A 55,385-nucleotide genomic window follows, 5' to 3' on the forward strand; every position below is an offset into this window, starting at 1 on the left:
GGAGAACCCAGCCGCTAGGCCGCTTCGGAGCTGGCGCCAATACATCGGACTACTGCAGCCTTTTTCAACGAAATCGGGCCAATAGGCGACATGCAGTGGGATATTACTCTATGAACAGCAGCCCCCGCTTCTTATCGCCGTCGAACGTATTTACAGCGTCGAACAGCCGCTTCCGCTCGACCAGCCATGGCTGGAAGCTGAAATTGACATCGAGCACGAAAACGAGGTCCTCGGCTTCGAAATAGCCCCCGATTGGGGAGTGATGTCCGCTACCAGCACCAAAAATTTGAGCGCGATCGAAATTCACGATGTAGCGTCGGCCCGGATCGTTGGATCGACGGAGATGCTCCAGAAACTGGTTCTCGCTGAGATCGCGTAAGACCGTGACTTTCCGGCTCGTGTTGGTCTGGGCGACTTTGGCCAGCTCGTCGAGCGTGAGACCCATGATGCATACGCCTGTCCAGCAGCTCCATGTACCGGCCAACACCTTGCCCTCCGTCCTTGCCGCCTCGCCAAGCGACCGGTAAGCATTCGCAACAGCTGCAGGTCCGCAGCGAGAGCCATTTGACTGCCAGTCAACGTGTCTTTGGAATGTGGCTGCCACGGGCAGGTGCCACGCACGCTCCATAAGCTCCGGAGTACGTGTTACCGATAGCGCTATGGCGTCTGATGGCACGTGCGATTGACCGACCACCAGGGCTCCGGCACAAACGAGACCCACGGCGATAGCCATGCTGCTGATACTGACGTAGCGCCATCGCTTCATGGGTCAGAACCTTAGCGGCAATGACGACATTGGCCGGCAGGATTATATTTTAGCTAACTGGCGGGAGGGAGATTTCGTGTGAGCGTCCCTTTGCGGGCAACGGCTGCTCTCGATGGCAGCAATCAGCCCGTCCCGCTGACGGCCAATAAACGAGGCGAGAAAGAAGCCGGAGATGAAGAGCTTCGCTGGCACGTAGTGGGACCACCGGATCGAATTAGAAATCAAGACTTGTCGTGCGCGTACTTCTCCAGAAGCAGCCGATTATATTCATCTCTCACGGCTCTTCGCGAAATATGCCTTTTTCGGTCTTTGGCAATCTTCAGAAGATCCGGATCTGTCGGTGCCCGTGATTTCCGCCTAAATCTCGCAAAGAGTCCGGTAGCAGGCGCCGACGTCCTTCCAAACAGCCGGTCAAACCATCCCATTGTGTCCTCCCGGACAGACCGCGGTTACGACACTATCACCGTGAATTTGGAGGGGCAAAGGGACAATACCACTGCATCTTTTGAAAAGCTTGCCACCACATGGCCCGCGCGATGCAGTTCGAATGTCGGTAAAGGGCCGATTTTGTTGCAAAAGTCGGTTGAGGCGAGCCGGCAAGCGTGATTCCGTTGTGTTGACGCGAATCGCGACGAGGTCGATCGATGATGGGCCGTCTGAAGAGTGACCAAGGTCAACTGTTCTACGAGTTTCATCTCAGCGATGCGGTTCCCGAAGATCATCTGGTGCGGAAGATCGACACCGCTCTCGATCTGTCCTGGCTTCGCAGTCAACTTGCTCCTCATTATTCGTCCACGGGTCGCCCATCGATCGATCCGGAGCTGATGATCCGGATGCTGATCGTGGGGTATGTCTTCGCGATCCGCTCGGAGCGGCTGCTCTGCCGTGAAGTGCAGGTGAACCTCGCCTATCGGTGGTTCTGCAAGCTCGGTATCGAGGATGCTATCCCGGATCATTCGGCCTTCTCGCGGGCCCGCAATGAGCGCTTCCGCGAGGGAGATGTCGTTCGTCGCGTATTCGAACGTATCGTCGAGGCGTGCATTGTGGCCGGTCTGGTTGGTGGCGAAGGTTTTGCGGTAGACGCGAGCCTGATCCAGGCCGATGCGAACAAGCAGCGCTCGATCGCGGGTCAAGACTGGTGCAGGGATCGCGATCCGGCGAGGTCAAGCCGCGCGGTGAAGGAGTATCTGGCAACCCTCGACGATACGGCGTGGGGTGCGGCCAGTGACGTTGTCCCGAAGTTCATCTCGCCGTCCGATCCCGCGGCCCAGTGGACCGGAGCTCACAAGGGACCAGCATTCTTCGCTTACTCCGACAATTATCTCATCGACGTGAAGTTCGGCGTCATCGTTGATGTCGAGGCGTCCCGCGCCATTCGCCAGGCCGAGGTCGGCGCGGCGAGGACAATGATCGAACGAACAGAGGAGCGCTTTGGTCTCAAGCCGGAGCGGCTTGTCGGGGATACCGCTTACGGGGCGGCTCCGATGCTGAACTGGCTGGTCGAGGAGAAGGGCATCGCGCCACATATCCCCGTATTCGACAAGTCGAAGCGAGATGACGGTACCTTCTCGCGCAGCGACTTTCGCTATGATCCGACCAGCGACGTCTACCTCTGCCCGGGCGGAAAGCGGCTCGGGACGAGTGGCACCGTGCACGAGGGCAAAACGCTTCTGTATCGTGCGAGCAAGCTCGACTGCGACGCATGCCCGCTTAAACTGCAGTGCTGTCCAAAAGAACCATCGCGCAAGATCCCGCGCGACATACATGAGCACGCCCGGGACGTCGCCCGGTCGTTCGCTGGCACCGAGGGCTTCGAGACGTCGCGACGTCAGCGCAAGAAGATCGAGATGCAGTTTGCACACTTGAAGCGCATCCTGAGGCTTGGTCGGCTTCGGCTTCGTGGCCCACGGGGCGCCCAGGACGAGTTTGTTCTGGCTGCCATCGCTCAAAATCTGAGGCGCCTCGCGACGTTCGTTGCGCGACCACCACCCGCTCATGCCCTGTGCATCGCGTAGCGTAGGAGTTGCGTTGAGAGCGTCACGGTCGGCGGATCAAAGCCGGTCGGCCTTACCGAACGGCCGAAAAACATCCGTCGGTTACAGCCGACTTCTGCAACGAAATCGGCCACAAGCAGAGTTTTCGGAGACCTTGTGCCGGTTGGCCATATCGGCCAGCACAGATATAACTTTTCTCATTCCTTTTCTGGCATCGCTTTTCTGGCGTTTTCACATGGGCATTGTTGGAAGTTGTCATGGCAGCGCGTGAACATTGGCAGATGGATGCCAGCGTCCCTGAGCTCTATGAGCGTTATCTCGTCCCCGCCATCACGTCGATTTGGGCCAAGGATCTGCTCGACCGTACCAGACCGACAAAAGGGGAAAGCGTACTCGATGTCGCCTGCGGAACCGGCGTCGTGGCGCGGCTGTTGGATGAACGGGGGCACGTCGGGAGGTTGGTTGGCATGGACCTCAACACGGCGATGTTGACTGTGGCTCGGACGAAATCGACCAAGGTCGAGTGGATCGAAGGGAGTGCGCTGAACTTGCCATTCGAGGCGCATAGTTTCGATGTCGTGCTCTGCCAACTCGGACTGCAATTTTTCCCTGATCGACCGCTGGCTCTCAGAGAGATGGCCCGGGTTCTCAAGCCGCGAGGTCGCGTCGGGCTCAGCGTCTACAGCGCCATTGAGCAAACGCCAGCCGCGCACGCTTTCGTGCAGGCACTCGACAGTTTTCTCGGAGCTCAATCCTCACGGACGAAACGCTCCGAGCATCTTTCCTGCGCTGCCGAAGAGCTCGGCAACTGGGTGCGGCAGGCTGGCTTTGAGGACGTCAATGTTGCGACCGTATCCAAGCAAATTAGCTTTCCCTCAGCGCTGGATTACGTCCGCTTCCAACTCACGGCGACCCCGATGGCTGCGCTCTTGAAGGGCGAGGATGGTCCCGGAAGCGAACGCAAGATTGCCGCCATCGCCGACGACGCGGCGGCTCGCCTCGATCCCGCTATGCTGGCGAACGGCCGGCTGACATTCCCGCAGCAATCTTTCGTGGTGACGGCTTCGCTCCACTGAGGTCGGCTGTGGGCCCGAACCCGGAAATTGCCAAGACGCGCGACTTCCAGGTTCAGATCTGTCGAGCGCCGCCGGGCGAGCAACGTCCGGTCGACCGACCTGCGGACATATCACCACACTGCGCCCGGTGGACGACATTCAGATGCACGGCGAACACCGCGCGGCTCAGACATCATCAAGGTCGGGTCGAACGATGCGCCGAAGCAGCCGTCAACTGAATGGTCTCAGCCGCGTGCAGGCGATTTGCTTCCGGAAACTGCGATCGCCCGAACAACACGGGCGATACGCTCCTCGCGCGCGCTGGGCCTGATTCGGCCCGAACGTTCGAGTTCAGCGAGTCCATGAAGGGTTGCCCAGAACGTCTCGGTCACGACAGCGACATCGACGCAAAACGGCGATACGACTGCCGCGAGTGCTTCGAAGCCGGCCTGTAGCTCCGGTCTGGTTCCGGCTTCGGCGAACCGCAAGTTCGTCGGGAGGACGAACATGGCGTCGTAGAGCGCAGGACGACTTAGCCCGAAGGCGAGATAGGCCGCCGCGACATTCTTGAGGGCGTTTCGTCCGCCCGATCCACTTGCCGCTTCCCGAAGAGCGACGGTGAGTTCCTTGAAGCCCTCGACTGCAACTGCTGCAACGATCGCATCCCTGTTCTCGAAATGCGAATAGAGCACCGGCTGACTGTATTCGATCTCCTCGGCCAGGCGCCGGATCGTAACGGCATCCCACCCTTCGCGCTCTGCGATCACGCGCGCTGCCGCGACGATGCGATGCTCGCGCTCAGCCCGCTCCCTGCCTTTCCGCTCGGCGGTACCCAATCTCCGATCTCCCGAACCTGGAATGCGCGCGTCAACGATATCATTCCGACGCTTGACAATCTAGCATCAATAGATAATTCTAGCAATGATAGATTATATTCCTTGGCTAGAAAGGACGGTGCGATGCATTGGCTTGCCCTCGGAACGGCGTTGCTCGTGGCTTTCGCGATCATCGCGATCGGCCTCCAATATGTCGCGAGCCCATTGGCCGCCACACGCAGCTTCGGCCTGCCGCTTCCTGAGAATGGCGCCAACATCGCATGGTGGCTTCGTCTCAAGGGGGTGCGGGACATCGCATCGGGGTTGGCAGTGCTGGCGTTCATGATGTGGGGCGCGCCCGGCGGCGTCGGCATCATTCTGCTTGTGGAAGCCATCATCCCCGTGGGCGACATGCTGCTCATTCTTGCCGCGAAAGGCTCTACGAGGAGCGCCTTGGGCATCCATGGTCTCACGGCCGTGATCATGGTCTTCGCGGCCGTGCCCCTGGTCACTGGGGTGGTCTAAGATGGTTCATGCTGTTTCAAATTGGCTGCTCGTTGCCGGCTTCTTCGGCGCCGGCCTCTTCAACGCGATCGGCACATCCACAACACAAGGCGATTTTGCTCGGTGGGGTTACCCGCGCTGGTGGAGCATTTTGACTGGTGGACTGGAGATCATGACCGCCGTTCTGATTGCGCTTCCCGTCGGACGCATCATTGGCCTGGTGCTTGGCGCGGCCATCATTGCAGCTGCGGTTTTGACCGTTCTGCGCCACCGCGATTTTTCGCACCTGGTGCCACTTGGCGGCTTTGTCGCCTTGATCGCTCTTGCTGCGACCTGGCCTTGAGCCCTGCCCTAGGACTTCGATTCCGCAGCCCCCGCCCGCCGCCCCGGCGCAGGTCCCACATACCGCGCCCGCGGGCGGATCAGCTTGCCGAACTGCAATTGCTCGCTGGCATGGGCGATCCAGCCGACGCTGCGGGCCATCGCGAACAGGGCGAGCTCGCTGCCGGCCGGCAGCCGCAGCGCGTGCACGAGCACGGCGAGCGCGTAGTCGATGTTGACGAGCTCGCCGGTCGCTTCGATGATCCGCTCGGGCACTTCGCGCGTGAATTTTCGCGGCGCGCCGGCGCGCGAGAGCGCGTTCAGCAGCGATTGCGCGCGGGGATCGCCGCGCTTGTAGACGCCATGGCCGAAACCGGCGAAGCGCTCGCCGAGCGCGACGCGTTCGCGCACCACGGGCGCGACGTCGCGGTCGATCAGCGTCTTGACGAGCTGCGAGGCCAGCACGCCGGCGCCGCCATGCTTGGGGCCTTTCAGCGCGGCAAGGCCGGCGATGACGGAATCGTAGAGATTGAGGCCGGTCGAGGCCGCGCAGCGCGCGGTGAAAGTCGATGCGTTCAATTCATGATCGGCGAGCAGAACCAGTGCGCGGCGGATCAGATCGCCCGCATGCTTGTTGTCCGCCGCCCAGGCGCGCGCGACCTGCTGATGCAGCGGCTCGGCCGAGGCTTCCGCATTGAGCATGGTCGCAACCAGCAGGCGGACGATACGCGCACCAACCATGGCGCGGCCGTCGGGGGCGCGGGTGAAGGCGCGGGGATCGGCGCTTGCAGCCAGCGCCAGCACCGCGATGGCGCGGTCGATCGGTGCGGCGCGACGCGCGGCCTGCGCGATCATCCGCATTTCCTCGGAAATCTCGGGCTGATTGTCGGGCGCGAAGGGATCGACGTCGGAGACGTCCCACAGCAGCGTCGCGGTGTGCTCCAGCGTGTCGTTCTCGGCGAGGTCGACGCAATTGACGCCGCGGTAGATCGCGCCCTCCTCGGTGATGGTCGAGATCTCCGTGTCCATGACCGGCAGGTCGGCATCGAAGCTGCGCAGCCCCCGTGGCTCCGGCGACGGCACGCGGCGCTCCTTCAAGGCGCGGACGTCCTCGGCCCGGTAGCGGTTCTTGCGCGAGTCCGGTGTCGGCTCGGAGCGGATCAGGCCGCGGCTGACATAGGCGTAAAGCGTCGCCGGCGAGATCGCGAGCTCGGCGGCGGCTTCCCGGGCGGAGAGGTAGAGCTCCTCGGAATTTTTCATATTGATTTATGTAATCAAGATTGATCAATCTGTCGAGAGGTCCGATTTTTCCTTGGTGCAGTGCAAAGGAGATTGGGCCATGAACATCCACCTCACCAAAAGCCAGATCGGGCTGGACGGCGTTCCCGCGGCCGAGACCGTGCTGAGCCATGTCGATGGCGAGCGCGGCGAGCTGATCATCGCCGGCGAGCATGTCGGCACCCTCGCCGCCAAATCGAGCTTCGAGGGCGTCACCGCCCGGCTCTGGAACGGCGCCAGCAAGACCAGCCTGAGCGAAGCCAATGTGCGGGCGAGCCTGGGCGCGGCGCGCGAGCGGGCCTTCGCCCGACTGGACGAGTTGTTGCCGGCGACGCGCGGCATGGGCATCGTCGACGGGTTTCGCGCGGCGGTCGCGGGGCTACGCGCCGAGCACGGCCTGGCGCATGAAGCGACCATTGTCGGCGCGTTTCCGGTGATCGCGGGCGCGCTCGTGCGGCGCGCCAAGGGGCTCGACCCGGTCGCGCCCGATCCGAATGTGAGCCATGCCGCCGATACGCTTCGCATGCTGCACGGACGCACGCCTGCAGCACGCGAGGTCACCGCGCTGGACGCCTATCTCGTCACGGCCAGCGACCACGGCATGAACGCCTCGACCTTCACCGCACGCGTCGTCGCCTCGACGCAGGCCGATCTGTTCGCGGCGGTCACGGCAGGCTATTGCGCGCTTACCGGTCCGCTGCATGGCGGCGCGCCGGAGCCGGTGCTGGAAATGTTGGACGCGATCGGCTCGCGCGAGCGGATCCAGCCCTGGGTCGATGCGGCGCTGGCGCGCGGCGAGCGGATGATGGGCTTTGGCCACCGCGTCTATCGCGTGCGCGACCCGCGCGCCGACGTGCTCAAGACCGCGGTCGAGGCGCTGGCGTCCAACGGCACCGACCTGCCGTTTGCCGGCGAGGTCGAGGCCTATATCCGCAGCGCGCTACGCAAGAAGAATCCGGAGCGGCCGCTGGAGACGAATGTGGAGTTCTTCACCGCGATCCTGCTCGATGCGCTGGCGATCCCGAGGCAGGCATTCACGCCGATCTTCGCGGTGGCGCGCGCCGCCGGGTGGACCGCGCATGCGCGCGAGCAGCAGCGCACGGGACGGCTGATCCGGCCGAGCTCGTCTTATGTCGGGGCGATGCCGGAGGGGCGATGACGTAGCCGGCATGGAGCGAAGCGTCATCCGGGGAAGCCGATTGCTGTGCGAGAAAGGCCCGGATGACGCCGACGCTCCATCCGGGCCACGACTGTCTGGTTGAACGCGCCCGCAACACGTCGCACGAGACCGTGATTGCGAGGACGGCCTGACGACCCCGAGGGAACACTCGCGCGCCTGGCGACTTACCTATCTGCCCCGGTAGATCAGGAACGCGATGCTGGACTTGTTAGGACATTCGGACGAGGCCAGGATCGGCGAGATCGCCGCCGGCTATGCGGCGAGCCGGAGCGAGGCTGACGCCGATTCCGAAAGGCGCTTTCGCGACCTGCTCCAGGCACTGCCCGCCGCGGTCTACACGACCGACGCGGACGGCCGCATCACGTTCTTCAATCGCGCCTGCGTCGATTTTGCCGGACGTACGCCAAAGATCGGAGAGATGTGGTGCGTGACATGGAAGCTCTATTTGCCTGACGGCACGCCGCTCCCCCACGACGAATGCCCGATGGCCATCGCGCTCAGGCAGAACCGGCCCGTGCGTGATGTCGAAGCCGTGGCCGAACGGCCGGACGGCTCCCGGATCTGCTTCATGCCGTATCCGACGCCGCTACGTGACAAGCGCGGCCGATTGGTTGGGGCGGTGAACATGCTGGTCGACATCACCGCCCGCAAGCAGGCCGAGCAGCGGATGATGCTCCTCACCTCCGAGGTCGACCATCGTTCGAACAATCTGCTCGCAGTGGCTCAGGCGATGCTGCGGCTGACGAAGGCAGACACCGCAGAAGAGTTCCAAGCCGCGTTTCAGGGGCGACTCAGCGCCCTTGCCAACGTGCAGAGGCTGTTCTCGGCCTCGCGCTGGACCGGCGCGAACCTGAAGACCATCGTCGAAGAGGAATTGCGGCCATACGCAAGCCGGGAGGGCGAGCGGGTCAGGATCGCGGGAGGCGACGTCCATCTGCCGCCGACCCTCGCCCAGTCGATCGCAGTCGCGCTGCATGAGCTGGCGACCAACGCTGCCAAATATGGGGCGCTGTCGACGCCTTCGGGCACGCTGGAGATCCGTTGGGCGGCCAATGATGCACGGCCTCTCGTGCTGCACTGGTCGGAGAACGGCGGTCCCCGGCTCAGCGGGCCGCCGACGCGCAGGGGCTTCGGCGTCGGCGCGATCGATGGCATCATCCGGACCTTGCGGGGACAGGTGACCCGGCAATGGAGGCCGGAAGGACTGGTTTGCGAACTGTCCTTCCCCGAGGTCGTCGCCTAAAACGCGATGCCATTAGGATGAATCGTCATCGCGCTTTAGGTTGTTGTCTAAGCATGATCTTTTCGGAAAACCGCTGCGCACTTTTCCGGATCATGCTCTAGGCCTCCCGCACGACCGTCTTCAGATAATTATACGCCTTGATGATCTCGATCAGGCGATCCTCGGTCGAGCGGTCGCCGCCATTGGCGTCGGGGTGATGCTGCTTGACCAGCGCCTTGTACTTGGACTTGACGTCGGCGAGCGTGGCACTGGGGCCGAGGCCCATGACCTGGAGCGCCTTGCGCTCGGCGTTCATCACCTTGCGCGTCTCGACCTTGGGCTGGGCGTCCGGCCCCTTCCGCCAGTTGGCGCGGCCGTTGATCTCGGAGAACATGCTGAACGGATCGAACGCGCCGTCGATCTCGGCTTCCGATCCCTTCTTGACGCCGCCATTGGCGCCCATCTTCCAGGTCGGACGGTGGCCGGTCAGCGCATCCTTCTGGTAGCGCGCGACCGCGTCGGCATTCATGCCGGAAAAGAAATTGTAGTTCTGGTTGTACTCGCGCACGTGGTTCAGACAGAAATGCCAGTACTCGCGCTGGTTCTCGCGGCCCTTCGGCGCGCGGTGAGCGCCCTTGTTCTGGCATCCGGCCCATTCGCAGCCGACCGCGGTGTCGCGCGGCTTCACCTCGGGCTGCTTGCCCCGCGGCTTGACGCGGATGGAGTCGAAGAACTTTGATGAATCGATCGGCATGGCTGACTTTGACTACGCAATGCAAAAACCTTCAAGTCTTGACATTGCAATTAGCTGCGAACCCGGCAAATAACGGAGTGCGAGCTCTGCACCTGAATGGCACACATGGCTATGAGAGACACTATCAGCAACAAGTTGCGGGAAGCTTTCACGCCGGAAAGCCTGCAAGTCGTCGACGAGTCACATTTGCATGAGGGCCATGCCGGCCATCGGCCGAGCGGCGAGACGCACTTCCGTGTGTATATTGTGTCGCAAGCCTTCAAAGGGAAGAGCCGGGTCGAGCGCCACCGCCTGATAAATGCGGCGCTGGCCGCGGAACTCTCCGGCAGCGTGCATGCGCTCGCCATCCACGCGCAGGCGCCGGGGGAAGGGTGATCTGCTTACCCTCCAGGTAAGGGTAAGCAAAACTAGAACGACGTCCCGGCCCTTCTCGGCTTGGCCTCCTCCAGCTCCGCCTCGCGTGGCACCGGTGAAATACGGAGCGCGGTGATGCGGTTGCGTTCGCGGCGCAGGACGCGGAAGCGGAAGCCGTGGAAGGTGAAGCTCTGGCCACGGTCGGGGATCGAGCGCGCCTCGTGAATGACGAGGCCGGCAACCGTCGTTGCCTCTTCATCGGGCAGGTGCCAGTCGAGCGCGCGGTTGAGATCGCGGATCGGCACGGAGCCGTCGACCACGACAGAACCATCGGGCTGGCGGCGCACGCCGGCGACCACGACGTCGTGCTCGTCGGAGATGTCGCCGACGATCTCCTCCAGAATGTCTTCCAGCGTTACGAGGCCTTCAACCTCGCCATACTCGTCGACGACGAGCGCGAAATGGGTCTTGCGGCGCCGGAACGCCTTGAGCTGCTGGGATATCGGTCGCATTTCCGGCACGAACCAGGGCGGCAGCATGATCGTGGTGACATCGATGCGCGAGGTATCGCCCTCCGACGCGTGGATGGCCCGCAGCAGATCCTTGGCGTGCAGAATGCCGATGATGTTCTCCGACTTGTCGCGCCACAGCGGAATGCGGGTGTACTCGGTGGCCAGCACCTCCCGCACCAGCTCCTCCGACGGCAGGTCGGCATTGATCATCACCATGGCGGTGCGATGAACCATCACGTCGGATACCGTCAGCTCGCCGAGGCGGAAGACGTTGTGAATATACTCGGCCTCGCCGCTCTCGATCTTGCCGTGCACGGCCGATTCCTCGACCAGGCCTTCGATCTCGGAATCCGTCAGGATCTCGTGCTGCGAAAACTCCTGGACGCCAATCAGGCGCAAGATCGCGCTCGAAGCCGTGTTGAGACACCAGCTCAGCGGATAGAACACCAGATAGGAGGCGTGAAGCGGATATGCGATCCACTGCGACACCGGCATCGGCTCCCTGATCGCAAGCGTCTTCGGCACCTGTTCGCCGATGATGATGTGCAGGGAGGAGAAGACCAGAAAACCCGCCACGAACGACGTGAAGTGCAGCGTGGCCTCCGACAATCCGAGCGGACGGAGGATCGGGCTCAGCAGCGCAGACACGGTCGGCTCGCCGATCCAGCCAAGACCCAGGGAGGCCATGGTGATGCCGAGCTGGCAGCAGGCGAGATAGGATTCGATGTTTCCCATCATGGTCTGGAGCAGGCGCGCGCCGAAGCGGTTCTGCTCGACCATGACCTTGACGCGAAAGCCGCGGCTCTTCACGAGCGCAAATTCCGCCGCCACATAGAATGCATTGGCGGCGAGCAAGAGGACCGCAAGCAGCAGATTGATCGAGATCGAACTCATGCCTGCCTCGCGACCGCCTTGACCTTCCGCGCCTCTTCGCGGGCGGCATGCCCAGACAATCCCGCCATCACTGCGACAATTTCGACTGCAGGAAATCGCGGACCGGGGCCGGCTCGACGTCCTTTGCGATCACCGCGCGGCCCACCGCCTCCAGCAGGATGAAGGTGAGCTTGCCGCGCTTGACCTTCTTGTCCTGCGCCATCAGGGCCATCAGCGCGTCGGCGTCCGCCAGCCCTTCCTGCGCAAAGCCCGCAATATCCTGCAAGCGGGTCGGCAGGCCGGCTTCGATCAGGTGCCGCTCGACGCGCGCCGCCTCGAGCTCGCCGATCATGCCGAGCTGCGCCGAGAACTGCGCCGCCAGCGTCATGCCGATCGCGACGCCCTCGCCGTGGAACAGGCGGTCGGAGAAGCCGGTCGCAGCTTCCAGCGCATGGCCGAAGGTGTGGCCGAGATTGAGCAGCGCGCGCTCGCCGGTCTCGCGCTCGTCGCGCGAGACGACGCCGGCCTTGGCCCGGCAGGAGGTGGCGATCGCGTGCTCGCGCGCCGAGCCGCCCTTGAAGATGTCGGAATGGTTCTTTTCCAGCCAGGTGAAGAAGGCCTCGTCGCCGAGCACGCCGTATTTGGCGACCTCGGCATAGCCGGCGCGGAACTGGCGCGGCGACAGCGTGTCGAGCACGGCGGTGTCGGCGATGACCAGCACCGGCTGGTGGAAGGCACCGAGCAGGTTCTTGCCCTGTGGCGAGTTGATGCCGGTCTTGCCGCCGACGGAGGAATCGACCTGGGCCAGGAGCGAAGTCGGCACCTGCACGAAATCGACGCCGCGGCGCAGGATCGCGGCGGCAAAGCCGGCGAGATCGCCGACCACGCCGCCGCCGAGCGCGATGACGAGATCGTTGCGCTCGATCTTCGCGGCGATCAGGGCTTCGCTGACCTTTTCCAGGCCCGCATAGGTTTTCGAGATCTCGCCTTCCTCGACGACGATGCGCGACGTCGGGATGCCGGCGGCGGCGAGCGAGGCTTCGGTCGGCTCGAGCCAGTGTTTTGCGACGGTGCGGTCGGTCACGATCGCGGTGCGCACACCTGGGCGCAAGGCTGCGACCCGCTCGCCAAGCGAGGCCAGCACGCCGCGGCCGATGACGATGTCGTAGGTCCGGTCGCCGAGCGCGACGTCGACATTGACAGGATCGGAATGTTTCAACGGCGCAGTCATCGTACGGCACTCGCGACATCGGCAGGGGGTGGGGCGGCCTGCTCGCCGCAGAGATGGGCGCGCAGCGTCTCGATGCATTCCTCGACGATCTTGTCGTGCGGCACGTCGCGCGAGGCGATGGTGAGGTCGGCATGGCTGTAGACCGGCTCGCGCTCGGTGAGCAGGCGCGTCACGGTCCCTTCCGGATCGGCGGTCTGGAGCAGCGGACGGTCGGCACGGCGGCGGACGCGGCGCATGATGACGTCGTGGTCCGCCTTGAGCCAGATCGAGATCGCCTTCGCCGCGATGCGGCTGCGCGTCTCCTCGCGCATGAAGGCGCCGCCGCCGGTCGCCAGCACCACGGGACCGCCGTCGAGCAGGCGCGCGATCACCCGTGCCTCGCCGTCGCGGAAATGCGCCTCGCCGTGGCGCTCGAAAATCTCCGGTATGGTCATGCCGGCCGCGGCCTCGATCTCGGTGTCGGCGTCGACGAAGGGCAGCTTGAGCCTGAGAGCCATGCGGCGGCCGATGGTCGACTTGCCCACCCCCATCATGCCGACGAGCACGATCGAGCGCGCCCCGAGCGCCGACAGGATGTCGGCCTCAGGCGAAGCGGGAATCGGCAACGCGGCGTCGGACATGGATCTCGCTCTGGATCTCGCTCTGGGTCTCGCTCGATCTGCCGCCAAAGACGGCCTGCTTTGGCCACCTATACGACCCCGAAGGGGGCCTCGCCAGAGGACTCTTGCCACGAAACGGCGAACATGTTGGATGATTTCATTGGTTAATTTGCCCGTTCGCGCCCTCGCCGAGACCTTATCGAGATCCTGCCGATGCCCAGCCTGTTCCGCTTCCTGACGGTCGTCGCCGTGATCGCCGGCATCGTCTATGGCGTGGTCTTCGCGCTGGCGAACTTCGTCAATCCCAAGCCGCGGGAAATGACGGTGACGATCCCGCCGGATAAGTTTCTCAAGAAATAGGAGCTAGCCTCCAGGGCATGCGTGCAAAGCCCTCAGACAGCAAGCTCACCGGCCTGTTCCTCGACATGCTCGCGGCGGAACAGGGCGCCGGCCCCAATACGCTCGATGCCTACCGCCGCGATCTCACGGACTTCTCCGAGTTCCTGGGCCGCACCGGCCACAATTTTGCGGACGCCGAGACGCAAACGCTGCGCGACTATCTCGCCGATCTCGACACGCGCGGCTTCAAATCGACCAGCGTCGCACGGCGGCTGTCGGCGATGCGGCATCTCTACCGCTTCCTCCTCAACGAGCGCATCCGCAGCGACGATCCCGCGGCCATCCTGTCCGGCCCCAAGCGCGGCCGCGGCCTGCCAAAGGTGCTGTCGATCGCGGATGTCGACCGCATGCTCCGCCGCGCCAAGGAATTGAGCGAGGCGGAGGATGCCTCGCCCTCGAAACGGCTGCGCGCCCTGCGGCTCTATTGCCTGCTCGAGGTGCTCTACGCCACGGGCCTGCGCGTCTCCGAGCTGGTGGCGCTGCCGCGCACCGCGGCGAAGCGCGACGCCCGCATGATCGTGGTGCGCGGCAAGGGCAACAAGGAGCGTCTGGTGCCGCTGAACGAGGCCTCGCGGCAGGCAATGGCGGATTATCTCGTCGCGACGGAAGCCGCCAAGACGGAGAAGAAGAAAGACAGCCTCGCCGCCTCGAAATGGCTATTCCCCTCGTTCGGCGAGAGCGGGCATCTGACGCGCCAGCATTTTGCCCGTGATTTGAAGGAGCTCGCAGTCGCCTCGGGCCTGCAGGCCCGGCTGGTCTCCCCGCACGTGCTGCGCCACGCCTTCGCCAGCCACCTCCTGCACAACGGCGCCGACTTGCGCATCGTGCAGACCCTGCTCGGACACACCGACATCTCGACGACGCAGATCTACACCCATGTGGTCGAGGAACGGCTGAAGAGCCTGGTGCGCGACCTGCACCCGCTGGCGGAGAAGTGACGCTGCCGTAGCCCGGATGGAGCGCAGCGAAATCCGGGTTCTCACCTCGCGGAAAGACCTTCCCGGATTGCGCTTCGCTCCATCCGGGCTGCGGGCAACGCCCGAAACCGCCTTGACTTCGGCCACATCTCCGCAGAAAGAGCCGTGGCCTCACGATTGATTTGGCGGGCTGCCCAGAAGCGCACAAGCCAACTCATTGAAGAAGCTACATTTCTTTCCGCAGGTCCGAAACCGCTTCGCCGCCTCGCCCCGTCCTCCCTATATTGAGTTGATGCAAGACCAGATGCGCAGCTATCTCGACTTCGAAAAGCCCGTCGCCGAGCTCGACTCCAAGCTCGACGAATTGCGCACGCTGGCCGCCTCCGGCACCGACATCGCCGATGAGATCGGGCGGATCGAGGACAAGGCGGCGCAGGCGCTGGCCGACCTCTATACGAACCTGACCCCGTGGCAGAAGACGCTGGTCGCGCGGCATCCGCAGCGGCCGCACTTCAACGACTTCATCAAGGGCCTGATCACCGAATTCACCCCGCTCGCCGGCGACCGCAAGTTCGGCGAGGACGAGGCGCTGGTCGCCGGTTTCGGCCGCTTCCGCGGCGAGCCGATCTGCGTGATGGGCCAGGAAAAGGGCGATTCCACCGAGAGCCGCATCAAGCACAATTTCGGCATGGCGCGGCCCGAAGGCTATCGCAAATGCGTGCGGGTGATGGAGATGGCCGAGCGGTTCGGCCTGCCCGTGCTGTCGCTCGCCGATTCCGCCGGCGCCTATCCCGGCATCGGCGCCGAGGAGCGGGGCCAGGCCGAAGCCATCGCGCGCTCGACCGATGCCTGCATGGCGCTGACCGTGCCGAACGTCGCCATCATCACTGGCGAGGGCATGTCGGGCGGCGCCATCGCCATCACCACCGCCAACAAGGTGCTGATGCTGGAGCACGCGATCTACAGCGTGATCTCGCCGGAGGCCGCCTCCTCCATCCTCTGGCGCGACGGCAGCAAGGCCCAGGAAGCCGCCAACAACATGAAGATCACTGCCCAGGACATGCTCCGCTTCGGCGTGATCGACAGCATCCTGAAGGAGCCGGTCGGCGGCGCTCACCGCGACCCCGCCGCCATGATCGCCACCACGGGCGAGGCCATCGCCAAGGCCTTCGACGAGCTCCGCGGCCTCGACGGCGACGCCATCCGCAAGCAGCGGCGGCAGAAATTCCTCGATATCGGCCGGAAACTGGGCTGATTTGCCACAATTTCGTGTCCCGGACGCGATGCAGCGTGAAACGCTGCTTCGCAGAGCCGGGATCTATCGCCCGGGCTGGGCCCCGGCTCTGCGTCGCACCGCTGACGCGCTGCGCCGCGTCCGGGGCACGAGAGACCAAAAGCCCACCCCGGTAACCCCGCGTTAACCCTTTTTTTGCCCAAATCAGCGATCTGAGTCCCAACTGGGCCGGACGGCCCAAGTAAGGCCCAAAGTCGCGTCCATTTAGTCTCTGTTGACCATGCTACTGGGCCAACGGGCTCGTGATCCCCGCTCGGGTTGCGACCACATGACCCAGAGGTTAGAATTTTAATCAATGGCTTCAGGGCATAAGCGCTGGAGCGTGGTTTGAAAAAGCCCGTCACGACGGGTCCGGATCTCCGGTCGGATCATGCTCCAAAACGATTGGGGTTTGCGCTGCTTGCCCGGCACGGTGTGGGGTCCATCTTGATTTCTCGTTCGCTTGCTCGCGCGCTCTTGGCTTTGGTTGCGCTGCTGACGGCCAGCGTTCTGCTGGCCGGCTGCGACACCGACCAGGTGTCGCTCGCGACCAACGCCAAGGCCAACCAGCCGGTGCCGCCAAAGCTGCTCGCCGCGATGGTCGAGAAGGACATGGATCTGCAATCGCCGATCCTGGTCCGCCTGTTCAAGCAGGAGGCCGAGCTCGAGGTCTGGAAGCAGACCCGGAGCGGCCAGTTCGCGCTGCTCAAGACCTATCCGATCTGCCGCTGGTCGGGTGACCTCGGACCGAAGGTCCGCGAAGGCGACCGCCAGGCGCCGGAAGGATTCTACTCGATCAATCCGAGCCAGATGAATCCGCAGTCGGCCTATTACCTGTCCTTCAACACGGGTTACCCGAACGCGTTCGACAAGGCTCTGGGCCGCACCGGCTCGCAGCTGATGGTGCATGGCGATTGTTCTTCGCGCGGCTGTTACGCCATGACCGACGAGCAGATCGCCGAGATCTATTCGCTCGGCCGCGAATCCTTCTTCGGCGGCCAGAAGGCGTTCCAGCTGCAGGCCTATCCGTTCAAGATGACGCCGGTGAACATGGCCAAGCACCGGAACAATCCGAACATGGCGTTCTGGAAGATGATCAAGGAAGGCTATGATCATTTCGAGGTGACGCGGCAGGAGCCGAGGGTCGATTTCTGCGAGAAGAAGTACGTCTTCGACGCGGCGAAGCCGGCCGACGCCAAGCGCGATCCGGTGTTCGACGCCGCGGCCAAGTGCCCGGCCTATGTGATCCCCGAGGACGTCGCCAGCGCCGTGCGCGAGAAGCAGTCGCGTGACGAAGCCGAATACGCCAAGCTCGTCTCCCGCGGCACGCCGGTGGCGCGCATGAACACCGGCATCGACGGCGGCATGAACAAGATCTTCGCCGCCAAGATTCCCGAAGGCTCGACCGGCCTGTCGGAAGGCGCCGAAGGCACCACGCTGCAGATGCTGGCGATGGCGAAGGCGCCGGGCACGATCCCCGGCCACGTCAATCCGCCCAAGCCGAATCTCGATGCGGCCGCAACCGCGCCGCAGGAAGAGCCGGTCGTCGCCGTCAGCGCGCCCGCCGCCAACACCCGCGTCGCGTCCGCCGCGCCTGCTGAAAAATCCGGCGGCTTCTTCTCGAACCTCGGCCGCAAGATGGGCATCGGCACCGCGGACACGACGGCCACCACCACACCTCCGCCGCAAGCCACCGCGTCCGTCGCCCCGGCCACGACGTCCACGACGCCGCCCACCGCAGCGTCGAGGCTGAAGGCCGCGGTGACCCGGTTCGTGCCCGGACGCGATACGTCCAAGGATGCCTCGAAGGACGCGCCGAAGCCGACTGTTGCCGCCGCCAAACCCGCCGAGCCGGCGAAGCAGCCCGACACGCGGCTTGCCGCGACGCGCCCGGCGCTAAAACCGTCGGTGTCCGATGGCGCTGCCGACAACGCACAGATGGCCGGCGCCGCGCCGGTGGTGCAATCGAACTCGTTCAACAGCCGCTTCGAGGCGGTGAAGTAACGGGCGAAGCTGGTCGCTCACACGAAGTGACGCTTCCTGCATTTTGGTGCCGCCGTTGCACCCAGCCCGCCCCCTGATACTCTCCAAGTCAGAGGCCGAGACTTGGACCGGGAGAATACCGAGGGGATCGCTGGAACACCGTGGACGGAGAGCGAAATCTCCGCCGTGGTCGATAGTTATTTTCGGATGTTGGCCTCCGAAAGAGCGGGCACGGCCTACAGCAAGGCGCAGAATCGGCGCCAGCTCATGACGATCGTGCATCGGTCTGAAGGCTCGATCGAACGCAAGCTTCAAAACATTTCTGCCGTTCTCGATATGCTGGGGACGCAGTGGATCAACGGTTACAAGCCGTTGGCGCACTATCAGGACGCCTTGGTGGCTGCCGTTGAACACAACGTCGGACAGACACCGGATTTTCTTTACCCCGCGAACACTGACACTCAACCGCTGGCGCTCAACGACGATGCCGTTTTCGTTGCTCCACCATCCGTCGCGGACTTCGAGAAGACATTGACGCCCGCCGTTCGCCGGCTGGTCGGAAAGTTCGACCCCGCCGAGCGCGACGCCAGGAACCATCAATTGGGCAAGGCCGGCGAGAAATTCGTCGTGGAGTTCGAGCGCGACCGACTGCGGCGCGCCGGGCGCAGCGACCTTGCGGATGACGTCCGCTGGGTTTCCGACCTGGACGGCGATGGCTACGGTTACGACGTCCGCTCCTTTGAAACTGATGGCCAAGAGAGGCTTCTGGAAATCAAGACAACATGCGGGCACGAGCGCACCGCGTTTTGGCTAACCCGGCGAGAAGTCGACGTCGCCGCAGAGAGAAGTGATCGATATCGAATCCGGCGGGTCTTCCACTTCCGTAACCGTGCGCAGATGTTCGCGATCACCCCACCACTCGAGCATGCGCTCCTCATGACGCCGACCACCTATTCTGCCGAGCCGCGCTAACGCAGTCCCCAATCCTTGCCGGGTTTTGGCGCAGGCTGTCCGGGCCGAGACACCTCCGGAGTCCACTTGACTGCAGTGATATCATCACTATGATATACATTTATCCATTGTATATCACGGAAGCCGGAATGCAGATTTCCAAATGGGGCAACAGCCTCGCTGTCCGCTTGCCCAAAGCCCTCGTCGAAGAACTCGGCCTCAAGGAGGGCGACGAACTCGAGGTGGTCGCCGCCCGCAAGGGCATGATCGAGGTCGAGACAAAGGAAGAGCGGCGTCGACGGGCAATCGAGAACATGCGCGCGCGCAACTGGCCGCCCTTGCCTGCTGACTACAAGTTCGATCGCGACGAGGCGAACGAGCGGTGAGCGCGTTTCTGGACACCAACATTCTCGTTTACGCGCAGCAGACCGGCACCAAGGCCACAATCTCGCGAGACCTGATCGAGCAGGGCGGCGCCATTAGCGCGCAAGTCCTGAACGAGCTTGCAAACGTCTTGCACAGGAAGCAGGGACGAAGCTGGCGCGATATCGAGCTTCTGTTCGATGATATCGACAATACGCTCGATCCGGCGCTCCCGCTCACGGCCAAGACCAGCCGTGCGGCTCTTGCGCTGGTGCAAAACGATGGCTTCGCCTTCTATGATGCACTGATCGTTGCCGCTGCGATCGAAGCTGGCTGCGATATCCTCTACAGCGAAGATATGCAGCACGGCCGCAGCATCGGCGGGCTCACCATCGTCAATCCGTTTCTTGGCAGTGCTTCACCATCACCCTGAGGTGGCCCCTCCTTCAGCAACCCTCGAAGGGTGACGGGACCGGCGGGTGCACGCTGCGAAGGCTTTGAGGGCGACGGCAAGGCTGCATCTTGGCCGTTCATCCTTCGAGGCTCGCTACGCGATGCTACGCATCGCGCTGCTCGCGCCTCAGGATGACGGAATTGGCAGAGTTCGCGTTGCGAGGGGTTTGAAGCCAGTAGCAACGTAACGCCCTACGGCGCCAGATACCGCACCAGCTCCGGATTGTCCCTCACCTCGCCGGCCGCACCCTGCAGCGCCACCCGTCCGCGGTCCAGCACGTAGGCGTAGTCCGCCACACGCAGCGCCAGGTCGAGGTGCTGCTCGACGATGATGACGGCGATGCTTTTCGCGAGCTCGATCAGGCGCTCGGTGATCTCTTCGATCACGCCGATCCAGACGCCTTCGGTGGGCTCGTCCAGCAGCAGCAGCTTCGGATCGCCCAGCATGGCGCGGCCGATGGCGAGCATCTTGCGCTCGCCGCCGGAGAGCGTGCCGGCGGGCTGGTCGAGGCGCTGGCCGAGTTTGGGGAAGATGGTCAGCACGTGGTCGACCGCGTCGGCCTTGCTGCTTGCGAGCGAGCCGACCGCGAGGTTGTCGCGCACCGACAGGCGCGCGAACACCGAATGCTCCTGCGGGACGTAGCCGATGCCGGCACGGACGCGCTCCTGGGTCGCGCGGCGGCTGATGTCGCGGCCGTCGAAGGCGACCTCGCCCTTCCACGCCGGCAGCTCGCCGACGATGGTCTTCATCAGCGTGGTCTTGCCGGCGCCGTTGCGCCCCAGCACGGCGACGCCGCCGCGCCAGGGAATGCCGAGGTTGACGTCGAACAGGACCTGGCTGCGGCCATAGCCGGCGTCGAGATGCTTGATGTCCAAAAATTCAGGCACGGCGCAGATAGATCTCCTGGACGGATTTGTTGGCCTGGATCTCGGACACCGTCCCCGATGCCAGCACCTTGCCCTGGTCGAGCACGGTGAGGCGATCGCAGATGTCGCGGATGAAATCGAGATCGTGCTCGACGATGACGAGCGAGCAGTGCTGCTTGATCGGCTGGAGCAATTCCCCGGTAACGCGGCGCTCCTCCAGGCTCATGCCGCCGGTCGGCTCGTCCAGCAGCAGCAGTTTCGGCTTGCCCGCGAGCGCCATCGCGATTTCCAGCCATTGCTGCTGGCCATGCGACAGCGCGGCGGCCGCATCGAACGCACGATCGGCGAGGCGGAACTGGGTGAGCATGGTCATGACCTGGTCGTGCAGGAGCCCGCGTGTCCGCGAGAGCACGAGGTCGAGCAGCGAGGACTGCGCCTGCAGCGCGAGCAGGATGTTGTCGTAGAGCGTCAGCGTCGGCAGCACGCTGGTGATCTGGAATTTCAGGCTCATGCCGGCGCGCGCCCGCTCGGTCGGGGTGAAGGCCGTGATATCGGTGTTGACGAAGCTCACCTTGCCCTGGGTCGGCACCTCGGCACCGGCGATGCACTTCATCAGCGTGCTCTTGCCGGAGCCGTTCGGGCCGATCAGGCCGTGAAACTCGTTCTCGCCGACGGTGAGCGCGGCGCCGTCGAGCGCGGTGAGCTTGCCAAAGACCTTTTTGATGCCCGCGGCCTCAAGGAGCGGCATTGCGCTTCCCCTTCCCGTTCTCCGCTTTGCTTCCCCTGGGCTTCTCACCGAAGCTGCCGACCCGTTCGCGCTCGCCCAGCACAAAGCTGATCAGGCCGAGCGGCCGGAACAGGATCACGAGCAGCAGCAGCACACCCAGGATGATCGGCCAGACGTCGCGATAATTGTCGGACAGCCAGAAGCTGACGCCCTCGACGATGACGGCGCCGATCACCGCGCCGATCAGCGTGCCGGAACCGCCGAACAGCACGTAGAGCACCACCTGCGTCGAGACCACGACGCCGACCATGTTGGGCCAGACGAAGCCTTCATGGAACGCATAGAGGCTGCCGGCGAGGCCTGCGACGGCGCCGCCGATGGTGAAGATGATGGCCTTGAGGTGCTGCGCCTTGTAGCCGAAGAAGGCGATACGCTGCTCGTTCTCGCGCAGGCCCGCGAGCGCGAGGCCAAACTGCGAGCGCACCAGGAAGCGGCAGAGCAGATAGACGACGACGAGAATGCCGAGCACGAGATAGTAGAAGGCCGGCCCTTCAGAGAATTCGTAACTGCCCACCGTCATCGGCGCGATCGAGGGGATGCCGTTCTGGCCGCCGAGATAGTACCAGCCGCGCGCCAGGCGATCGGCGGCGTAGGAGCCGGTGAGCGTGCCCAGCGACACGAAGATCACGCTGGAGGGATGCCGTCCCAGCAGCAGGAAGCCGCCGAGCAATAGCGCGAAGGTGAGACCGATGATCGTGCCCGCAGGGAGCACCAGGAAGATGTTGGTGATGTCGAGGTCGCGCGCGAGCAGCGCCACGCCATAGCCGGCCGAACCGAAGAACAGGGCCTGGCCAAAGCTCATGATACCGGCATAGCCCCAGACCAGATCGAACGACAGCGCGAACAGCGCGAGGATGATCACGCGCGTGGCGAACACCGTGAGGTAGTCCTGCAGCACCAGCGGCGCGAGCAGCGCCGCGACGAGCACGACGCCCTCCACGATCGGCAGGATTTTTCGCGTCGATGATCGCTCGGCCGGCGCGCCCTCGGCCGCCGAAAGTTCCGGCTCATCCCCGACGGCGGCGTGGACCGCCTGCTTAGCTGCACCCATGGATTTCAGCATTCCGAGTCAAGCATCGTGAAAGAGATTTGCTTCGCGGTCGTCCGGTTCACCTCTCCCCAGCGGGGAGAGGTCGGATTGCGTCTGGCGATGCGACGTATCGCCCAGCGCAATCCGGGTGAGGGGCCGCGGCATCCAGTGAGACTTGATCCCCTCACCCGGATCGCATCGTTCGATGCGATCCGACCTCTCCCTACGGGAGACGTGAAGAGAGAGCGCTCGTGCTTCCACCGGTTCACGCAAAGCTCATCACGATCCAGCATTGCCGCTCAGCATTCCTTGGGATCGACAAGCCCGTTGCTGCGCGCAACGATCTCGTAGTTCCCGCCCTTGGCAACCGCGGTGTACATCTTCATCTTGCAGTGCCGCTTGCCCGGCACCATCTCGGCCGGTCCCCCGGGACCTTCCGCGATCTTGGCATGGTCGAGCGCGGCCGCAACCGACTCGCGGTCGATCTTGCCGGCTTCCTTGACGGCGGCTTCCCACAGCTTGAGGCCGCGATAGGTGCCGGTCGCGGCGCTGCCGGCGGCGAACAGGAAGTTGCCCGGAAAATCCTTCTCGTAGGCGGCCTGGATCTTGGCGTCGAACGGGTTCTCCTTGGTCAGCACCTTGAAATAGTCGAGACAGCTCGCAAGCCCCTCGATCTCGCTCGCCTGGTTGATGTTGAGCGTGTTCTCGTCATAGTAGACGCAGGCGAGACGGCCGCCGTTCTTGAGGAAGCCCGCTTCATAGAGCTGCTTGAAGAACGGTCCGACGCCCGGCGGAATGACAGTGTTGAAGACCACGTCCACCTTGTTGGAGATGATGCGGTTGACGGTCGAGGAGAAGTCGACCTGGTCGAGCGGGTAATATTCCTCGAACACCACCTCGCCGCCGTTGGATTCGATCACCTTGCGGGCGTAGACGTTGAGGGTGTGCGGCCAGACATAGTTGGCGCTCGGCAGCGCGAACTTCTTGCCGCCGTTCTTGATCAGCCAGGGGATGAACTCGTCGCATTGCTGCGCCGGCGTCGGGCCGGTGCAGAACAGATAGGGCGTGCACTCCTTGCCTTCGTAGAGCTGTGGATAGATGTAGAGCGTCTTGCCGCGCGCCACGATCGGATCCTTGATCGCGTTGCGCATCGAGGAGGTGATGCCGCCCAGCACCATGTCGACCTTGTCGCGCTGGATCAGCTTGCGGACGTTGCCGACGGCGACGGATTCGTTCGAGGCGGTGTCCTCGATATAGAGCTCGAGCGGACGGCCGAGCAGGCCGCCGGCGGCGTTGATCTCCTTGATCACCATCTTGGCGACGTTGGCGTCGGCATTGCCGGCATAGGCGATCGGGCCGGTGAGGTCGGTGGCGATGCCGACCTTGATCGGGGCTTCGGCCGCATTGGCCCAGGGCGCCGGGATCACCCAGCTGCCGACGCCGGTTGCGACCGCGCCGGACGCAAAGGCGAAATTGGAGAGAAAGCGACGGCGTGAGAGCTGCGTACGGTCGAACATGTGACTAAACCCCTTTTCCAGCGATGAGGCCCTGCGGCCGGAATTTGATGAAGACAATGGCGAGCACGAAGACGAGGACGTCGGCGACGACGGGTGCCATCACCCATGGCAGCGCGGCACTGAGCGTGCCGATGACGCCGGCGCCCGCGACCGGCCCGATGAAGGAGCCGACGCCGCCGACCATGACCGCGACAAAGCCCTGGATCAGGAAACGCAGGCCGAGATCGGCGAACAGACTGAACACCGGCACGATCAGCGCGCCGGCAAGACCGGCGAGCGCGGCACCGAACGCAAAGGTGGCGCCGTAGATCAGCGGCGTGGAAATGCCGGAGGCCCGGGCCAGCGCGGGGTTCTCCAGCGTGGCGCGCACGCGCAGGCCAAAGCTCGTGCGGGAGAGCAGAAGGTAGCAGCCGCCCATCACCAGCAGCGTGATGACGATGATGGTGAAGCGCCAGGCCGAGATGTGCATGGCGCCGATATCGATCGAGCCGCCGATCGGCTCGGGCACGGTGAGATAGAAGCCGCCGATCAGCCCGCGCACGGATTCGCGGATGATCAGGCCGAGCGCATAGGTGCCGAGCATCGCCACAATGGGTGCTGCGTAGAATCTCCGGATGATCAGCGCCTCCAGCACGAAGCCGAGCGCGCCGACCGCGAAGGGTGCGGCGACCATGCCGGCCCAGATCGGCATGCCCTTGGCGTAAGCGAGATAGGTGATGTAGGCGCCGAGCAGGACGAACTCGCCCTGCGCGAAGTTGAAGATGCCCATCATGCTCGCGATGATCCCGAGCCCCAGCACGATCAGGACGATGATCGCGCCAAAGCTCAGGATCTCGAACGCCGCGACGAACGCGTTAGCCATGCGATGGATTCTTGTTTTTGCGCGTCTTCTTCGCGCGAACCGGTATCCACTTCGCTCGAAAACGCTCTGATCCCTCCGTCTGCATCAACGCCTCGCTCACATCTTCTTCCAGTCGCCGACCTGCTCGAAAGCGTGCGCGGCGCGGTAGATGGTGGTTTCCTCGAACATCCGGCCGACCAGCATCAGGCCGACCGGCAGGCCGTCGACCATGCCGCAAGGCAGCGACATCGCGGGATGATGGGTGATGTCGAACGGCGCGGTGTTGGAGATCATCTCCAGGGCGCGAGCGACGTAATCCTCGCGGCTTGCCGTCGGCTCCGGCAGCTTGGTCGCCTTCATCGGCGTCGTCGGCAGCAAGAGCAGATCGTAGTCCTTGAAGGCCTTGTCGTAGGCCGCAGTCAGCCGGCGCGAGATGTTGAGTGCCTTGCCATAGTAGCGCGGGCCAAAATTGTTGTTGATGTAGGTGCCGAGCAGCAGGAACAGCTTTGTCGTCTCCGACAGCGAATCCGCCTGCCGCCGCCAGCCGCGATGAAAATCCATCAGCGAGGTCGAATAGAGGTCGCCGCGGCTGAGCCCGTAGCCGTCGCCATACATCATGGTCTGGGTCATGCCCTCGGTGCCGATCGGCGTCCAGATCGCCGGGCCCATAAGATGCATCGGGATCGAGACCGTCTCGACGGTGGCGCCGAGATCCTTGAAACGTTTTGCCGCCTCGCGCACGCTCTCGTTCACGGCGGCCTCCGCGTTCGCCTGCTCAAACCCTTCCTTGAGGATGCCGATCTTCATGCCCTTCACGCCCTGGCCGAGCGCCTTGGTGTACTCCTCGACCTTCGGCGCCTTGATGCGCGGATCGTAGCCGTCGTCGCCGGCCAGCACTTCGAGCAGCAGCGCGTTGTCGGCGACGGTCGCCGTCATCGGGCCGGTGTGGTCGACGAAGATCTCGATCGGCATGATGCCGGTGTAGGGCACGAGGCCCCAGGTCGGCTTCATGCCGTAGGTGCCGCAGAACGAGGAGGGCATGCGGATCGAGCCGCCCTGGTCGCCGCCGATCGCCATGTCGACCTCACCGAGCGCGACCACGACGCCGCTCCCCGAGGACGAGCCGCCGGCCGAATAGCCCATCTTGTGCGGATTATGCACCGCGCCGACCGCGCCGGTGTGGCTGCCGCCGGACATGCAGAAGGATTCGCAATGCACCTTGCCGGCGATCTCGGCGCCGGCATCGAGCATGCGCGTGACGATGGTGGCGTCAAAGTCGGGCACGTAGCCTTCCAGCGTCGCCGAGCCGTTCATCATGGGCACGCCGGCGAGCATGATGTTGTCTTTCAGGGCAACGGTCTTGCCCTTGAGCTTGCCGCTGGCGGCGCCCTTCACGGCCGACTTGCGGTACCAGGCGTTGCGCGGGTTCTCCTCCGGCGAGGGCCGATAGCCCGGCGTGCGCGGATATTTCACCTCCGGCACCTCGTCCGGCATCGCCCCGACCAGATTGTAGGCTTCGATCGAGCCCTGCATCAGGCCACGGAACGAGGTGACGTCGTCATCGGTCAGCGCGAGGCCGCACTGCTCGGCGACGCTGCGAAGTTGGGCGGGCGTTGGAAGGACAACTGTCACGGCGCTCTCCTTGAGGCTTCTTGATCCCTGGCTTTGGACGGAAGCCGCTCGCTCGCGCCTGCACAGCGCGGGCCAACCGGCTTCGCCGCGATATTACAGACGGAAATATTTTCCTTTTCAAGTATTATTTCGAAGATCCGCCGCGACAGATGAGCGGCCGCAGGTGTCAGAGCGTCTTGATGAGCTTGAAGTCGAGACCGTCGGCTTCAGCGAGGTACATCGGCATCTCGGCCCGGCCGTCGCGGATGGTGACGGGACCGCGGCCCGCCGAATAGACGGTGTTGCGCGCCGCCTTCAGCAGCGGGTGCAGGGCCAGGGAGCCGGCACGGTTGGCCACGGACTCCAGGAACCGCAGCCCCTCGTAGTTCGACTGGCCGACGGAGCCGACCGGCGGCGCGTGCGGACCGAACATCGCCTGATAGCCGCCGAGGAACTCGTCATTGGCACGCGAGGCCATGCAGTTGAAATAGCCGGAGGCGCAGAACAAATTCTCGGTGTTGTCGGCGCCGATGCCGAGCAGCACGGTCTCGTCCATCGCGCCGGCAAGCCGCAGCGTCGAGGTGGCGAGACCCGCCTCGGCGAAGGCGCGGTTGAAGGTGATGCTGTCGGTGCCGATCAGCGAGATCAGCACCACGTCCGGCTTGGCGGCGCGGATGCGCGCCAGATGCGGCTCGTGATTGTCCTCGCCGACGGGGACGAACTCCTCGCCGACGACCTGGCCGCCGGCCTCCTTGATGTAGCGCTTCACCGAACGATGCGACTGCCAGGGCCAGACATAGTCGCTGCCGATCAGGTACCAGCGCGCGGCCTTCTTGACGTCTGCGAGCCAATGGATGGCGGGGCGGCTCTGCCAGCGCGGCGTCTCCCCGATCGCCATCACGCCCGGCGTGCGCTCGCCGCCTTCATAGACCGGCGTGTAGATGTAGGGGATGCGGTTGCCGGTGACCTTGCGCAGCGCGACACGGACGGCGCTGATATGCGAGCCCATGATGAGGTCGACCTCGTCGAAGGCGATCGCCTGCTCGGCGCGCTGCACCACCTCGTCGATCGGGCCGCCGGAATCGTAGATCGACAGCTCCAGCTCGCGGCCCAAAATGCCGCCGCGCTTGTTGATCTCGGCGACCGCCAGCATCGCGCTGTTGGTGGAGGTCGGGCCCCAGATTCCGGGCGAGCCGGTGAAGGTAAGGAAATTGCCGATGCGCAGCTTGTTGCGCGCACCGCGACGCCTCATGAAATGCGCGTCAACCGGAGACAGGTCGAAGTCGGCCGCCGACGACGACAGATTCCTGAACAGCAAGGACGGCGGCAACGCCGGGCCGCCGTGAGCCGGGAAGTTTACCGTCGCGCGCACGCCAACTCCTGTCTGGCACCAGACCTGAAAGCACATTGAGCAGGCGGCCGCGGCTTCCGCCCTTTTGTTGGGCAATGATCCTATTTTGAAAATATTGAATATTCAAGAATTGAAGTGCATATAGATGCAGCATCGATTGCAAGACATTCACTCATTTGGGTCAAGACGAAGTCTTAGCCGTGGCAAAACCGTCGAAAGAAAACACCCCGATCACCGAACACCTCGCTTATTTGCTCGCGCAAGCCAACCGGGAGATCAACCGGCAGCTGGAACTGCGCTTGAGCAAGGAAGGCGTTCCCGTCGAGCAATGGCGCATCCTGAAGGTGCTGTCGGACGGCAACGGCCATTCGATGGGCGAGCTTGCAGACGCCGTGCTGCTCAACCATCCGACGCTGACCAAGATGATCGACCGCATGGTCTCCGACACGCTGGTCTATCGCGTGCAGGACCCGGGCGACCGCCGCAAGGTGCTGATGTTCATCTCCGACCGCGGCAAGGTGCTGAGCAAGAAGCTCAACTCGCTCGCGGTGGACCAGGAGGAGCACATCCTGGAGAGCTACGGCGACAAGTCGACGAGCGAGCTCAAACGGCTGTTGGAGAGCTTGATCGACAGCTCGAATTGAGTGGCGCGCCGCTTCGCACAGCGAACTCAACGCCGTCGTCCCGGCGAAGGCCGGGACCCATAACCACAGGATTGGATTTGGCGAAGACTGCTAGTTACGATTCTTCGCGTGGTACAACGACCGCATGCTCTCGATAGATTCCGCGGTATGGATCCCGGCCTTCGCCGGGATGACGACGGAATGTGCTGCAGCGGTGTTGCGCTCAACTAGCACCGCAGATGCCCAGCTTTCGCGGGGGCATGACAGCGGAGTTTAACGGCTAGCCGTACCGCCCGTGGCAGTGCTTGTATTTCTTGCCCGAGCCGCAGGGGCAATCCTCGTTGCGGCCGATCTTGCCCCAGGAGGCCGGGTTCTTCGGATCGCGCTGGGCGGCGTCGGAGGCCGGCGCACCGAGCGTGACGCTGGCGAGCGCCATCTCGTCCTCGCCGGTGTTGGGGTCGAACTTGTGCGCTTCCATCGGCGGCAGCACGGGCGCTTCCTGCTCCGGCGGGACGATCTCGACGCGCATCAGCTGCGCCGTGACGGCCTCGCGCAGATGCGCGCTCATCTCCTGGAAGAGATTGAAGGCCTCGGTCTTGTATTCCTGGAGCGGATCGCGCTGGCCGTAGCCGCGCAGGCCGATGACCTGGCGCAGATGGTCGAGCATGATCAGATGCTCGCGCCAGAGATGGTCGAGCGTCTGGAGCAGAATGGTCTTCTCGACGTAACGCATCACGTCGGGGCCCCATTGCGCGACCTTGGCCGCCATGTGCTCGTCGGCCCTGGTCTCGATGCGGCTCAGCAGCTCCTCGTCGGCGATGCCCTCTTCCTTGGCCCATTCGTCGACCGGCAGGTCGAGATCGAGCACGCGCTTCAGCTCTTCCTTCAGGCCGCTCACGTCCCACTGCTCGGCATAGGCATGCTCGGGTACGTGCTTGGCGACGAGGTCGTCGATGAAGGCATGACGCATGTCGGTGACGGTCTCGGCGACGCTGTCGTCCTTCATCAGGTCGACGCGCTGGTCGAAGATCACCTTGCGCTGGTCGTTCTGGACGTTGTCGAACTTGAGCAGGTTCTTGCGGATGTCGAAGTTGCGGGCCTCGACCTTCTGCTGCGCCTTCTCGAGCGCCTTGTTGATCCAGGGATGGATGATGGCCTCGCCCTCTTGCAGGCCGAGACGCTGCAGCATGCTGTCGAGGCGATCCGAGCCGAAGATGCGCATCAGATCGTCTTCCAGCGACAGGAAGAACTTCGAGCGGCCGGGGTCGCCCTGACGGCCGGAACGACCGCGCAGCTGGTTGTCGATGCGGCGGGATTCGTGGCGCTCGGAGCCCATGATGTAGAGGCCGCCCGGCTTCGTCACGGTCTTGGCGGGCTTGGAGCCCTTGGCCGGCTCGATCTCGACGGTCTCTTCCGCCTTCAGCACGATCTCGCGGAAGCGCTCGACGTCGGCCTTGATCTGCTCGATCTTCCTGGCCTTCTCGGCCTCGTCCTCGATGCCCGCAGTCTCCTTCGGGATGCGCATCTCCAGCGAGCCGCCGAGCTTGATGTCGGTACCGCGGCCGGCCATGTTGGTCGCGATCGTGATCGCGCCGGGCACGCCGGCTTCCGCGACGATATAGGCTTCCTGCTCGTGGAAGCGCGCGTTCAAGACCGCGAACAGCTTCGCCGGCTTGCCGGCGCGCGCCGCGGCATAGAGCTTGTCCAGCGCGTTGTCCTTGCCGAAATCGATCTGCTTGTAGCCGTGCGCTTTCAGGAATTCGGCAAGCACTTCCGACTTCTCGATCGACGCCGTGCCGACCAGCACCGGCTGCAGCCGCGCATTGGCGCGCTCGATCTCGGCGAGGATGGCGCCGTATTTTTCCTTCTGGGTGCGATAGACCTCGTCGTCCTCGTCCAACCGGCCCACCGGCACGTTGGTCGGGATCTCCACGACTTCGAGCTTGTAGATGTCGAAGAGCTCGTCAGCTTCGGTCAACGCCGTACCGGTCATGCCGGCGAGCTTTTCATACATCCGGAAATAGTTCTGGAACGTGATCGAGGCCAGCGTCTGGTTTTCCGGCTGAACCTGCACATGCTCCTTGGCTTCCAGCGCCTGATGCAGGCCTTCGGAATAGCGCCGGCCGGCCATCATGCGTCCGGTGAACTCGTCGATGATCACGACCTCGTCGTCGCGGACGATGTAGTCCTTGTCGCGCGTGAACAGCGTGTGGGCGCGCAGGGCCTGGTTGATGTGGTGCACGACGGAGACGTTCTCGACGTCGTAGAGCGACTCGCCCTTGAGCTGGCCGGCGTCGCGCAGCAGCGTCTCGATCTTCTCCATGCCGGCTTCGGTCAGCGTCACCGTGCGCTGCTTCTCGTCGACGTCGTAATCGGTCTTGTCGAGCTTGGGCAGGAAGCCGTCGATGGTGTTGTAGAAGTCGGAGCGGTCGTCGAGCGGGCCGGAGATGATCAGCGGCGTGCGCGCTTCGTCGATCAGGATGGAGTCGACCTCGTCGACGATCGCGTAGAAGTGTGGCCGCTGGACCATGTCCTCGAGCCGGTACTTCATGTTGTCGCGAAGATAGTCGAAGCCGTATTCGTTGTTGGTGCCGTAGGTGATGTCGCAGGCATAGGCGGCCTTGCGCTCGGCATCATCCAGACCGTGGACGATCACGCCCGTGGTCATGCCGAGGAAGCTGTAGATCTGGCCCATCCAGCCGGAGTCGCGGCGTGCCAGGTAGTCGTTGACGGTGACGACGTGGATGCCCTTGCCCGCAAGCGCGTTGAGATAGACCGCCAGCGTCGCCACCAGCGTCTTGCCTTCGCCGGTCTTCATCTCGGCGATGTCGCCCTCGTGCAGCACCATGCCGCCGATCAGCTGGACGTCGAAATGACGCTGGCCGAGCGTCCGTTTGGCGGCCTCGCGCACCGTGGCGAAGGCCGGCACCAGGAGGTCGTCCAAGGTCTTGCCCTCGGCGAGCTGCTTCTTGAAGTCGGCGGTGCGGGCCTTGAGCTCCTCGTCGGAGAGTTTGATGAGCTCGGGCTCCAGCGCGTTGATCGCGTTGACGCGGGACTGATATCCCTTCACCCGCCGGTCGTTGGCGGAGCCGAAAAACTTGCGGGCGAGCGCGCCGATCATGCCTAGTTCCTGTGTTCGCGATTTAACCGCGTTGCAGCCAAGAAGTTGTCACCCGCCTGCCTATCAACTCACCGTGACGCCTGCTGGCGCCAGAGCCCGGACTGCGGGGGGTCATCCGCCATATGGGTGGGAATTGGGCAAGTCTGGGTTCAACGGCCAAAAACGCAGCAAAATAAACGCCATCGCCATGGTCGCGACCGGGCAGAGATATGGCCCGGTCAGGGCCTTGTCAACGGCGGGCGCATTGCGGCTAATTCATCATTTTGACAGACTTTTCGCGTTGCCAAGCCCCCCTGAATTGGGCGAGTGTCCGCCCCGCTCGAGCAGCCCCCTGCTTCAACAAAAGGATTTTCCATGACCACCTCGTTCCCGGTAACCAAAACCGGCCTGCGCTTCGGCCTCGCCACCGCCCTGGTGGGCTGCCTTGCGCTGGCGCTGATCGCGGGTCCCGGCCGGGCTGCCGACGATCCGGTCCTGGCGAAGGTCAATGGCGCGGAAATCAAGAAGAGCGACGTGGCCATGGCCGAGGAGGAACTCGGGCCGAGCCTCGCCCAGATGGACCCGGCGACCAAGGACGAGAACGTCCTGTCCTTCCTGATCGACATGAAAATCGTCAGCAAGGCTGCCGAGGACAAGAAGGTCGCCGACAGCGAGGAGTTCAAGAAGCGTCTGGCGTTCGCCCGCAACCGCCTCCTGATGGACAGCCTGCTCGCCAACGAAGGCAAGGCCGCCACCACCCCCGACGCCATGAAGAAGGTCTATGAGGAGGCCTCCAAGCAGATTACCGGCGAGCAGGAGGTGCGCGCCCGCCACATCCTGGTCGAGACCGAGGACGAGGCCAAGGCGGTGAAGGCCGAACTCGACAAGGGCGCCGATTTCGCCGAGCTCGCCAAGAAGAAGTCCAAGGATCCGGGCTCCGCCGACGGCGGCGACCTCGGCTTCTTCACCAAGGAGCAGATGGTGCCGGAATTCTCGACCGTGGCCTTCGCGCTGGAGCCGGGCAAGATCTCCGACCCCGTGAAGTCGCAGTTCGGCTGGCACATCATCAAGGTCGAGGAAAAGCGCAGCCGCAAGGCGCCTGATTTCGAGCAGGTCAAGGCCCAGATCGAGCAGTACGTGACCCGCAAGGCCCAGGCCGACTACGTCGCCAAGCTGCGCACGGAAGCCAAGGTCGAGCGGCTGGACCAGCCGGCGGCGGACGCCAAGCCGGCCGATGCGGCCAAGCCGTCCGACAGCAAGATGGCGCCGCCCGCGAAGAAGTAAATCGACTTCCCTCCCGCACTTCAGTAGTTTGACGTCATGCCCGGGCAAAAGCGCGAAGCGCGTCTTCGCGCCAGACGTCCCGGGCATCCACGTCTTAAGACCCTCATCAACGTGTGCTGAAGGACGTGGATGGCCGGGACAGGCCCGGCCATGACGGTTTCCATTTGTCCAAAAGGCCTCGCGATGTCCTCCTCCGTCTCTCCCCTCGCCCCGAAACACGTTCCCGACATGCCCGTGATCGCGGGCGTCCGTCTTGCGACCGCCGAGGCCGGCATCCGCTACAAGAACCGCACCGACGTGCTGCTGGCGGTGATGGACAAGGGCACCGCGGTCGCCGGCGTCTTCACCAGGTCGAAATGCCCGTCCGCACCGGTGGAATGGTGCCGCGCCAAGCTGAAGGGCGGCAAGGCGCGCGCCCTCGTCGTCAATTCCGGCAACGCCAATGCCTTCACCGGCAAGACCGGGCGCGGCTCCACCGCGCTGACCGCCAAGATCGCGGCCAAGGCCGTCGGGTGCAGCGAGAGCGAGATCTTCCTGGCCTCGACCGGCGTGATCGGCGAGCCGCTGGATGCGACCAAGTTCGACGGGGTGCTGGGCCGCCTCGCCGAGACCGCGGAGCCCGGCGATTATCTCGCCGCGGCCAAGGCGATCATGACCACCGACACCTTCCCCAAGGTCGCGACCGCGACCGTCAAGCTCGGCAAGGCCAAGGTCACCATCAACGGCATGGCCAAGGGCGCCGGCATGATCGCGCCCGACATGGCGACGATGCTGTCGTTCATCTTCACCGACGCGCCGATCGCACCGGCCGCGCTCCAGGCCCTGCTCAAGAGCGGCGTCGAGGACACCTTTAACGCCGTGACGATCGATGGCGATACTTCGACGTCCGACACCCTGCTCGCGTTCGCGACAGGAGCTGCCGCCGCGCACGGCGCGCCAAAGATCAGTCGCGCCAGCGACCCGCGCCTGAAAGCCTTCGTCAAGGCCTTCAACCAGGTGCTCGCCAACCTCTCCGAGCAGGTGGCCCGCGACGGCGAAGGGGCGCGCAAGCTGGTCGAGATCACCGTCGAAGGCGCCAAGACCAAGGCGTCGGCGCGCAAGATCGCGATGTCGATCGCGAACTCGCCGCTGGTGAAGACCGCGATCGCCGGCGAGGACGCCAATTGGGGCCGCGTGGTGATGGCCGTCGGCAAGGCCGGCGAGCCGGCCGACCGCGACAAGCTGTCGATCTCCTTCAACGGCATCCGCGTCGCCAAGAGCGGCGCGCGCGATCCTGACTATGACGAGGCGCAGGTGTCGGAAGCGATGAAGGCACCGGAGATCGCGATCAAGGTCTCGCTCGGCCTCGGCAAGGGCCGCGACCGCGTGCTGACCTGCGACCTCACCAAGGAATATGTCGCGATCAACGGCGATTACAGGTCGTAATTTCGGCTCTCTCACCGTCATCCTGCGGTGCGAGACACGCGGCGCAACGCCGCGTGGGGAGCCTCGAAGGATGCACGGCCACCGCTGCCGCCGCGCCGAGAAAGCCGGGGCTCGTCGCTCTTCGAAGGCCGCTGAAGAAGCGGCCACCTCAGGGTGACGGGGTTAGAACTTCATCCCAATCACCCCGAAATCCGCGCGTCGGCGACCGCCTTCTTGAACAGCGCGTTCATGGCGTCCGAGATGCCTTGCGTCGGGCTGACCTCGAAATACAGCCCCGGCGAAGCACAGCTCTGCATGTTCTGCGCGATCTCGCTGTTCGGCGACGGTCCGAACGGTCCCTTGTTGAAGGGGTCGATATAGGTCATGTACCAGGAATTGGTCGGGAGCTGCAGATAGGTGGTGTAGAGCACCGCGATCTTGATGCCGCGATTCTTGATGGTGGTGCAGAGCGAGACGTCGATCGGCGACTGGCAGCGCCCGCCGCTCACGGTCGGCTTGGAGCAGCCGGTGTTGTACTCGTCGGCGACGCCGTCGGAGACGAAGAACAGATATTTCATCGGCGAGGACGACGTGCCGGCGCCCGGCGCGCTGATCGCGCTGTTGATCGCGGGGAAGACCGTGCTGAACTGCGTATCCTTGTCGGCGGTGTAGGAATCATTGTTGCCGTAGACGCCCATCAGGTCGATGGCGCCTGCCGCCGTCTTGGCGCTCGACAGGCTGGCGGACAGCGAGAACAGCGCGCGCAGGCCGATGGTCTTCGACGAGGCGCCGAAATCGTAGATCGCCATGCGGAACTGGTTCGAATAGGTCTGGGTCGCCCCGGCCGTGTCCATCAGCGACTGCGTCGCACTGCGCAGCACATCGATCCGCGTCGTCACGCCGAGCGTCTTGGCGAGATTGTAGTAGTTGTTCGCGTCGTTGTAGTCGTGACAGGCGAAGGCGCATTTGTCGGACGTGTTGTTGACCATCTTGCTGACGTCGGCCGGCGTCGCCGCCACGCCCATCGACGGCGAATTGTCCAGCAGGAGGTAGAAGTCAACATAGAGCGGCATGGTGGCCGTCGCGGTCGACGTCCCGCTCATGGACAGCGCGGTCTTGCCGATCACGCCGAGAAACATGGTGTTGATGGTGGCGCTGAAAGCGACCGTCGAGGTGACAGTCGAGCCGCTCTTGACCACGGTCGGCGTGACGCCACCCAGCGTATAGCCGGTCAGGTTGACCACGTTGGCGTTGAAGATGTTCGTTGCGTCGGTGACGCCGACGGGGATCGGACCGTCCGAGGTCATCGCGCCCGCGGCGGCAAACGCCGGCGAAGCCTTGGCGACCGAGCCGACGCTGGCCGCATCGGCGGCGGCCTGGAGCTTGGAGCGGATCTGCGTTGCGCGAGAATAATCGACCGCGCAGCCGACCACCGTGATCAGGGGGACGCAGCAAAATGCAAAGATCACTGCGACATTGCCACGCCGGTCGCGGACAAATCGGCGCATGATGGTGCGAAACGCAGCGCGCATGGGTCAGCTCCCGGAATGGTTCAAGTGTTTCCACTCTAGGAACCGTCGATTAAATATGACTTATGGCGGCCGTAGATACGTGGGCCGCAACGGGGTTAACGAACCGTTACGGATCATCTTGAGCGAGCGACATCACGCATGGCCGATCTCAAACTGACACTGGTGGTGGCCTGCGCGCTGGTCGACGCCGACAAGCGCGTCCTGATCGCGCAGCGCCCCGAGGGCAAGACGCTGGCCGGGCTCTGGGAATTTCCCGGCGGCAAGTGCGAACCCGGCGAGCGGCCGGAGCAGAGCCTGATCCGCGAGCTGCATGAAGAACTCGGCATTACCGTCGCCGAGCCGTGCCTGGCGCCGCTGACCTTTGCGAGCTACGGCTACGAGAGCTTCCACCTCCTGATGCCGCTCTATATCTGCCGGCGCTGGGAAGGCCAGGTCACGGCGCGCGAAGGCCAGGCCCTCGCCTGGGTCCGCGCCAACAAGCTGCGCGACTATCCGATGCCGCCCGCCGACATCCCTCTGATCCCGCATTTGATCGATCTGCTGATGTGAGGAGCTGTGCCCTGGACGCAGCGCAGCGCTTCTTCAGCGGTGCGCTGCAGAGCCGGGGCCCATGCCAGCGGCAGACCGGGTCCCGACTCTGCGCAGCAGCGTAAGAACGCTGCAGCGCGTCCGGGACACGCTAGTCCCGCTTAACCTTTTTCACTGCCTCCGCCAGGCTCGCCTTCGCCGACCCCGGCTTGAGCGGTTGCTGCTGGCTCGCATGCGGGGCCCAGCCGGAGAGCCAGATGATGTCGAATGTCGCGCGGATGCGGCCGTCGGTATCGGCAAAGCGCTCGGCATAGATCTCGGCCATGCGCAGCAGCGTCGCGCGCCGGCTCGGCGTGCGGCGGCGTTCGATCAGGACATTGGCCGCGCCCATGCGCCTGATATCCTGCATCAGCGCGAACGCGTTGCCGTAGCGCACCACGACGCGGTCGACGTCGGTGACCGGCAGCGCAAAGCCCGCCCGCTGCAACAGCGCGCCGATATCGCGCAAGTCAGCGAACGGCGCCACGCGCGGCGACACCCCGCCCTCGCATTCGGCTTCGGCGGCGGCAAAGGCCTGCCGCAGCTCGGTCAGGCTGTCGCCGCCGATCATCGCGGCAAGCAACAGGCCGTCCGGCTTCAGCGCGCGGCGGATTTGCGCGAGCACGCCCGGCAGATCGTTGACGAATTGCAGCGCCAGCGCCGAGACGACGAGATCGAGGCTTTCGGGCGTGAAAGGCAGCTTCTCCGCACCCGACGCATCGAGCGCGATCCGTTCGATCGAAGGCAGCCGCGCGCGCAGCGTCGCGAGACCCTCGCCAGGCGTCCAGAGATCGGCCGGAGCGTGAAATTGCCGCGTCACCGCGGCGAGCCGGTCGGACATGTCCTCGGCCACCCGATCGAGCAGGAAGGTGGCCCCGCCCTGCACCTGCGCGCGCCGCTGCCGCGTATGCAGCAAGGCGCGATCGAACAAAGCGGGCGGGGTTTGCGGAGGCTGGGCCATGCCGCTGGTTACGCCGATCACGGCGGTTCTGGCAATCCACTGCGTGTGGCGCTAGCTTCCCTCATGGCAGCCGACATCGGCCTCGCGTTCCAAGCCAACAATCCGCGCCAGGTGCGCGGCGCGCCGGAGTATCCGACGATGATCACTTGTTACCTGCGATACGAGGTCCCACCGGACAAGCTCGCCGAATTCGAGGCTTACGGCAGGATGTGGCTGGAACTGCTGCCTAGATTCGGCGGCATCCACCACGGGTACTTCCTGCCGTCGGAAGGGGCGAGCGACGTCGCGCTGGCGATGTTCAGCTTCCCGAGCTTCGCGGCCTACGAGCAATATCGGAAAGACAGCGCCGAAGATCCGGACGTCCAGAAGGCGATCGCCTTTGCAAGGGAAACGCGCTGCTTCCGCCGTTATGAGCGATCGTTCTTTCGACCCGTGCTCCCGAACGAGCCGTAGGCCGATGGACGCCGAGGCATCACGCTTCATTTCGAGCTATCTGCGCGGCGCGCTAGGCGCCGGCCGTCACGCGCTGGCGCGCGCGGCGCGGCTGGCGCTCGACATCGCGCTGCCGACCTTGTGCGTGTCCTGCCGCGAGCCGGTCGATGGCGAGGGCGTGTGCGCGGCGTGCTGGGCGCGGCTCTCGTTCATCGAGCGGCCCTACTGCCCGCGGCTCGGCATCCCCTTCGTCTACGACCCCGGTCCCGACATGCTGTCGATGGAGGCGATCGCGAGCCCGCCGGCCTACCAGCGGGCACGCGCGGCGGTGCGCTATGACGACGTCGCGCGCACGCTGGTGCACGCGCTGAAATACCAGGACCGCACCGATCTGGCGCCGGCCATGGGCCGCTGGATGGCGCGCGCAGGCGGCGAGCTGCTGACCGGCGCCGACATGCTGATTCCCGTTCCGCTGCATTGGCGGCGGGCCTGGCGGCGCCGCTACAACCAGTCCGGGGCGCTGGCGCGAATCATCGAGCGGCAGAGCGGGGTCAAGGTGCGGGGCGAGGTGCTGCGCCGGGTCCGCGCCACCGAGCAGCAGATCGGCCTGTCGCGCGCCCAGCGCGCCACCAATGTGCAGGGCGCATTCCAGGTATCTCCCGACCATCAGGCCGCGGTGCAGGGCCGCCGCATCGTCCTGATCGACGACGTCCTGACCTCCGGGGCGACGCTGGATGCCTGCGCCCGTGCCTTGTTGCGGGCCAAAGCGGCCCAGGTGGACGTGCTGGTCTTTGCCCGGGTTGTGGAGGTCAGGTGAAGTCCCATATAATTCAATGAATTCGTGACATGAGAGCGCCAGACCAGATGACCGCTGCTGTCGAGATCTACACCAGGCCAGGCTGCGGCTATTGTTCCGCGGCCAAATCGCTGCTGACCCGCAAGAAGGCGACCTTCACGGAATTCGACGTCGCCAAGAACCCGTCCTGGCGCGACGAGATGTACGACCGCGCCGGCGAGGGCTCGACCTTCCCCCAGATCTGGATCGGCGGCACCCATGTCGGCGGCTGCGACGACCTCTACGCGCTCGACCGCGAGGGCAAGCTCGATGGCATGCTCGAAACCGTGAAGGCTGAATCATGAGCGAGGTCAGGACCTTCACCGCTGCGATGGTGCAGATGCGCACCGGCCTGATGCCCGAGCCCAGCCTCGCGCAGGCCACCAAGCTGATCCGGCAGGCGGCGGCTGATGGCGCCGACTACGTCCAGACGCCCGAAGTCAGCAACATGATGCAGTTGAACCGCAAGGCGCTGTTCGAGCATCTCCAGAGCGAAGAGGACGACGCCTCGCTGAAGGCCTATCGCGCGCTCGCCGCCGAGCTCAAGATCCACATCCATGTCGGCTCGCTGGCGCTGCGCTTTTCGCCCGAGAAGGCAGTCAACCGCTCGTTCCTGATCGGCCCCGAGGGCAATGTGCTCGCGAGCTACGACAAGATCCACATGTTCGACATCGAGCTGCCGGACGGCGAAAGCTATCGCGAATCCGCCAACTACCAGCCGGGCGAGACCGCCGTGATCTCCGACCTGCCCTGGGGCCGGGTCGGGCTGACGATCTGCTACGACGTCCGCTTCCCCGCGCTCTACCGCGCGCTGGCCGAGAGCGGCGCCTATTTCATCACCGTGCCGTCCGCCTTCACCCGCAAAACCGGTGAAGCGCATTGGCACATCCTGCTGCGTGCCCGCGCGATCGAGACCGGCTGCTTCATCTTCGCCGCGGCACAGGCCGGCTTGCACGAGAACAAGCGCGAGACGTTCGGTCACTCGTTGATCATCGATCCCTGGGGCGAGATCCTCGCCGAGGGCGATGTCGAGCCCGGCATCATCATGGCCAAGATCGACCCGGCCAAGGTCGAGACCGCGCGCCGCGCGATCCCCTCGCTCCAGCACGGCCGCCGCTTCGGCGTCGCCGACCCCAAGGCCGGGCCGGATCACCTGCATCTGGTGCGGGGATCGGCATGATCCGCTACGCGCTTCATTGCGACCGCAACCACGAATTCGAAAGCTGGTTCCAGAGCTCGTCGGCCTATGATTCGCAGGTGAAGCGCAAGCTCGTGACCTGCCCGATCTGCGGCTCGGCCAAGGTCGAGAAGGCGATCATGGCCCCGCGCATCGTCGGCAAGAAGGGCCGTGGTCCCGCCACGCCTCCGCCGGAGCCCGTTGCTGCCACCGCCGCGCCCGAGGCCGCGCCATCGGGACCGACCTCGCTGATGATGGCGCAGGAGCGCGAGCTGCGCGCCAAGCTCAAGGAGCTGCGCGATCACATCGTCAAGAACGCCGACAATGTCGGCGAGCGCTTTGCGAACGAAGCCCGCGCGATGCATTACGGCGACAAGGAGCACCGCCCGATCTATGGCGAGGCTTCGCCGGACGAGGCGAAGTCGCTGATCGACGAGGGCATCGAGGTCTCGCCGCTGCCGACGTTGCCGGAAGACCGGAACTAGGCCCCGACCAGCACCGCCACGCCCACAACGATCAGCGCGATACCACAAATCTCACGCGGCGCGATCGGCTGCTTGAACGAGTAGTAGGCGACGCCTTGCGCGAACAGCACCTCGATCAGCGCAAGCGTGCGGACGTTGGCGGCGGCCGTCAGCGCGAACGCCAGGAACCAGAATTGCGAGGAGAAGGCGCCCATGAAGCCGGCGAACAGCGACGGCTTCCATAGGCCGAGAATTGCCTGCAGCACCTTTGGCGCGCGCCAGAGCAGATAGATGGTCAGGATCAGCGTCTGCACGAACAGGCCGAGCACCAGTGTGAACGACGCCGACGTCACGAAGGATACGCCGGGAACGGTGATGATCGCACCGCGAAAGCCGACGGCGGAGAGCGCGAAGGCCGCAGCCGCAACAAGGCCGGTGATGGTCGGCTTCAGCTCGGCAAAGCTCTTCTCGCCGCCGGGCCGCAGCGCGGTGATGACGACGCCGATTGTCGCGACCACGATCGCCAGCACTTTCAGCCAGGTGAGGTGATCGCCGAGGAAGACGAAGCCGAAGATCGCGGTTTGGATCGCTTCGGTCTTCAGGTACGCCGTCGTCACCACGAAGGAGCGGTCGTTCATGGCGAGCAGCATCAAGCCGGTCGCGACGATCTGGCTGAGCGCCCCGAGCAGCAGCCACGGCCAGAACACGGTCGGCGGCATGCCGAGGCGATCGCCGGTCGCGATCAGCACCACGCCCAGAAACAGCAGCGAGAACGGGAAGCCGAACAGGAAGCGGATGTTGGTCGCGCCCCACGTCCCCAGCGGCTTCGTCAACGAGCGCTGCATCGCATTGCGCGCGACCTGGCCGAGCGCGGCGATGACGGTGAAGGGAATCCAGAGGCTGGTGACGGTGAGCATGGGGAGGGGGCGATTAGGGCGGGAAAGGATTTGCGGCCAACGTGCAAGCTGCAACCCGCCCGGTCAACCGCAGGGATGTCATGGGAGCGATGCCCGCGCCACAAACTCCGCCGTCGTCCTGGACAAGCGAAGCGCAGATCCAGGACCCATTATCCCAGGGAGTGGTTTTGCGAAGACCCGTGGTTACGAATTTCGCGCCACAACTTCCTCTTGGGGGTATGGGTCCTGGCCCCCCGTGCGCAATTGCGCACTAGGCCAGGACGACACCTTTGGTGTTGCCAGGACAGAGCCACTCAACAGCTACAATCGCCCTCACACCATGCCTTCGGCCACCACCATGTAGTTCACGTCCATGTCCGACGAGAGGGTCCATTTGTCGGCGAAGGGGCTGTAGACGACGCCGGTCTGCTCGGTGATGACAAGGCGGTTGTCGAGCAGGTATTTCGTCAGCTCGTCGGGCGTGACGAACTTGTTCCATTCGTGGGTGCCGCGCGGCAGCCAGCGCAGGACGTATTCGGCGCCGACGATGGCGAGCGCAAAGCTCTTCCAGTTCCGGTTCAGCGTCGAGACCACCATCAAGCCGTTCGGCTTCAGCATCGCGGCGCAGCGCTTCAGGAAGACGCCGACGTCGACGACGTGCTCGACCACCTCCATCGCCAGCACGATGTCGAAGCGCTCGCGCGGGTCGATCTCCTCCACCGTGGTGCAGCGGTAATCGATCGCAAGGTGGCTCTTGTCGGCGTGCAGTTTTGCGGCCGCAATATTGCTCTGCGAGGGATCGACGCCGATGACCTGGGCCCCCAGCCGTGACAGCGGCTCGCAGAGCAGGCCGGCGCCACAGCCGATGTCGAGCACGCGCAGGCCGCCGAGGCAGTTGAGGCTGCGCACGTTGCGCTCGAACTTGCGGCAGGCGGCGTCGCGGATATAGCCGAGCCGCAGCGGATTGATCCGGTGCAGCGGCGCCATCTTACCCTTGGGATCCCACCACTCCGCCGAGAGTTTTGAGAATTTCGCGATCTCGGCGGCATCGACGGTCGAGCCCGGCTGGGCCGTGGCGGAGAAGGAAGTATTTTGCTGCATGCTCATGGTGACGCGCGGTCCTACCGCGTGGTGATCGAACTACGGAAGGCGAGCGGCGAGGCGATGGTCGTGATGGTTTCGCGACCTTCGCCGACGCCATTGATGGTCACGTCGCCGTAGTTGAGAATACGTCCAAGAATCGTCTGGTTGACGTCGACACTCTCGACCTTGTCCAGCGCCATTTCAAAGGTGCGGCGCTTGATGAACCCGGTCTTGTGCACAACCCTGAGGTTGGTGACGTCGGTCTCGGTGGTGAAGCGATGGAACCAGCCCTTCACGGTCCAATAGAGCGCCGCCAACGCCACCAGGCCGGAGGCGACGAGACAGAGCAGAACGAGCCCTTCAACGATGGTTTGCCGGGACAGGACGAACAGGGCCAAAGCCACGATCCAGGCCACAATCGCCGGAAAATAGAAGATCCAGTGCGCATTGGTCGAATACAGCACCCGCTCGCCCGGTTGCAGGATCTCGTCGATGTAGCGCGCCATGACCTCGGTTAACCCATTACCCCCGCAACCGGCCCCCGCAGGAACCCGCTTGCCCCCGGCCCCGCCGCTATGTATACGCGCGGTCGGTGTCCGCGAGGCCCGTCCAGTGCGGGCCACCATACTGATCCTTATGAGGGAATGCACGCGTCGTCATGAGCCGCCTCGTGATGAAATTCGGCGGCACATCCGTCGCCAACATCGAACGTATCCGCAACGTCGCACGCCACGTGAAGCGTGAGGTCGACGCCGGCCACGAAGTGGCCGTGGTCGTCTCGGCGATGTCGGGCAAAACCAACGAGCTGGTGGCCTGGTGCACCGAGGCCTCGCCGATGCACGACGCGCGCGAATACGACGCCGTGGTCGCCTCCGGCGAACAGGTGACGTCCGGCCTGCTTGCCATCGTGCTCCAGAGCATGGGCATCCAGGCCCGCTCCTGGCAGGGCTGGCAGATCCCGATCAAGACCAGCGACGCCCATGCCTCGGCCCGGATCGAGGACATCGACGGCAGCGAGATCATCAAGCGCTTCAGGGATCGCAAGGAAGTCGCGGTCATCGCCGGCTTCCAGGGCATCAACCCCGAGACCAATCGCATCACCACGCTCGGCCGTGGCGGCTCCGACACCTCGGCCGTGGCGGTCGCCGCCGCCGTCAAGGCGGATCGCTGCGACATCTACACCGACGTCGATGGCGTCTACACCACCGACCCGCGAATCGTGCCCAAGGCCAAGAGGCTCGACAAGATCGCGTTCGAAGACATGCTGGAACTGGCCTCGCAGGGCGCAAAAGTGCTCCAGGTCCGCTCGGTGGAACTCGGCATGGTCCACAACATGCCGATCTTCGTCCGCTCGAGCTTTGACAAGCCCGAGGATATCGACCCGCATGCCAACCAGCCGCCCGGCACGCTGATCTGCGGCGAGGAGGAGATCATGGAAAACCACGTCGTCACCGGCATCGCCTTTTCGAAGGACGAGGCCCAGATCTCGGTACGCCAGATCCAGGACAAGCCGGGCGTCGCCGCCTCGATCTTCGGCCCGCTGGCGGACGCCAACATCAACGTCGACATGATCGTCCAGAACGTTTCTGAAGACGGCAAGACCACCGACCTCACCTTCACGGTGCCGGCCGCCGACTACACCCGCGCCAAGGACACGATCACCGCCGCCAAGGCCACGATCGGCTACCACCGGCTCGACACCGCCACCGACGTCGCCAAGATTTCAGTGATCGGCAGCGGCATGCGCAGCCATGCCGGCGTCGCCGCCCAGGCGTTCTCGGCCCTCGCCGGACGGAATATCAACATCCGGGCCATTACAACCTCCGAGATCAAATTCTCGGTTTTGATCGATACTGCGTATACCGAACTTGCGGTGCGGACCCTGCACACGCTCTATGGCCTCGATCAGGCTTAGACTAATTTTCTCTTAGCGGTCGCAGCAAACGCGAAGGTGTACACACCTTCGCGTTTGGCAGGCGTTTTGCTTGGCAAAACAAGCCCCAGTTCGCTATACGGCGAAGAGGGTGGGCTGCCGCAGACTGTGTCCCAGTTCAGGCCGCTGATTCGGTGCAAGCGAGAGTTTGCACCTGCGCCGGACAAACAAATTGGTTGTTTTTCTGGGATTTTGGGCCAGCCGCCGGCCGATACCGCCGGGTCGGGCAGACGGAGGAGACTGAGGGGACATGCGGAGCGCGTCGGGAGGTCCCCGCGTCTTGTTGAGACGGCTCCGCGAAACCATGGCGGAGCAGGTCTCGGCCCAGGAGCGGCTGGACAAGATCGTGGTGCTGATCGCCGCCAACATGGTGGCCGAGGTGTGCTCGGTCTACGTGCTGCGCGTCGACAACACGCTCGAGCTCTACGCCACCGAAGGCCTCAACCGCGAGGCGGTGCACCACACCGTGCTCAGCGCCCATGAGGGCCTGGTCGGCCTCGTCGCCAGCGAGGCGACGCCGCTCAATCTGAACGACGCGCAGAGCCACCCGGCCTTCTCGTTCCGCCCGGAAACCGGCGAAGAAATCTACCACTCCTTCCTCGGCGTGCCGATCCTGCGCGCCGGCAACACGCTCGGCGTGCTGGTGGTGCAGAACCGCGCCAAGCGCACCTATGTCGAGGAGGAGCTCGAGGCGCTGCAGACCACCGCGATGGTGCTGGCGGAGCTGATCGCCTCCGGCGAATTGTCGGCGCTGGCCCAGCCGGGCCTGGAGCCGGCCGCGCGCCACTCCATGCAGAAAGTCGGCGCGATCCTGTCGGAGGGCATCGCGCTCGGCCACGTCGTGCTGCACGAGCCGCGCGTCGTCATCAAGGACTACATCGCCGAGGACCTGCCGAAGGAAATCAAGCGGCTGGACACCGCGCTCGCCAAGCTGCGCGCCGATCTCGACCGCATGCTGGAGCGCGGCGACGTCGCCGAGGGCGGCGAGCACCGCGAGGTGCTGGAAGCCTACCGCATGTTCGCCAACGACCAGGGCTGGTCGCACAAGCTGCACGAGGCGGTCGCCACCGGCCTCACCGCGGAAGCCGCCGTCGAGCGCGTGCAGTCCGACACCCGCGCGCGCATGCTGCGCTCGACCGATCCTTATCTGCGCGACCGGCTGCATGACCTCGAGGATCTCGGCTATCGCCTGATGCGGCAGCTGGTCGGCCAGGACCACGCGCCGTCGCGCGAACAATTGCCCGACAATGCCATCGTCATCGCCCGCGCGATGGGCCCGGCGGCGCTGCTCGACTACGACCGCAAGCGCCTGCGCGGCATCGTGCTCGAGGAAGGCACCGCCAACTCGCACGTCTCGATCGTGGCGCGCGCGCTCGGAATCCCCGCGGTCGGCGAGGTGCCGAACGCGCCCGGCATCGCCGATCCCGGCGATGCCATCATCGTCGACGGCACGTCGGGCTCGATCTATGTTCGCCCGTCGCAGGAGATCGAGGCGGCGTTCGCCGAGCGCGTGCGCTTCCGCGCCCGCCGCCAGGCGCAGTACCTGGCGCTGCGCGACCGCCCTTGCGTCACCAAGGACGGCCAGAAGGTCGAGCTGATGATCAACGCGGGCCTCGCCATCGACCTGCCGCATATCGAGGACACCGGCAGCGCCGGCATCGGCCTGTTCCGCACCGAACTGCAATTCATGGTCGGCCAGAGCCTGCCGCGTACCAGCGACCAGCTTGCGCTCTATCGCACCGTGCTGGATGCGGCCGGCACCAAGCCCGTCACTTTCCGCACCCTCGACATCGGCGGCGACAAGGCGCTGCCCTATATGGAAGCGGTGATCGAGGAGAATCCCGCACTCGGCTGGCGCGCGATCCGGCTCGGGCTCGATCGCCCCGGCCTGTTGCGCGGCCAGATCCGCGCGCTGCTCCGCGCCGGCGGCGGCCGCGCGCTGCGCATCATGTTCCCGATGATCTCGGAGGTCGCCGAATTCGATTCGGCGAAGGCGCTGGTCGAGCGCGAACTCACTTATTTGCGCCAGCACGGCCACACGCTGCCCGAGCGCATCGACATCGGCACCATGGTCGAGGTGCCGGCGCTGCTGTATCAGCTCGACGAGCTCCTGCGCAAAGTCGATTTCATCTCGGTCGGCTCCAACGATCTGTTCCAGTTCCTGTTCGCGGTCGACCGCGGCAATGCCAAGGTCTCCGAGCGCTTCGACACCATGTCGGCGCCGATCCTGCGCGCGCTGCGCGACATTGCCCGCAAGTCCCATGCGGCGAAGAAGTCGCTCTCGCTCTGCGGCGAGATGGCCTCCAAGCCGATCGGCGCGCTGGCGCTGATCGCGATGGGCTATCGCTCGCTGTCGCTTTCGGCGACCGCGCTCGGCCCGGTCAAGGCGATGGTGATCGATCTCGATGCCAAGAAAGCCGAGGCGATGCTCGGCCCGTTGCTGGATGCGCCAAGCGGCAGCGTCTCGATCCGGCAGAAGCTGACGGAATTTGCCGAGGCCGAAGGCCTGGCCTTGTAGCGGGCCTGCTGCCCGCGTTCCGCCGCCTCGCCGCCTTCCGCACTTTGAGACTTACCCGATGTCGTCACTCCCCGAAGCCAAACTGGACGTCCTGCTCGCGCATCACGCCTCGCTCGAGGCCGAATCGCTGGGACAGCTCGCCTCCGAGCGCTACGTGCAGATCACGCGCGAGCTCGCCGAGATCACGCCGCTGATCGAGGCGGTGAAGACTTATCGTGCCGCGGTCAAGGAGCTGGCCGACACCGAGGCGCTGATCGCCGATCCCGCGACGGATGCCGAGATGCGCAGCATGGCGGAAGCCGAGCGCAACGAGCTCAATCCCAGAATCGAGGAACTGGTCCAGAAGATCCGCGTCGCGCTGCTGCCCAAGGACGCCATGGACGACCGCAACGTGGTGCTGGAAATCCGCGCCGGCACCGGTGGCGACGAGGCCTCGCTGTTCGCCGGCGACCTGTTCCGGATGTACGAGCGCTTCGCCAGCCTCCAGGGCTGGAAGGTCGAGGTGATCTCGGCGAGCGAAGGCACCGTCGGCGGCTACAAGGAAATCATCGCGGAGGTGCAGGGCCGCGGCGCATTCTCGAAGCTGAAATTCGAATCCGGCGTGCACCGCGTGCAGCGCGTACCCGACACCGAGACGCAAGGGCGCATCCACACCTCGGCCGCGACGGTGGCCGTGCTGCCCGAAGTCGAGGATGTCGACGTCGACATCAAGAACGACGATCTGCGCATCGAGACCATGCGCGCGCAGGGCGCGGGCGGCCAGCACGTCAACAAGACCGAATCGGCGATCCGCATCACCCACATCCCGACCGGCATCGTGGTGATGATGCAGGACAGCCGCTCGCAGCACAAGAACCGCGCCTCGGCCATGAACATCCTGCGCTCGCGCATCTATGACGCCGAGCGGCAACGCGTCGACGCGGCGCGTTCGGCCGAGCGCAAGGAGAAGGTCGGCTCCGGCGACCGCTCTGAGCGCATCCGCACCTATAATTTTCCGCAAGGGCGCGTCACCGACCACCGCATCAATCTGACGCTCTACAAGCTGCCCCAGGTGATCGCGGGCGAAGCGCTCGGCGAATTGATCGACGCGCTGACGACCGAGCATCAGGCCGCACAGCTCGCAGCGCAAGGCGCGGCGGCGTGACGCGCCGCGTGAGTGCTCCCTTCACCGGACAATCGATCGAGAGCGCACGCCGCGCACTGGCGGCGCAGCTGCGATCGGCGCAGCTCGACGAGGCCGAGCTCGACGCCCGCATCCTGCTGGGTGCAGCGCTCGGCCTCGACCTCACCGGCCTGATTGCGCAGGCCGCCCGGCTCCTCACGGAAACCGAGGCGGCGCGGCTCGCGCAGCATGCGCAACGCCGTATCGCCGGCGAACCGGTGGCGCGCATTCTCGGTGTCCGGGAATTCTGGGGCCTGCCGTTTCGTCTGTCGGAAGCAACCCTGGTGCCGCGGCCCGATACCGAGACCGTGGTCGAGCTCGCGCTCGAAATTTTCCGCGAGCAACAGGCCTTGCAGCCGCCACGCATCGCCGACATCGGCACCGGATCCGGCGCGATCCTGCTGGCGCTGTTGCACGATATTCCCGGCGCCTTCGGCGTCGGCTCCGATCTCAGCCTGAACGCGCTCGAGACCGCCAGGGGCAATGCCGTGACCCTTGGCCTTGCCGACCGCTCCGCCTTCGTCGCCTGCTCCTATTTGGCGGCGCTCAGTGGCCCGTTCGATCTCATCGTGTCGAATCCGCCCTATATCCCCTCCGCCGAAATCCCGAAATTGAGTATCGAGGTGCGCGGACACGATCCGCATCTGGCGCTCGACGGCGGCAATGACGGATATGACGCCTACCGCGCCCTGATCCCGCAGGCGGCCGAGCGTCTCGCTCCGGGCGGAGCGCTGATCGTCGAGGCCGGACAGGGCCAGGCCCGGACTATCGAAACCCTGATGACGGCGGCGGCGTTGGTCGTGGACCGGCCGCCCAGGCCCGATTTGGCAGGTATTCCACGGGCCATTTCGGCCCGAAAAATGCCCCCATAAAAGCCGGATTGGCCTGCAAAAACCTCTTGGAATATCCCTTGGGAACGACTACCTTCTCCTCAACACATCGGTGTCGGCCCCGTAGACCTACGGGCGAAAGCCGGGCTCTCAAGCGAGAGCTTCACTGATTTAAGGTTCCAAGCCGCAGGTCCTGTTAAGCGCGATGGCCCTTTGAGGTGCGCTGCTTTCCGACCGCAAAGTGAACGAAAGCCTGATATTGCGCGCGAAGACTAACGCAAGAAACCAGGGCTTGTTTTGGCAGGCAAAATGAATGGGTTCGCTGGCGATGAATGCTGGCGGGTGGGGAACGCGTCTTTGTTGAGCGCGACGGTCGACAAACATCGGCAGGGTTCGATCCGCTCTCACGCGCGGTGCGCTTGAGCGATGTGGACCGCTGTCATCAGGTCACTCTCAGCAATCAGTAATGCGTGCAACCTTTAGGGCTGGAATTAAAGGCAGGACATGAGAAACGGTCAGAACAAGCAGCGGATGCGCAACCGCAACAATAATAACAACAACAACAACAACCGGCGCGGCCAGAACCCGATGACCCGGGTCTACGAGTCCAACGGACCCGACATCAAGATCCGCGGCACGGCTTCGCATATCGCTGAAAAGTATCTCCAGCTCGCGCGCGACGCGCGCTCCTCCGGCGACCCCGTTGCGGCCGAGAACTACTACCAGCACGCCGAGCATTATTTCCGCCTGATCGCGGCCGCCCAGGAACAGTTCCGCCAGAACCAGCAGCCGCGCGGCGACGAGCCGATCAGCAACAGCAGCGGCGACGACAGCGAAGACGACGGCGAGAATTTCTCCAATTTCGGCCAAGAGCCGGGCTTCGTCCCGCAGCCGCAGCAACAGCCTTACATGCGCGACGGCCAGCGCGAACATCATCAGCGTGATCACCAGCAGCGTGACAACCAGCCGCCGTACCAGCGCGACAACCAGCAACCGCGCGAGCACCGCGAACGCGACCATCGTCCGCAGCCGCAATATCAGCCCCAGCCCCAGCCGCAGCCACAACCGCCGAACCAGCCGCAGCCCGTCATCGCCGATGCCGGCAGCGTCGACCGCCTGCCCTCCTTCATCACCGGCGCGCAGCCGCAGGTGAATGGCACCCCGGGCGGCTTCGAGGGCGGCGGTGGCGGCGAGCGCTTTCCGCGCCGCCGGCGCCGTCCGCATGGCCCGCGCCCCGAGCGCGAAGCCGCTCCGGCTGCCTCCAGCGACGATCTGGCGCCCGGCGAGTAAGCTCCTTCAAATAGTCTGATCTGCATCGTCCCGGCCTCGCGCCGGGACGATTTGTTCTTGAAGATGCGCGTTGGCTGAAGCGGTGTGATCCGTAGCCGACCGAACCGATTTCATCATGCTTTAGCTGCGCGTCACCGTCGTCGAGGACGGCACCAGCACCGGCTTCAACGAGGGAATCAGCCGCGCCCGCTCGCGCTTGGCCGGGATCGCGCGATAGACCTGCTTGGTGGCCTCGACGATGTGCACGCCGGCGAAGGGCAGCGACAGCGCCGCGCCGGCACGCTCCCACATCTGAGCCGATTTCAGCACCCAGCCACCGGCATAGGGCGGCATGAACAGCGCCTCGCCCCAGGCCGTCGGCGTGAACCAGGTCTGGCGCAGCAGATCGGTGATCTGCGAGCGCGAATAGGGCCGGCCGTGACCGAACGGCGTGTTGTCGCTGCGCGTCCACACGCCGCGGCGGTTCGGGATCACCGCGATCACGCGGCCCGACGGCGACAGCACGCGCCACACCTCGCGCAGCAGCGCAGCCGGATCGTCCGACATCTCCAGCGCGTGGACCAGCAGGATGCGGTCCACCGCGGAATCAGGAAGCGGCAGCGAGAATTCATCCACCAGCGAGGCCAGCGCCGGCCGTCCCGTCGGCCATTTCAGAACACCCTGGGCCGCCGGCATGAAGGCGAGACAGCGTTCGGCGTCCTCGCGGAACAGACCGAGATAGGGCGTGGGATAGCCGATGCCGAGCACCCGCTGGCCCTCGGCACGCGGCCAACGCTCCCTGATGCCGCGATTGATCATTTGCCGCGCCACAATCCCGAGGCGACGGGAATAGAATTCGCGGAGGTCGACGACGTCGATGGTCATGACGGCAATGTAACATGCGCAAGGCCGCGGCTGCGCGCTGAATATTGCATTGCCTGCGCAACGTTAACGCCATATTTGTCTGCCGGGGCTGAGCGTGAAGGAGATGTCATGGCTGCCGAAATTCGTACTTTCAGCTGTTTAAACGACAATTTCGGTTACCTGATCCACGATGTGGAAACCAAGGCAACGGCGTCGATCGACGCGCCGGAGGCCGGCCCCATCCTGAAGGCGCTGGAGCAGGAAGGCTGGCAGCTCACCGACATCCTGATCACCCACCATCACGGCGATCATGTCGGCGGGGTCGCCGAACTCAAGCAGAAATACAATTGCCGCGTCGTCGCGCCGCACGACAAGACGACGAAGATTGCCAATGTCGACCTGCGCGTCGCCAATGCCGACGTGGTCAAGATCGGCAATTTGCTGGCGCGTGTCGTGGAGACGCCCGGCCACACGCTCGACCACATCTCCTACGTGTTCGACACCGAGAAGACCGTGTTCGCCGCCGACACGCTGTTTTCGATCGGCTGCGGCCGCGTGTTCGAAGGCACTTACCCGATGATGTGGGATTCGCTGTTGAAGCTGCGGGCGCTGCCCGACGACTTCAAGCTCTATTGCGGCCACGAATACACGGCGTCCAACGTCAAGTTCGCGCTCACCGTCGATCCCGACAACGCAGCGCTTCAGGCGCGCGCGGCGGAGGTCGCCAGGCTGCGGGCCGAGAACAAGCCGACCATTCCCTCACTGCTTGGTGATGAGAAGCGAGCAAACGTGTTCCTGCGCGCCGATGAACCCTCGGTCGCAGCCAGGCTACACATGAAGGGTGCGGATGCCGCCGCGGTGTTCGGCGAGCTGCGCGAGCGCAAAAACAAGTCTTGAAGAACAAGTCCTGACGGGGATCGATGCCGACCGCAGCCGAGATCATCGCGCGCCTTGAACTCCGACCGCATCCCGAAGGCGGGCATTATCGCGAGACGTTTCGCGACCAGACCACGGACGCCAACGGTCGTTCGCGATCAACCCTCATCTACTTCCTGCTTGCGCGCGGCGAGCGTTCGCACTGGCACCGGATCGATGCGGTCGAGAGCTGGCATTATTATGCCGGAAGTCCGCTGACGCTGCGCATTGCCCATGAAGGCTGTTCCCAGCACGAGGTGCGCCTTGGCACCGACCTCGTGAGTGGCGAGCGGCCGCAGGGAATCGTGCCGGCGAATGCCTGGCAAATGGCGGAGACCACGGGCGAGTGGACGTTGGTCGGCTGCACCGTGGCACCCGCATTCGAGTTCGCAAAATTCGAGCTCGCGCCGAAGGGCTGGGAGCCCTAGGGCAAACAGTCACCGCTTCCGCAACACCATGTCCTTCGCCGCGATCAGGCCGCCGCCGGCGATCAGGACCGCGGCGATGGCGATGTTGGCACTGGCCTTGGCGAAACCCGCGGCGATGAGAAAGCCGGTCGAGAGCAGCGGCGTCGCGTAGGAGGCAGCGCCGAGCACGCGGATGTCGCCGCGCTTCATGCCGATGTCCCAGGCGTAGAAGGCCGCGCCCACAGGCCCAATGCCGAGCGCGACGACCGAAAGCCACTGCACCGTGGTCTCGGGCCACACGGTGGTTTCGAGCACGCCGTGCATCAGCGCGGCGAGCACGGATGTGGCGAGGCAAAAGCCAGCGACCGCATCGGTCGGCACCGCCTTCAACCGGCGCGACAGCACCGAATAGGTTGCCCACACGAAGGCGGCGATGAACGCCGCGATCAGCCCCGGCACCGCGCCCGGCGCGAAACCGGAAGTATTGCCGGCAAACAGCAGCACGGTGCCGACGAGGCCGAGCACGGCGCCGACGATATGATGCACGGCCAGCCGTTCGCCCGGCAGGAACGACGAGAACAGCACGATCAGCAGCGGCCAGAGATAATTGAGCAGACCGGCTTCGGCCGGCGGGGCGAAGCGCAGCGCCAGAAAATACAGCGCGTGATAGCCGAACAGGCCGCCGACGCCGACCGCCCAGACGACCAACGGCTGGCGCAGGCTTTTCGCCGCCTCGCCGCGGCCGATCCAGGTGAGGAGGCCGACGAAACCGCCGATCGCGAAGGTCATTGCGGCGAGCTGGAACGCCGGGATCTTTCCGGTCGCGACCGTCATCACAGAGAGCAGTGACCACATCAGGATCGCGGTCAATCCGATCAGCGTCGCGGTGCGGGGAGTCATCGGCCAGATACTTTCGTCGTGGCCGGGCATAGCCGTCCGAAGAACGGCGTCGCTTCCGCTCGCCTGTACCCGGCCATCCACATGACGTGGAGGCCGATGGTTTTAAAGCCGTGGATGCCCGGGACAAGCCCCAGGCATGACGAAGTCACCTATACGATCGAACGTGATGCCTAAGCATCACACCATGTACTGGCCGCCATTGACCGTCAGCGTCGAGCCGGTGATGGCGCCGGCCTCGTCGGCGGCGAGGAATACGACCGCGCGCGCGATTTCTTCGGGCTCGCCGAGGCGGCCGATCGGGATCAGCGGCAGAATGGCCTTCTCCAGCACGTCCTTCGGCACCGCCTGCACCATCTCGGTGTTGATATAGCCGGGGCAGATCGCGTTCACGGTGACGCCGGCCTTGGCATTCTCCAGCGCGAGCGCCTTGGTGAACCCGATCTCGCCGGCCTTGGCCGCGGAATAGTTCACCTGGCCGAACTGCCCCTTCTGGCCGTTGATCGAGGAGATGTTGATGATGCGGCCGAACTTGCGACCGCGCATGCCTTCGATCACCTGGCGCGACATGTTGAACAGCGAGCCGAGATTGGTGCCGATCACGGCGTTCCATTGCTCGAGGCTCATCTTGTGGAAGGCGCCGTCCTTGGTGATGCCGGCATTGTTGACGAGCACGTCGATCGGGCCGACCTCGGCCTCGACCTTCTTCACGCCCTCGGCGCAGGCGTCGAAATTGCTGACGTCCCATTTGTAGACGGCGATGCCGGTCTCGGCCTTGAACTTCTCCGCCGCCGCATCGTTACCGGCATAGCTCGCCGCGACCTTGTAGCCGGCCGCCTTCAGCGCCTTGCCGATCGCAGCTCCGATGCCCCGCGTACCACCCGTCACCAATGCAACACGTGCCATATCGTATTCCTTCCCTTGGACTCTTCGGACGTTTCTGAGTGATCGTTTTTAACGATGGATTATGCGGTTGGTTTGACGGACATCAAGAACAAAACGCCCGGCGTGAGCCGGGCGTTTGTATTTAGTCGAGGCTGGCACGGTTGCGAAGAATATTTGATTTGCAACCGCTGCCTTTTTAGTCGCGTGCAACGCACTCACCGACGCGTGCAGCGCACCCGTCAGTTACGCGTAAGCTCAGTCGCGCGCCAGACACATCGCGATACCCATGCCGCCGCCGATGCACAGCGTGGCAAGGCCCTTCTTGGAATCCCGCTTCTGCATTTCGTGCAGCAGCGTCACCAGCACGCGCGCGCCCGAGGCGCCGACGGGGTGGCCGATCGCGATCGCGCCGCCGTTGACGTTGACCTTGGACGTGTCCCAACCGAGGTCCTTGTTGACGGCGCAGGCTTGCGCCGCGAAGGCCTCGTTGGCCTCGATCAGGTCGAGATCGCCGACGTTCCAGCCGGCCTTCTTCAGCGCGGCGCGCGAGGCCGGGATCGGACCCGAGCCCATGATCTTCGGATCGACGCCGGCCTGCGCCCAGGACACGATGCGCGCGAGCGGCTTCTTGCCTTCCTTGGCGGCTTGCTTCGCGGTCATCAGCACCACGGCGGCAGCGCCGTCATTGATGCCCGAGGCCGAACCCGCGGTGACCGTGCCGTCCTTCTCGAAGGCGGGACGGAGCTTGGCCATCGCGTCGAGCGTTGCGCCATGGCGCGGATATTCGTCGGCGCTGACGACCGTGTCGCCCTTGCGGCCCTTGATGGTGACCGGGACGATCTCGTCGTTGAACTTGCCGGCCTTCTGCGCGGCCTCGGCCTTCTGCTGCGAGGCGACCGCGAACTCGTCCTGCTGGGCGCGGGTGATCTGCCACTGGCGCGCGACGTTCTCGGCGGTGTTGCCCATGTGGTAGCCGTTGAAGGCATCCCACAGGCCGTCCTTGATCATGGTGTCGACGAATTCGAGCGCGCCCATCTTGACGCCGCCACGCAGATATTGGGCGTGCGGGGCCATGCTCATGGATTCCTGGCCACCGGCCACCACGATCTCGGAATCGCCGTTGAGCAGCGCCTGGTAGCCGAGCGCGACCGTGCGCAGGCCCGAGCCGCAAAGCTGGTTGACGCCCCAGGCCGGGCTCTCCACCGGAATGCCGGCAGCGATCGAGGCCTGGCGGGCCGGGTTCTGGCCCTGAGCAGCGGTCAGGATCTGGCCCATAATGACTTCGGAGACCCGACCGGGCTCGATGCCACCGCGCTCCAGCGCGGCCTTGATGGCGATCGCGCCGAGATCGTGGGCGGGAAGGGTCGCGAACGCTCCGTTGAAGCTTCCGACCGGGGTGCGGGCGGCGCTGACGATGACGACATCGTCTGACATGGGCATCTCCTGGGGTTGAATGGGGGCAGACGGGGCTGGGGAAACGGCTCGCCAGTCTCGGACGGCATCCTGTTAACGTCGTTGAGGCATGTCAATCGGCGGGTGACCGAAT

General features: G+C 64.6%; 54 protein-coding genes. 30 read left to right on the top strand and 24 right to left on the bottom strand.

Annotated features, from left to right (window positions below; genetic code table 11):
• Nucleotides 1-103: 103 nt before the first annotated feature.
• Nucleotides 104-766 carry a phytochelatin synthase family protein gene (locus AC1RUR_RS25420; RefSeq protein ID WP_492849056.1) on the bottom strand — a complete coding sequence of 221 codons (663 nt, stop codon included), beginning with the start codon at nt 764-766 and terminating at the stop codon, nt 104-106.
• A gap of 644 nt (nt 767-1,410) precedes the next feature.
• Here AC1RUR_RS25420 and AC1RUR_RS25425 point away from each other — a divergent pair.
• Entirely contained in the window at nt 1,411-2,781 is a 1,371-nt protein-coding gene (locus AC1RUR_RS25425) for a transposase (RefSeq protein ID WP_492849058.1), read from the top strand.
• Nucleotides 2,782-3,017: 236 nt separating this feature from the next.
• Complete coding sequence (locus AC1RUR_RS25430) at nt 3,018-3,836, top strand: class I SAM-dependent methyltransferase (RefSeq protein ID WP_492849060.1); 819 nt, start codon at nt 3,018-3,020, stop codon at nt 3,834-3,836.
• Between the two features lie 224 nt (nt 3,837-4,060).
• On the opposite strand, the gene AC1RUR_RS25435 is transcribed toward AC1RUR_RS25430, so the two are convergent.
• Nucleotides 4,061-4,651, bottom strand: coding sequence for a TetR/AcrR family transcriptional regulator (locus AC1RUR_RS25435; protein ID WP_492849062.1), 591 nt, complete (start codon nt 4,649-4,651; stop codon nt 4,061-4,063).
• A 123-nt stretch (nt 4,652-4,774) separates the two neighbouring features.
• Here AC1RUR_RS25435 and AC1RUR_RS25440 point away from each other — a divergent pair, with 123 nt between their 5' ends.
• Together AC1RUR_RS25440 and AC1RUR_RS25445 are read left to right on the top strand one after the other, a co-directional pair.
• Nucleotides 4,775-5,155 carry a DUF4267 domain-containing protein gene (locus AC1RUR_RS25440; RefSeq protein ID WP_492849063.1) on the top strand — a complete coding sequence of 127 codons (381 nt, stop codon included), beginning with the start codon at nt 4,775-4,777 and terminating at the stop codon, nt 5,153-5,155.
• A gap of 1 nt (nt 5,156) precedes the next feature.
• Nucleotides 5,157-5,477, top strand: coding sequence for a DoxX family protein (locus tag AC1RUR_RS25445; protein ID WP_492849064.1), 321 nt, complete (start codon nt 5,157-5,159; stop codon nt 5,475-5,477).
• A gap of 8 nt (nt 5,478-5,485) precedes the next feature.
• Here the strand turns inward: AC1RUR_RS25445 and AC1RUR_RS25450 are convergent, their stop codons facing one another.
• Nucleotides 5,486-6,715, bottom strand: coding sequence for a citrate/2-methylcitrate synthase (locus AC1RUR_RS25450; RefSeq protein WP_492849066.1), 1,230 nt, complete (start codon nt 6,713-6,715; stop codon nt 5,486-5,488).
• Nucleotides 6,716-6,794: 79 nt separating this feature from the next.
• Here AC1RUR_RS25450 and AC1RUR_RS25455 point away from each other — a divergent pair, with 79 nt between their 5' ends.
• Together AC1RUR_RS25455 and AC1RUR_RS25460 are read left to right on the top strand one after the other, a co-directional pair.
• Nucleotides 6,795-7,892 (top strand): citrate synthase/methylcitrate synthase, encoded by a 1,098-nt coding sequence (locus AC1RUR_RS25455; RefSeq protein ID WP_492849068.1) that lies wholly within the window; start codon nt 6,795-6,797, stop codon nt 7,890-7,892.
• A 217-nt stretch (nt 7,893-8,109) separates the two neighbouring features.
• Entirely contained in the window at nt 8,110-9,156 is a 1,047-nt protein-coding gene (locus AC1RUR_RS25460) for a sensor histidine kinase (protein WP_492849069.1), read from the top strand.
• Nucleotides 9,157-9,253: 97 nt separating this feature from the next.
• Here the strand turns inward: AC1RUR_RS25460 and AC1RUR_RS25465 are convergent, their stop codons facing one another.
• Nucleotides 9,254-9,889, bottom strand: coding sequence for a J domain-containing protein (locus AC1RUR_RS25465; protein ID WP_492849071.1), 636 nt, complete (start codon nt 9,887-9,889; stop codon nt 9,254-9,256).
• Between the two features lie 105 nt (nt 9,890-9,994).
• Here AC1RUR_RS25465 and AC1RUR_RS25470 point away from each other — a divergent pair, with 105 nt between their 5' ends.
• Entirely contained in the window at nt 9,995-10,264 is a 270-nt protein-coding gene (locus tag AC1RUR_RS25470) for a BolA family protein (protein ID WP_492849073.1), read from the top strand.
• A 32-nt stretch (nt 10,265-10,296) separates the two neighbouring features.
• Here the strand turns inward: AC1RUR_RS25470 and AC1RUR_RS25475 are convergent, their stop codons facing one another.
• The 3 genes from AC1RUR_RS25475 to AC1RUR_RS25485 form a co-directional block, all read right to left on the bottom strand.
• Entirely contained in the window at nt 10,297-11,649 is a 1,353-nt protein-coding gene (locus AC1RUR_RS25475) for a hemolysin family protein (RefSeq protein WP_492849074.1), read from the bottom strand.
• 67 nt (nt 11,650-11,716) lie between these two features.
• On the bottom strand, nt 11,717-12,859 hold the full coding sequence (gene aroB, locus AC1RUR_RS25480; protein WP_492849076.1) for a 3-dehydroquinate synthase: 1,143 nt from the start codon (nt 12,857-12,859) through the stop codon (nt 11,717-11,719).
• On the bottom strand, nt 12,856-13,479 hold the full coding sequence (locus tag AC1RUR_RS25485; protein WP_492849078.1) for a shikimate kinase: 624 nt from the start codon (nt 13,477-13,479) through the stop codon (nt 12,856-12,858). The genes aroB and AC1RUR_RS25485 overlap by 4 nt, the downstream gene beginning before the upstream one ends.
• Nucleotides 13,480-13,671: 192 nt before the next feature.
• Here AC1RUR_RS25485 and AC1RUR_RS25490 point away from each other — a divergent pair, with 192 nt between their 5' ends.
• From AC1RUR_RS25490 to AC1RUR_RS25520, 7 genes are all read left to right on the top strand, one after another.
• Complete coding sequence (locus tag AC1RUR_RS25490) at nt 13,672-13,818, top strand: hypothetical protein (RefSeq protein WP_035669499.1); 147 nt, start codon at nt 13,672-13,674, stop codon at nt 13,816-13,818.
• 17 nt (nt 13,819-13,835) lie between these two features.
• The gene (gene xerD, locus AC1RUR_RS25495) at nt 13,836-14,795 is read left to right on the top strand and encodes a site-specific tyrosine recombinase XerD (protein ID WP_492849080.1); all 960 of its coding nucleotides are present in this window, start codon (nt 13,836-13,838) and stop codon (nt 14,793-14,795) included.
• A 271-nt stretch (nt 14,796-15,066) separates the two neighbouring features.
• Nucleotides 15,067-16,029, top strand: coding sequence for an acetyl-CoA carboxylase carboxyltransferase subunit alpha (locus AC1RUR_RS25500; RefSeq protein WP_492849081.1), 963 nt, complete (start codon nt 15,067-15,069; stop codon nt 16,027-16,029).
• A gap of 465 nt (nt 16,030-16,494) precedes the next feature.
• Nucleotides 16,495-18,051: a L,D-transpeptidase family protein gene (locus AC1RUR_RS25505; protein ID WP_492849083.1), complete on the top strand. Its 1,557-nt coding sequence runs from the start codon at nt 16,495-16,497 to the stop codon at nt 18,049-18,051.
• A gap of 102 nt (nt 18,052-18,153) precedes the next feature.
• Nucleotides 18,154-19,002 (top strand): protein NO VEIN domain-containing protein, encoded by an 849-nt coding sequence (locus tag AC1RUR_RS25510; protein WP_492849085.1) that lies wholly within the window; start codon nt 18,154-18,156, stop codon nt 19,000-19,002.
• A 128-nt stretch (nt 19,003-19,130) separates the two neighbouring features.
• A complete protein-coding gene (locus AC1RUR_RS25515; protein ID WP_492849087.1) occupies nt 19,131-19,367 on the top strand; it encodes an AbrB/MazE/SpoVT family DNA-binding domain-containing protein in 237 nt (78 codons plus the stop codon).
• Nucleotides 19,364-19,777 carry a PIN domain-containing protein gene (locus tag AC1RUR_RS25520; RefSeq protein WP_492849089.1) on the top strand — a complete coding sequence of 138 codons (414 nt, stop codon included), beginning with the start codon at nt 19,364-19,366 and terminating at the stop codon, nt 19,775-19,777. Before AC1RUR_RS25515 ends, AC1RUR_RS25520 begins: the two co-directional genes overlap by 4 nt.
• 212 nt (nt 19,778-19,989) lie before the next feature.
• Here the strand turns inward: AC1RUR_RS25520 and AC1RUR_RS25525 are convergent, their stop codons facing one another.
• From AC1RUR_RS25525 to AC1RUR_RS25555, 7 genes are all read right to left on the bottom strand, one after another.
• Complete coding sequence (locus AC1RUR_RS25525; protein ID WP_492849091.1) at nt 19,990-20,685, bottom strand: branched-chain amino acid ABC transporter ATP-binding protein; 696 nt, start codon at nt 20,683-20,685, stop codon at nt 19,990-19,992.
• Nucleotides 20,678-21,412 carry an ABC transporter ATP-binding protein gene (locus AC1RUR_RS25530; protein WP_492849093.1) on the bottom strand — a complete coding sequence of 245 codons (735 nt, stop codon included), beginning with the start codon at nt 21,410-21,412 and terminating at the stop codon, nt 20,678-20,680. The genes AC1RUR_RS25525 and AC1RUR_RS25530 overlap by 8 nt, the downstream gene beginning before the upstream one ends.
• Nucleotides 21,399-22,514, bottom strand: coding sequence for a branched-chain amino acid ABC transporter permease (locus AC1RUR_RS25535; protein WP_492849095.1), 1,116 nt, complete (start codon nt 22,512-22,514; stop codon nt 21,399-21,401). The genes AC1RUR_RS25530 and AC1RUR_RS25535 overlap by 14 nt, the downstream gene beginning before the upstream one ends.
• A 266-nt stretch (nt 22,515-22,780) precedes the next feature.
• Nucleotides 22,781-23,998: a substrate-binding protein gene (locus tag AC1RUR_RS25540; RefSeq protein WP_492849097.1), complete on the bottom strand. Its 1,218-nt coding sequence runs from the start codon at nt 23,996-23,998 to the stop codon at nt 22,781-22,783.
• A 4-nt stretch (nt 23,999-24,002) separates the two neighbouring features.
• Entirely contained in the window at nt 24,003-24,860 is an 858-nt protein-coding gene (locus AC1RUR_RS25545; protein WP_492849099.1) for a branched-chain amino acid ABC transporter permease, read from the bottom strand.
• Between the two features lie 96 nt (nt 24,861-24,956).
• Nucleotides 24,957-26,471, bottom strand: a complete 1,515-nt coding sequence (locus AC1RUR_RS25550) for an amidase (protein ID WP_492849101.1) — start codon at nt 26,469-26,471, stop codon at nt 24,957-24,959.
• Between the two features lie 166 nt (nt 26,472-26,637).
• The gene (locus AC1RUR_RS25555; protein ID WP_492849103.1) at nt 26,638-27,822 is read right to left on the bottom strand and encodes a substrate-binding domain-containing protein; all 1,185 of its coding nucleotides are present in this window, start codon (nt 27,820-27,822) and stop codon (nt 26,638-26,640) included.
• Nucleotides 27,823-28,001: 179 nt separating this feature from the next.
• Here AC1RUR_RS25555 and AC1RUR_RS25560 point away from each other — a divergent pair, with 179 nt between their 5' ends.
• Nucleotides 28,002-28,445, top strand: a complete 444-nt coding sequence (locus AC1RUR_RS25560; RefSeq protein WP_492849105.1) for a MarR family winged helix-turn-helix transcriptional regulator — start codon at nt 28,002-28,004, stop codon at nt 28,443-28,445.
• Between the two features lie 259 nt (nt 28,446-28,704).
• Here the strand turns inward: AC1RUR_RS25560 and secA are convergent, their stop codons facing one another.
• A complete protein-coding gene (secA, locus tag AC1RUR_RS25565) occupies nt 28,705-31,545 on the bottom strand; it encodes a preprotein translocase subunit SecA (RefSeq protein ID WP_492849107.1) in 2,841 nt (946 codons plus the stop codon).
• 354 nt (nt 31,546-31,899) lie between these two features.
• On the opposite strand from secA, the gene AC1RUR_RS25570 reads away from it, so the two are divergent.
• Complete coding sequence (locus AC1RUR_RS25570; protein WP_027545259.1) at nt 31,900-32,808, top strand: peptidylprolyl isomerase; 909 nt, start codon at nt 31,900-31,902, stop codon at nt 32,806-32,808.
• A 183-nt stretch (nt 32,809-32,991) separates the two neighbouring features.
• The gene (argJ, locus tag AC1RUR_RS25575) at nt 32,992-34,233 is read left to right on the top strand and encodes a bifunctional glutamate N-acetyltransferase/amino-acid acetyltransferase ArgJ (RefSeq protein ID WP_492849376.1); all 1,242 of its coding nucleotides are present in this window, start codon (nt 32,992-32,994) and stop codon (nt 34,231-34,233) included.
• A 179-nt stretch (nt 34,234-34,412) separates the two neighbouring features.
• On the opposite strand, the gene AC1RUR_RS25580 is transcribed toward argJ, so the two are convergent.
• Nucleotides 34,413-35,744 carry a TadE/TadG family type IV pilus assembly protein gene (locus tag AC1RUR_RS25580; RefSeq protein WP_492849109.1) on the bottom strand — a complete coding sequence of 444 codons (1,332 nt, stop codon included), beginning with the start codon at nt 35,742-35,744 and terminating at the stop codon, nt 34,413-34,415.
• A gap of 138 nt (nt 35,745-35,882) precedes the next feature.
• Here AC1RUR_RS25580 and AC1RUR_RS25585 point away from each other — a divergent pair, with 138 nt between their 5' ends.
• On the top strand, nt 35,883-36,293 hold the full coding sequence (locus AC1RUR_RS25585) for a (deoxy)nucleoside triphosphate pyrophosphohydrolase (protein ID WP_492849111.1): 411 nt from the start codon (nt 35,883-35,885) through the stop codon (nt 36,291-36,293).
• A 130-nt stretch (nt 36,294-36,423) separates the two neighbouring features.
• Here the strand turns inward: AC1RUR_RS25585 and AC1RUR_RS25590 are convergent, their stop codons facing one another.
• Nucleotides 36,424-37,272, bottom strand: coding sequence for a methyltransferase domain-containing protein (locus tag AC1RUR_RS25590; RefSeq protein ID WP_492849378.1), 849 nt, complete (start codon nt 37,270-37,272; stop codon nt 36,424-36,426).
• Nucleotides 37,273-37,410: 138 nt separating this feature from the next.
• Between AC1RUR_RS25590 and AC1RUR_RS25595 the strand changes: the two genes are divergently transcribed.
• From AC1RUR_RS25595 to AC1RUR_RS25615, 5 genes are read left to right on the top strand one after another with little or no spacing between them, the layout of a single operon-like run.
• A complete protein-coding gene (locus tag AC1RUR_RS25595) occupies nt 37,411-37,725 on the top strand; it encodes an NIPSNAP family protein (RefSeq protein WP_492849380.1) in 315 nt (104 codons plus the stop codon).
• A 4-nt stretch (nt 37,726-37,729) separates the two neighbouring features.
• Nucleotides 37,730-38,521 (top strand): ComF family protein, encoded by a 792-nt coding sequence (locus AC1RUR_RS25600; protein ID WP_492849113.1) that lies wholly within the window; start codon nt 37,730-37,732, stop codon nt 38,519-38,521.
• A gap of 47 nt (nt 38,522-38,568) precedes the next feature.
• Nucleotides 38,569-38,844: a glutaredoxin 3 gene (gene grxC / locus AC1RUR_RS25605; RefSeq protein ID WP_492849115.1), complete on the top strand. Its 276-nt coding sequence runs from the start codon at nt 38,569-38,571 to the stop codon at nt 38,842-38,844.
• Nucleotides 38,841-39,719: a carbon-nitrogen hydrolase family protein gene (locus AC1RUR_RS25610; protein WP_492849117.1), complete on the top strand. Its 879-nt coding sequence runs from the start codon at nt 38,841-38,843 to the stop codon at nt 39,717-39,719. Before grxC ends, AC1RUR_RS25610 begins: the two co-directional genes overlap by 4 nt.
• Nucleotides 39,716-40,201, top strand: coding sequence for a DUF1178 family protein (locus tag AC1RUR_RS25615; RefSeq protein WP_492849119.1), 486 nt, complete (start codon nt 39,716-39,718; stop codon nt 40,199-40,201). The genes AC1RUR_RS25610 and AC1RUR_RS25615 overlap by 4 nt, the downstream gene beginning before the upstream one ends.
• On the opposite strand, the gene AC1RUR_RS25620 is transcribed toward AC1RUR_RS25615, so the two are convergent.
• The 3 genes from AC1RUR_RS25620 to AC1RUR_RS25630 all read right to left on the bottom strand — a co-directional run bounded on the left by AC1RUR_RS25620 (nt 40,198) and on the right by AC1RUR_RS25630 (nt 42,665).
• Nucleotides 40,198-41,097 carry an EamA family transporter gene (locus AC1RUR_RS25620; protein ID WP_492849121.1) on the bottom strand — a complete coding sequence of 300 codons (900 nt, stop codon included), beginning with the start codon at nt 41,095-41,097 and terminating at the stop codon, nt 40,198-40,200. The two genes, AC1RUR_RS25615 and AC1RUR_RS25620, sit on opposite strands and share 4 nt — an antisense overlap.
• 312 nt (nt 41,098-41,409) lie before the next feature.
• A complete protein-coding gene (ubiG, locus tag AC1RUR_RS25625) occupies nt 41,410-42,183 on the bottom strand; it encodes a bifunctional 2-polyprenyl-6-hydroxyphenol methylase/3-demethylubiquinol 3-O-methyltransferase UbiG (protein ID WP_492849123.1) in 774 nt (257 codons plus the stop codon).
• A gap of 14 nt (nt 42,184-42,197) precedes the next feature.
• A complete protein-coding gene (locus AC1RUR_RS25630; RefSeq protein ID WP_492849125.1) occupies nt 42,198-42,665 on the bottom strand; it encodes a PH domain-containing protein in 468 nt (155 codons plus the stop codon).
• Nucleotides 42,666-42,817: 152 nt separating this feature from the next.
• Here AC1RUR_RS25630 and AC1RUR_RS25635 point away from each other — a divergent pair, with 152 nt between their 5' ends.
• The 5 genes from AC1RUR_RS25635 (at nt 42,818) to AC1RUR_RS25655 (ending at nt 49,892) form a co-directional block, all read left to right on the top strand.
• Entirely contained in the window at nt 42,818-44,074 is a 1,257-nt protein-coding gene (locus AC1RUR_RS25635) for an aspartate kinase (protein WP_492849127.1), read from the top strand.
• 268 nt (nt 44,075-44,342) lie between these two features.
• A complete protein-coding gene (gene ptsP, locus AC1RUR_RS25640; RefSeq protein ID WP_492849129.1) occupies nt 44,343-46,610 on the top strand; it encodes a phosphoenolpyruvate--protein phosphotransferase in 2,268 nt (755 codons plus the stop codon).
• A gap of 58 nt (nt 46,611-46,668) precedes the next feature.
• On the top strand, nt 46,669-47,754 hold the full coding sequence (prfA, locus tag AC1RUR_RS25645) for a peptide chain release factor 1 (protein WP_492849131.1): 1,086 nt from the start codon (nt 46,669-46,671) through the stop codon (nt 47,752-47,754).
• Nucleotides 47,751-48,644, top strand: coding sequence for a peptide chain release factor N(5)-glutamine methyltransferase (gene prmC, locus AC1RUR_RS25650; RefSeq protein WP_492849133.1), 894 nt, complete (start codon nt 47,751-47,753; stop codon nt 48,642-48,644). Before prfA ends, prmC begins: the two co-directional genes overlap by 4 nt.
• A gap of 462 nt (nt 48,645-49,106) precedes the next feature.
• Nucleotides 49,107-49,892, top strand: a complete 786-nt coding sequence (locus AC1RUR_RS25655) for a DUF4167 domain-containing protein (RefSeq protein WP_492849135.1) — start codon at nt 49,107-49,109, stop codon at nt 49,890-49,892.
• Nucleotides 49,893-50,012: 120 nt separating this feature from the next.
• Here the strand turns inward: AC1RUR_RS25655 and AC1RUR_RS25660 are convergent, their stop codons facing one another.
• Entirely contained in the window at nt 50,013-50,756 is a 744-nt protein-coding gene (locus AC1RUR_RS25660) for a methyltransferase domain-containing protein (RefSeq protein WP_492849137.1), read from the bottom strand.
• Nucleotides 50,757-50,864: 108 nt separating this feature from the next.
• Between AC1RUR_RS25660 and gloB the strand changes: the two genes are divergently transcribed.
• On the top strand, nt 50,865-51,632 hold the full coding sequence (gene gloB / locus AC1RUR_RS25665; RefSeq protein ID WP_492849139.1) for a hydroxyacylglutathione hydrolase: 768 nt from the start codon (nt 50,865-50,867) through the stop codon (nt 51,630-51,632).
• A gap of 23 nt (nt 51,633-51,655) precedes the next feature.
• Entirely contained in the window at nt 51,656-52,078 is a 423-nt protein-coding gene (locus AC1RUR_RS25670; protein WP_492849141.1) for a cupin domain-containing protein, read from the top strand.
• A 9-nt stretch (nt 52,079-52,087) separates the two neighbouring features.
• Here the strand turns inward: AC1RUR_RS25670 and yddG are convergent, their stop codons facing one another.
• From yddG to AC1RUR_RS25685, 3 genes are all read right to left on the bottom strand, one after another.
• The gene (gene yddG, locus AC1RUR_RS25675; protein ID WP_492849143.1) at nt 52,088-52,957 is read right to left on the bottom strand and encodes an aromatic amino acid exporter YddG; all 870 of its coding nucleotides are present in this window, start codon (nt 52,955-52,957) and stop codon (nt 52,088-52,090) included.
• 177 nt (nt 52,958-53,134) lie between these two features.
• Nucleotides 53,135-53,860, bottom strand: a complete 726-nt coding sequence (gene phbB / locus AC1RUR_RS25680; protein ID WP_492849145.1) for an acetoacetyl-CoA reductase — start codon at nt 53,858-53,860, stop codon at nt 53,135-53,137.
• Nucleotides 53,861-54,094: 234 nt separating this feature from the next.
• A complete protein-coding gene (locus AC1RUR_RS25685; RefSeq protein WP_492849147.1) occupies nt 54,095-55,273 on the bottom strand; it encodes an acetyl-CoA C-acetyltransferase in 1,179 nt (392 codons plus the stop codon).
• Nucleotides 55,274-55,385 lie beyond the last annotated feature (112 nt).

Source organism: Bradyrhizobium sp. GW821-FHT12B03 (assembly GCF_058807535.1).

What these genes read in the sequence shown, in the direction of transcription:
- AC1RUR_RS25420 (WP_492849056.1), bottom strand. Translation starts at nt 766, where the DNA reads ATGAAGCGATGGCGCTACGTCAGTATCAGCAGCATGGCTATCGCCGTG.
- AC1RUR_RS25425 (WP_492849058.1), top strand. Translation starts at nt 1,411, where the DNA reads ATGATGGGCCGTCTGAAGAGTGACCAAGGTCAACTGTTCTACGAGTTT.
- AC1RUR_RS25430 (WP_492849060.1), top strand. Translation starts at nt 3,018, where the DNA reads ATGGCAGCGCGTGAACATTGGCAGATGGATGCCAGCGTCCCTGAGCTC.
- AC1RUR_RS25440 (WP_492849063.1), top strand. Translation starts at nt 4,775, where the DNA reads ATGCATTGGCTTGCCCTCGGAACGGCGTTGCTCGTGGCTTTCGCGATC.
- AC1RUR_RS25445 (WP_492849064.1), top strand. Translation starts at nt 5,157, where the DNA reads ATGGTTCATGCTGTTTCAAATTGGCTGCTCGTTGCCGGCTTCTTCGGC.
- AC1RUR_RS25450 (WP_492849066.1), bottom strand. Translation starts at nt 6,715, where the DNA reads ATGAAAAATTCCGAGGAGCTCTACCTCTCCGCCCGGGAAGCCGCCGCC.
- AC1RUR_RS25455 (WP_492849068.1), top strand. Translation starts at nt 6,795, where the DNA reads ATGAACATCCACCTCACCAAAAGCCAGATCGGGCTGGACGGCGTTCCC.
- AC1RUR_RS25460 (WP_492849069.1), top strand. Translation starts at nt 8,110, where the DNA reads ATGCTGGACTTGTTAGGACATTCGGACGAGGCCAGGATCGGCGAGATC.
- AC1RUR_RS25465 (WP_492849071.1), bottom strand. Translation starts at nt 9,889, where the DNA reads ATGCCGATCGATTCATCAAAGTTCTTCGACTCCATCCGCGTCAAGCCG.
- AC1RUR_RS25470 (WP_492849073.1), top strand. Translation starts at nt 9,995, where the DNA reads ATGGCTATGAGAGACACTATCAGCAACAAGTTGCGGGAAGCTTTCACG.
- AC1RUR_RS25475 (WP_492849074.1), bottom strand. Translation starts at nt 11,649, where the DNA reads ATGAGTTCGATCTCGATCAATCTGCTGCTTGCGGTCCTCTTGCTCGCC.
- aroB (WP_492849076.1), bottom strand. Translation starts at nt 12,859, where the DNA reads ATGACTGCGCCGTTGAAACATTCCGATCCTGTCAATGTCGACGTCGCG.
- AC1RUR_RS25485 (WP_492849078.1), bottom strand. Translation starts at nt 13,479, where the DNA reads ATGTCCGACGCCGCGTTGCCGATTCCCGCTTCGCCTGAGGCCGACATC.
- AC1RUR_RS25490 (WP_035669499.1), top strand. Translation starts at nt 13,672, where the DNA reads ATGCCCAGCCTGTTCCGCTTCCTGACGGTCGTCGCCGTGATCGCCGGC.
- xerD (WP_492849080.1), top strand. Translation starts at nt 13,836, where the DNA reads ATGCGTGCAAAGCCCTCAGACAGCAAGCTCACCGGCCTGTTCCTCGAC.
- AC1RUR_RS25500 (WP_492849081.1), top strand. Translation starts at nt 15,067, where the DNA reads ATGCAAGACCAGATGCGCAGCTATCTCGACTTCGAAAAGCCCGTCGCC.
- AC1RUR_RS25515 (WP_492849087.1), top strand. Translation starts at nt 19,131, where the DNA reads ATGCAGATTTCCAAATGGGGCAACAGCCTCGCTGTCCGCTTGCCCAAA.
- AC1RUR_RS25530 (WP_492849093.1), bottom strand. Translation starts at nt 21,412, where the DNA reads ATGCCGCTCCTTGAGGCCGCGGGCATCAAAAAGGTCTTTGGCAAGCTC.
- AC1RUR_RS25535 (WP_492849095.1), bottom strand. Translation starts at nt 22,514, where the DNA reads ATGCTGAAATCCATGGGTGCAGCTAAGCAGGCGGTCCACGCCGCCGTC.
- AC1RUR_RS25540 (WP_492849097.1), bottom strand. Translation starts at nt 23,998, where the DNA reads ATGTTCGACCGTACGCAGCTCTCACGCCGTCGCTTTCTCTCCAATTTC.
- AC1RUR_RS25545 (WP_492849099.1), bottom strand. Translation starts at nt 24,860, where the DNA reads ATGGCTAACGCGTTCGTCGCGGCGTTCGAGATCCTGAGCTTTGGCGCG.
- secA (WP_492849107.1), bottom strand. Translation starts at nt 31,545, where the DNA reads ATGATCGGCGCGCTCGCCCGCAAGTTTTTCGGCTCCGCCAACGACCGG.
- AC1RUR_RS25570 (WP_027545259.1), top strand. Translation starts at nt 31,900, where the DNA reads ATGACCACCTCGTTCCCGGTAACCAAAACCGGCCTGCGCTTCGGCCTC.
- argJ (WP_492849376.1), top strand. Translation starts at nt 32,992, where the DNA reads ATGTCCTCCTCCGTCTCTCCCCTCGCCCCGAAACACGTTCCCGACATG.
- AC1RUR_RS25580 (WP_492849109.1), bottom strand. Translation starts at nt 35,744, where the DNA reads ATGCGCGCTGCGTTTCGCACCATCATGCGCCGATTTGTCCGCGACCGG.
- AC1RUR_RS25585 (WP_492849111.1), top strand. Translation starts at nt 35,883, where the DNA reads ATGGCCGATCTCAAACTGACACTGGTGGTGGCCTGCGCGCTGGTCGAC.
- AC1RUR_RS25590 (WP_492849378.1), bottom strand. Translation starts at nt 37,272, where the DNA reads ATGGCCCAGCCTCCGCAAACCCCGCCCGCTTTGTTCGATCGCGCCTTG.
- AC1RUR_RS25595 (WP_492849380.1), top strand. Translation starts at nt 37,411, where the DNA reads ATGATCACTTGTTACCTGCGATACGAGGTCCCACCGGACAAGCTCGCC.
- AC1RUR_RS25600 (WP_492849113.1), top strand. Translation starts at nt 37,730, where the DNA reads ATGGACGCCGAGGCATCACGCTTCATTTCGAGCTATCTGCGCGGCGCG.
- grxC (WP_492849115.1), top strand. Translation starts at nt 38,569, where the DNA reads ATGACCGCTGCTGTCGAGATCTACACCAGGCCAGGCTGCGGCTATTGT.
- AC1RUR_RS25610 (WP_492849117.1), top strand. Translation starts at nt 38,841, where the DNA reads ATGAGCGAGGTCAGGACCTTCACCGCTGCGATGGTGCAGATGCGCACC.
- AC1RUR_RS25615 (WP_492849119.1), top strand. Translation starts at nt 39,716, where the DNA reads ATGATCCGCTACGCGCTTCATTGCGACCGCAACCACGAATTCGAAAGC.
- AC1RUR_RS25620 (WP_492849121.1), bottom strand. Translation starts at nt 41,097, where the DNA reads ATGCTCACCGTCACCAGCCTCTGGATTCCCTTCACCGTCATCGCCGCG.
- ubiG (WP_492849123.1), bottom strand. Translation starts at nt 42,183, where the DNA reads ATGAGCATGCAGCAAAATACTTCCTTCTCCGCCACGGCCCAGCCGGGC.
- AC1RUR_RS25630 (WP_492849125.1), bottom strand. Translation starts at nt 42,665, where the DNA reads ATGGCGCGCTACATCGACGAGATCCTGCAACCGGGCGAGCGGGTGCTG.
- AC1RUR_RS25635 (WP_492849127.1), top strand. Translation starts at nt 42,818, where the DNA reads ATGAGCCGCCTCGTGATGAAATTCGGCGGCACATCCGTCGCCAACATC.
- ptsP (WP_492849129.1), top strand. Translation starts at nt 44,343, where the DNA reads ATGCGGAGCGCGTCGGGAGGTCCCCGCGTCTTGTTGAGACGGCTCCGC.
- prfA (WP_492849131.1), top strand. Translation starts at nt 46,669, where the DNA reads ATGTCGTCACTCCCCGAAGCCAAACTGGACGTCCTGCTCGCGCATCAC.
- AC1RUR_RS25655 (WP_492849135.1), top strand. Translation starts at nt 49,107, where the DNA reads ATGAGAAACGGTCAGAACAAGCAGCGGATGCGCAACCGCAACAATAAT.
- AC1RUR_RS25660 (WP_492849137.1), bottom strand. Translation starts at nt 50,756, where the DNA reads ATGACCATCGACGTCGTCGACCTCCGCGAATTCTATTCCCGTCGCCTC.
- gloB (WP_492849139.1), top strand. Translation starts at nt 50,865, where the DNA reads ATGGCTGCCGAAATTCGTACTTTCAGCTGTTTAAACGACAATTTCGGT.
- AC1RUR_RS25670 (WP_492849141.1), top strand. Translation starts at nt 51,656, where the DNA reads ATGCCGACCGCAGCCGAGATCATCGCGCGCCTTGAACTCCGACCGCAT.
- yddG (WP_492849143.1), bottom strand. Translation starts at nt 52,957, where the DNA reads ATGACTCCCCGCACCGCGACGCTGATCGGATTGACCGCGATCCTGATG.
- phbB (WP_492849145.1), bottom strand. Translation starts at nt 53,860, where the DNA reads ATGGCACGTGTTGCATTGGTGACGGGTGGTACGCGGGGCATCGGAGCT.
- AC1RUR_RS25685 (WP_492849147.1), bottom strand. Translation starts at nt 55,273, where the DNA reads ATGTCAGACGATGTCGTCATCGTCAGCGCCGCCCGCACCCCGGTCGGA.